At 67.1% G+C, this 55141-nt stretch carries 59 protein-coding genes (1 of these 59 cut by a window edge); 30 read left to right on the top strand and 29 right to left on the bottom strand.

The genetic code is table 11. The features are described from left to right. Together KXJ60_RS13805 and pth are read left to right on the top strand one after the other, a co-directional pair. A protein-coding gene (locus tag KXJ60_RS13805; protein WP_291128854.1) for a 50S ribosomal protein L25/general stress protein Ctc crosses the window boundary here: on the top strand, positions 1–75 show its 3' end. The gene continues 558 nt to the left of window position 1, outside the view; 75 of the gene's 633 nt are visible here — the last part of the coding sequence; its start codon lies beyond the left edge, outside the window; it ends in the stop codon at positions 73–75. Positions 76–162: 87 nt separating this feature from the next. Beyond that, entirely contained in the window at positions 163–828 is a 666-nt protein-coding gene (gene pth, locus KXJ60_RS13800) for an aminoacyl-tRNA hydrolase (protein ID WP_291128851.1), read from the top strand. On the opposite strand, the gene KXJ60_RS13795 is transcribed toward pth, so the two are convergent. The 5 genes from KXJ60_RS13795 to KXJ60_RS13775 are packed head-to-tail and all read right to left on the bottom strand — an operon-like array spanning position 780 to position 5080. Then, a complete protein-coding gene (locus KXJ60_RS13795; protein WP_291128848.1) occupies positions 780–1076 on the bottom strand; it encodes a YfhL family 4Fe-4S dicluster ferredoxin in 297 nt (98 codons plus the stop codon). The genes pth and KXJ60_RS13795 overlap by 49 nt on opposite strands. A gap of 11 nt (positions 1077–1087) precedes the next feature. After that, on the bottom strand, positions 1088–1606 hold the full coding sequence (gene coaD / locus KXJ60_RS13790) for a pantetheine-phosphate adenylyltransferase (protein ID WP_291128840.1): 519 nt from the start codon (positions 1604–1606) through the stop codon (positions 1088–1090). A gap of 36 nt (positions 1607–1642) precedes the next feature. After that, a complete protein-coding gene (gene rsmD, locus KXJ60_RS13785; RefSeq protein WP_291128838.1) occupies positions 1643–2248 on the bottom strand; it encodes a 16S rRNA (guanine(966)-N(2))-methyltransferase RsmD in 606 nt (201 codons plus the stop codon). 28 nt (positions 2249–2276) lie between these two features. Beyond that, positions 2277–3629 (bottom strand): pitrilysin family protein, encoded by a 1353-nt coding sequence (locus KXJ60_RS13780; RefSeq protein ID WP_291128994.1) that lies wholly within the window; start codon positions 3627–3629, stop codon positions 2277–2279. Positions 3630–3646: 17 nt separating this feature from the next. After that, on the bottom strand, positions 3647–5080 hold the full coding sequence (locus KXJ60_RS13775; RefSeq protein WP_291128992.1) for a pitrilysin family protein: 1434 nt from the start codon (positions 5078–5080) through the stop codon (positions 3647–3649). 77 nt (positions 5081–5157) lie between these two features. On the opposite strand from KXJ60_RS13775, the gene ftsY reads away from it, so the two are divergent. After that, the gene (gene ftsY / locus KXJ60_RS13770; RefSeq protein ID WP_291128835.1) at positions 5158–6177 is read left to right on the top strand and encodes a signal recognition particle-docking protein FtsY; all 1020 of its coding nucleotides are present in this window, start codon (positions 5158–5160) and stop codon (positions 6175–6177) included. 7 nt (positions 6178–6184) lie between these two features. On the opposite strand, the gene KXJ60_RS13765 is transcribed toward ftsY, so the two are convergent. After that, positions 6185–6388 (bottom strand): zf-HC2 domain-containing protein, encoded by a 204-nt coding sequence (locus KXJ60_RS13765; RefSeq protein ID WP_291128832.1) that lies wholly within the window; start codon positions 6386–6388, stop codon positions 6185–6187. Further along, entirely contained in the window at positions 6385–6969 is a 585-nt protein-coding gene (locus KXJ60_RS13760; RefSeq protein ID WP_291128829.1) for a sigma-70 family RNA polymerase sigma factor, read from the bottom strand. The genes KXJ60_RS13765 and KXJ60_RS13760 overlap by 4 nt, the downstream gene beginning before the upstream one ends. 59 nt (positions 6970–7028) lie before the next feature. On the opposite strand from KXJ60_RS13760, the gene KXJ60_RS13755 reads away from it, so the two are divergent. The 11 genes from KXJ60_RS13755 to KXJ60_RS13705 all read left to right on the top strand — a co-directional run bounded on the left by KXJ60_RS13755 (position 7029) and on the right by KXJ60_RS13705 (position 15563). After that, the gene (locus tag KXJ60_RS13755; protein WP_291128827.1) at positions 7029–7568 is read left to right on the top strand and encodes a TlpA disulfide reductase family protein; all 540 of its coding nucleotides are present in this window, start codon (positions 7029–7031) and stop codon (positions 7566–7568) included. 135 nt (positions 7569–7703) lie between these two features. Next, positions 7704–7985 (top strand): DUF2282 domain-containing protein, encoded by a 282-nt coding sequence (locus KXJ60_RS13750; protein ID WP_291128825.1) that lies wholly within the window; start codon positions 7704–7706, stop codon positions 7983–7985. A 27-nt stretch (positions 7986–8012) separates the two neighbouring features. Next, on the top strand, positions 8013–8909 hold the full coding sequence (locus KXJ60_RS13745) for a DUF692 domain-containing protein (RefSeq protein WP_291128822.1): 897 nt from the start codon (positions 8013–8015) through the stop codon (positions 8907–8909). Then, positions 8906–9751 carry a DNA-binding domain-containing protein gene (locus tag KXJ60_RS13740; protein WP_291128820.1) on the top strand — a complete coding sequence of 282 codons (846 nt, stop codon included), beginning with the start codon at positions 8906–8908 and terminating at the stop codon, positions 9749–9751. Before KXJ60_RS13745 ends, KXJ60_RS13740 begins: the two co-directional genes overlap by 4 nt. Beyond that, positions 9748–10239 (top strand): DoxX family protein, encoded by a 492-nt coding sequence (locus KXJ60_RS13735; RefSeq protein ID WP_291128818.1) that lies wholly within the window; start codon positions 9748–9750, stop codon positions 10237–10239. Before KXJ60_RS13740 ends, KXJ60_RS13735 begins: the two co-directional genes overlap by 4 nt. A gap of 33 nt (positions 10240–10272) precedes the next feature. Further along, entirely contained in the window at positions 10273–11487 is a 1215-nt protein-coding gene (locus KXJ60_RS13730) for an ABC transporter substrate-binding protein (protein ID WP_291128815.1), read from the top strand. Between the two features lie 4 nt (positions 11488–11491). Next, on the top strand, positions 11492–13138 hold the full coding sequence (locus tag KXJ60_RS13725) for an ABC transporter permease (protein ID WP_291128812.1): 1647 nt from the start codon (positions 11492–11494) through the stop codon (positions 13136–13138). Next, positions 13135–13767, top strand: coding sequence for an ATP-binding cassette domain-containing protein (locus KXJ60_RS13720; RefSeq protein ID WP_291128809.1), 633 nt, complete (start codon positions 13135–13137; stop codon positions 13765–13767). The genes KXJ60_RS13725 and KXJ60_RS13720 overlap by 4 nt, the downstream gene beginning before the upstream one ends. After that, a complete protein-coding gene (locus tag KXJ60_RS13715) occupies positions 13760–14365 on the top strand; it encodes a CDP-alcohol phosphatidyltransferase family protein (RefSeq protein WP_291128806.1) in 606 nt (201 codons plus the stop codon). Before KXJ60_RS13720 ends, KXJ60_RS13715 begins: the two co-directional genes overlap by 8 nt. A gap of 62 nt (positions 14366–14427) precedes the next feature. Beyond that, a complete protein-coding gene (locus KXJ60_RS13710) occupies positions 14428–15267 on the top strand; it encodes an undecaprenyl-diphosphate phosphatase (RefSeq protein ID WP_291128801.1) in 840 nt (279 codons plus the stop codon). Further along, positions 15264–15563 carry a hypothetical protein gene (locus tag KXJ60_RS13705; protein WP_291128798.1) on the top strand — a complete coding sequence of 100 codons (300 nt, stop codon included), beginning with the start codon at positions 15264–15266 and terminating at the stop codon, positions 15561–15563. Before KXJ60_RS13710 ends, KXJ60_RS13705 begins: the two co-directional genes overlap by 4 nt. Positions 15564–15568: 5 nt before the next feature. Here the strand turns inward: KXJ60_RS13705 and KXJ60_RS13700 are convergent, their stop codons facing one another. Beyond that, positions 15569–16870, bottom strand: coding sequence for a TIGR04283 family arsenosugar biosynthesis glycosyltransferase (locus KXJ60_RS13700; protein WP_291128795.1), 1302 nt, complete (start codon positions 16868–16870; stop codon positions 15569–15571). Continuing rightward, a complete protein-coding gene (locus tag KXJ60_RS13695) occupies positions 16867–17925 on the bottom strand; it encodes a phosphotransferase (RefSeq protein WP_291128793.1) in 1059 nt (352 codons plus the stop codon). The genes KXJ60_RS13700 and KXJ60_RS13695 overlap by 4 nt, the downstream gene beginning before the upstream one ends. A 99-nt stretch (positions 17926–18024) precedes the next feature. Between KXJ60_RS13695 and KXJ60_RS13690 the strand changes: the two genes are divergently transcribed. From KXJ60_RS13690 to KXJ60_RS13675, 4 genes are read left to right on the top strand one after another with little or no spacing between them, the layout of a single operon-like run. Beyond that, positions 18025–20187, top strand: coding sequence for a bifunctional TVP38/TMEM64 family protein/FAD-dependent oxidoreductase (locus KXJ60_RS13690; RefSeq protein ID WP_291128790.1), 2163 nt, complete (start codon positions 18025–18027; stop codon positions 20185–20187). Continuing rightward, positions 20184–20972 carry a DUF3047 domain-containing protein gene (locus KXJ60_RS13685; RefSeq protein WP_291128786.1) on the top strand — a complete coding sequence of 263 codons (789 nt, stop codon included), beginning with the start codon at positions 20184–20186 and terminating at the stop codon, positions 20970–20972. The genes KXJ60_RS13690 and KXJ60_RS13685 overlap by 4 nt, the downstream gene beginning before the upstream one ends. A gap of 9 nt (positions 20973–20981) precedes the next feature. Then, positions 20982–22133 (top strand): FAD-dependent oxidoreductase, encoded by a 1152-nt coding sequence (locus tag KXJ60_RS13680; protein ID WP_291128783.1) that lies wholly within the window; start codon positions 20982–20984, stop codon positions 22131–22133. A 49-nt stretch (positions 22134–22182) separates the two neighbouring features. Next, positions 22183–22980 carry a DUF4399 domain-containing protein gene (locus tag KXJ60_RS13675; RefSeq protein ID WP_291128780.1) on the top strand — a complete coding sequence of 266 codons (798 nt, stop codon included), beginning with the start codon at positions 22183–22185 and terminating at the stop codon, positions 22978–22980. Between the two features lie 7 nt (positions 22981–22987). Here the strand turns inward: KXJ60_RS13675 and KXJ60_RS13670 are convergent, their stop codons facing one another. The 7 genes from KXJ60_RS13670 to KXJ60_RS13640 form a co-directional block, all read right to left on the bottom strand. Next, positions 22988–23683 carry a haloacid dehalogenase type II gene (locus KXJ60_RS13670; protein ID WP_291128777.1) on the bottom strand — a complete coding sequence of 232 codons (696 nt, stop codon included), beginning with the start codon at positions 23681–23683 and terminating at the stop codon, positions 22988–22990. Between the two features lie 16 nt (positions 23684–23699). Then, positions 23700–24779: a selenide, water dikinase SelD gene (selD, locus tag KXJ60_RS13665; protein WP_291128774.1), complete on the bottom strand. Its 1080-nt coding sequence runs from the start codon at positions 24777–24779 to the stop codon at positions 23700–23702. Between the two features lie 54 nt (positions 24780–24833). After that, complete coding sequence (gene egtD, locus KXJ60_RS13660) at positions 24834–25835, bottom strand: L-histidine N(alpha)-methyltransferase (protein WP_291128771.1); 1002 nt, start codon at positions 25833–25835, stop codon at positions 24834–24836. A 24-nt stretch (positions 25836–25859) separates the two neighbouring features. Next, a complete protein-coding gene (gene egtB / locus KXJ60_RS13655; protein ID WP_291128768.1) occupies positions 25860–27185 on the bottom strand; it encodes an ergothioneine biosynthesis protein EgtB in 1326 nt (441 codons plus the stop codon). Between the two features lie 4 nt (positions 27186–27189). Next, positions 27190–28323, bottom strand: coding sequence for a PQQ-dependent sugar dehydrogenase (locus KXJ60_RS13650; RefSeq protein WP_291128765.1), 1134 nt, complete (start codon positions 28321–28323; stop codon positions 27190–27192). Positions 28324–28398: 75 nt separating this feature from the next. After that, positions 28399–28983: an NnrU family protein gene (locus tag KXJ60_RS13645; protein ID WP_291128762.1), complete on the bottom strand. Its 585-nt coding sequence runs from the start codon at positions 28981–28983 to the stop codon at positions 28399–28401. Positions 28984–29129: 146 nt separating this feature from the next. Next, a complete protein-coding gene (locus KXJ60_RS13640; protein WP_291128759.1) occupies positions 29130–29891 on the bottom strand; it encodes a FadR/GntR family transcriptional regulator in 762 nt (253 codons plus the stop codon). Between the two features lie 163 nt (positions 29892–30054). Between KXJ60_RS13640 and KXJ60_RS13635 the strand changes: the two genes are divergently transcribed. From KXJ60_RS13635 to KXJ60_RS13605, 7 genes are all read left to right on the top strand, one after another. Further along, the gene (locus tag KXJ60_RS13635; protein WP_291128756.1) at positions 30055–30864 is read left to right on the top strand and encodes an NAD(P)-dependent oxidoreductase; all 810 of its coding nucleotides are present in this window, start codon (positions 30055–30057) and stop codon (positions 30862–30864) included. Positions 30865–30869: 5 nt separating this feature from the next. After that, on the top strand, positions 30870–31772 hold the full coding sequence (locus tag KXJ60_RS13630; protein ID WP_291128753.1) for an SMP-30/gluconolactonase/LRE family protein: 903 nt from the start codon (positions 30870–30872) through the stop codon (positions 31770–31772). A 47-nt stretch (positions 31773–31819) separates the two neighbouring features. Further along, complete coding sequence (locus KXJ60_RS13625; protein WP_291128750.1) at positions 31820–32797, top strand: TRAP transporter substrate-binding protein; 978 nt, start codon at positions 31820–31822, stop codon at positions 32795–32797. An 18-nt stretch (positions 32798–32815) separates the two neighbouring features. Beyond that, entirely contained in the window at positions 32816–33346 is a 531-nt protein-coding gene (locus tag KXJ60_RS13620) for a TRAP transporter small permease (RefSeq protein WP_291128747.1), read from the top strand. Then, entirely contained in the window at positions 33346–34632 is a 1287-nt protein-coding gene (locus KXJ60_RS13615) for a TRAP transporter large permease (protein ID WP_291128744.1), read from the top strand. Before KXJ60_RS13620 ends, KXJ60_RS13615 begins: the two co-directional genes overlap by 1 nt. A 70-nt stretch (positions 34633–34702) precedes the next feature. Then, positions 34703–35671 (top strand): tripartite tricarboxylate transporter substrate binding protein, encoded by a 969-nt coding sequence (locus KXJ60_RS13610; RefSeq protein WP_291128741.1) that lies wholly within the window; start codon positions 34703–34705, stop codon positions 35669–35671. Positions 35672–35755: 84 nt separating this feature from the next. Continuing rightward, positions 35756–36814: an aldose epimerase family protein gene (locus KXJ60_RS13605; protein WP_291128738.1), complete on the top strand. Its 1059-nt coding sequence runs from the start codon at positions 35756–35758 to the stop codon at positions 36812–36814. Positions 36815–36823: 9 nt separating this feature from the next. On the opposite strand, the gene KXJ60_RS13600 is transcribed toward KXJ60_RS13605, so the two are convergent. Then, the gene (locus KXJ60_RS13600; RefSeq protein ID WP_291128735.1) at positions 36824–37222 is read right to left on the bottom strand and encodes a hypothetical protein; all 399 of its coding nucleotides are present in this window, start codon (positions 37220–37222) and stop codon (positions 36824–36826) included. Then, a complete protein-coding gene (locus KXJ60_RS13595) occupies positions 37219–38094 on the bottom strand; it encodes an NUDIX hydrolase (protein WP_291128733.1) in 876 nt (291 codons plus the stop codon). The genes KXJ60_RS13600 and KXJ60_RS13595 overlap by 4 nt, the downstream gene beginning before the upstream one ends. A 186-nt stretch (positions 38095–38280) precedes the next feature. On the opposite strand from KXJ60_RS13595, the gene rpoH reads away from it, so the two are divergent. Further along, positions 38281–39228 (top strand): RNA polymerase sigma factor RpoH, encoded by a 948-nt coding sequence (gene rpoH / locus KXJ60_RS13590; RefSeq protein ID WP_291128730.1) that lies wholly within the window; start codon positions 38281–38283, stop codon positions 39226–39228. A gap of 71 nt (positions 39229–39299) precedes the next feature. Here rpoH and lysS read toward each other — a convergent pair whose 3' ends face one another. The 9 genes from lysS to KXJ60_RS13545 form a co-directional block, all read right to left on the bottom strand. Then, positions 39300–40853, bottom strand: coding sequence for a lysine--tRNA ligase (gene lysS / locus KXJ60_RS13585; RefSeq protein WP_291128727.1), 1554 nt, complete (start codon positions 40851–40853; stop codon positions 39300–39302). A 156-nt stretch (positions 40854–41009) separates the two neighbouring features. Beyond that, the gene (locus KXJ60_RS13580; RefSeq protein WP_291128724.1) at positions 41010–41735 is read right to left on the bottom strand and encodes an ABC transporter ATP-binding protein; all 726 of its coding nucleotides are present in this window, start codon (positions 41733–41735) and stop codon (positions 41010–41012) included. A 7-nt stretch (positions 41736–41742) separates the two neighbouring features. Then, on the bottom strand, positions 41743–42513 hold the full coding sequence (locus KXJ60_RS13575; protein ID WP_291128714.1) for an ABC transporter ATP-binding protein: 771 nt from the start codon (positions 42511–42513) through the stop codon (positions 41743–41745). A 13-nt stretch (positions 42514–42526) separates the two neighbouring features. Continuing rightward, positions 42527–43612 (bottom strand): ABC transporter ATP-binding protein, encoded by a 1086-nt coding sequence (locus tag KXJ60_RS13570; RefSeq protein ID WP_291128687.1) that lies wholly within the window; start codon positions 43610–43612, stop codon positions 42527–42529. 17 nt (positions 43613–43629) lie between these two features. Then, positions 43630–44559 (bottom strand): branched-chain amino acid ABC transporter permease, encoded by a 930-nt coding sequence (locus KXJ60_RS13565; RefSeq protein ID WP_291128679.1) that lies wholly within the window; start codon positions 44557–44559, stop codon positions 43630–43632. 232 nt (positions 44560–44791) lie between these two features. Continuing rightward, positions 44792–46084, bottom strand: coding sequence for a replication-associated recombination protein A (locus KXJ60_RS13560; RefSeq protein ID WP_291128677.1), 1293 nt, complete (start codon positions 46082–46084; stop codon positions 44792–44794). Positions 46085–46093: 9 nt separating this feature from the next. Then, positions 46094–46732: an outer membrane lipoprotein chaperone LolA gene (gene lolA / locus KXJ60_RS13555; RefSeq protein WP_291128675.1), complete on the bottom strand. Its 639-nt coding sequence runs from the start codon at positions 46730–46732 to the stop codon at positions 46094–46096. A gap of 50 nt (positions 46733–46782) precedes the next feature. After that, positions 46783–49134, bottom strand: coding sequence for a DNA translocase FtsK (locus tag KXJ60_RS13550; RefSeq protein ID WP_291128673.1), 2352 nt, complete (start codon positions 49132–49134; stop codon positions 46783–46785). 103 nt (positions 49135–49237) lie between these two features. Continuing rightward, positions 49238–49912 (bottom strand): Crp/Fnr family transcriptional regulator, encoded by a 675-nt coding sequence (locus KXJ60_RS13545; protein WP_291128671.1) that lies wholly within the window; start codon positions 49910–49912, stop codon positions 49238–49240. Between the two features lie 155 nt (positions 49913–50067). On the opposite strand from KXJ60_RS13545, the gene trxB reads away from it, so the two are divergent. The 3 genes from trxB to rpmG all read left to right on the top strand — a co-directional run bounded on the left by trxB (position 50068) and on the right by rpmG (position 51631). Continuing rightward, a complete protein-coding gene (trxB, locus tag KXJ60_RS13540) occupies positions 50068–51015 on the top strand; it encodes a thioredoxin-disulfide reductase (protein WP_291128670.1) in 948 nt (315 codons plus the stop codon). Positions 51016–51214: 199 nt separating this feature from the next. Next, a complete protein-coding gene (rpmB, locus tag KXJ60_RS13535) occupies positions 51215–51448 on the top strand; it encodes a 50S ribosomal protein L28 (RefSeq protein ID WP_056269541.1) in 234 nt (77 codons plus the stop codon). 12 nt (positions 51449–51460) lie between these two features. Beyond that, entirely contained in the window at positions 51461–51631 is a 171-nt protein-coding gene (rpmG, locus tag KXJ60_RS13530; protein WP_056269543.1) for a 50S ribosomal protein L33, read from the top strand. Positions 51632–51752: 121 nt separating this feature from the next. On the opposite strand, the gene KXJ60_RS13525 is transcribed toward rpmG, so the two are convergent. Then, positions 51753–52979: a fatty acid desaturase gene (locus KXJ60_RS13525; protein WP_291128667.1), complete on the bottom strand. Its 1227-nt coding sequence runs from the start codon at positions 52977–52979 to the stop codon at positions 51753–51755. 167 nt (positions 52980–53146) lie between these two features. Then, the gene (locus KXJ60_RS13520) at positions 53147–54415 is read right to left on the bottom strand and encodes an RsmB/NOP family class I SAM-dependent RNA methyltransferase (protein WP_291128990.1); all 1269 of its coding nucleotides are present in this window, start codon (positions 54413–54415) and stop codon (positions 53147–53149) included. Between the two features lie 49 nt (positions 54416–54464). On the opposite strand from KXJ60_RS13520, the gene KXJ60_RS13515 reads away from it, so the two are divergent. Further along, a partial coding sequence (locus KXJ60_RS13515; RefSeq protein ID WP_291128664.1) for a GTP-binding protein occupies positions 54465–55141 on the top strand: 677 nt, incomplete at its 3' end.

Below are 55141 nucleotides of genomic sequence, written 5' to 3'. Positions count from 1 at the left end.
GAAGAAGTGGTGGCCGCTCCGGTGACAGCTCCTGCCGACGACAAGAAGGCCGCCAAGGGCAAGGGCAAGAAGTAAGCGTTCTGCGCATGCTCCGCCTGAAACGGCCCGCCTTGGCGGGCCGTTTTGTTTGGGGCCAGGGCTGACCTGTCGATAATCCCGCACATGATCAAACTCATTGCCGGCCTGGGCAACCCGGGTCCGGAGTACGAACAAACGCGCCACAACGCTGGTTTCTGGTGGGTGGATGAAGCGGCCCGCCTGCTCAAGGCACCGCTGCAGATGGAGCGCGGTCACTTTGGTTTGGTGGCCAGGGCCAGCGTGGCAGGGCACAGCGTCTGGCTGGTCGAGCCGCAAACCTTCATGAACCTATCGGGCAAGTCGGTCGCTTCCGTGGCGCGGTTCTTCAAGATCGCGCCCGAGGCGGTGCTGGTGGTTCACGACGAACTGGACCTGCCTGCCGGCGAGGTAAAGCTCAAGAAGGGCGGCGGGCACGCGGGGCACAACGGCCTGCGCGACATTCATGCCCAGCTGGGCAGCGCCGACTACTGGCGCCTGCGCGTGGGCATTGGCCACCCAGGCAACAAGAACGAAGTGGCCCATTGGGTCCTGAAGAAGCCGTCGCCCGACGACCGCATTGCGATAGCCCAAGCCATGGACCGATCGCTCAAGGCGTTGCCACAGTTGATCGCCGGCGAGATGGACAAGGCCACTGCGCTGATCCACACCAGCAAGCCACCCCGACCGAAGCCACCCCGGCCCGCGCCGCCGTCAAGCCCGCTTCAGACCGAAGCCGGCGGTGGAACCTCATCCGCTGCGGACAAGGGCTGACCGGCCTTTTGCAGGCGCTGGTACTTCTGCCACAGGGTCTCGCGCGACTCGATGTGGTCGGGATGCACCGGGATGCAGTTCACCGGGCACACCTGCACGCACTGCGGCTCGTCAAAATGCCCCACACATTCGGTGCATCGCGCAGGGTCGATTTCGTAGATCTCCTCGCCCATGTAGATCGCCTGGTTCGGGCACTCGGGCTCGCACACATCGCAGTTGATGCATTCGTCGGTGATCAGCAAAGCCATGGCAAACGCTCCTAGGCCTGCAAGGGCTTGGGGGCCAGGCGAGCCGCCACCGCGCCGCTCACCATCTGCGAGACATCACCGCCCAATTGGAAGATCTCGCGCACCAGCGTGCTGGAGATGCATTGCAACTCGGCCTGCGGCAGGAGAAAGACCGTCTCCACCGCCGGGTTCAGCTTGCGGTTCATGGCGGCCATCTGGGCTTCGTAATCGAAGTCGGTGAGGTTGCGGATGCCGCGCACCACGGCGGTGGCACCGTGTTGGCGGCAGAAATCCATGATGAGACCCTCGAAGGGCAGCACGCGCACGCGACCCGGCATGCGCGCGGCGGCTTCGGCGGCCATGTCCAGCCGTTCCTGCAGCGCAAAGCGTGTCTTCTTGTGGTGGGCGATCGCCACGGCGACGATGACTTCGTCGAAGAGCAGCGCGGCACGCCTGGCCACGTCTTCATGCCCCAGCGTGATGGGGTCGAAGGTACCGCTGTAGACCGCCACGCGGCCTGCGGCGCCGGATGTTGCAAGCGCTGAACTCATGCCGAAGATTATGCGCGAGGGGCTTCGCGGCCCCGCTCACTGCGCAGGCAATGGCCGCAACAGGTGAAAGGCCACCGCACCCGCCTTGCCCTGCCGATGAAGTTGCAGGCCCAGCTGAGCCAGCTCGTCGTCGCCCCAGACGCGCGGGGCTTCCAGATAAATGAGTCCGTCTTCGCGCACCGCATGGCGCGCGGCGCCCAGCGCGGCGGTGTAGAGCGCATCGTTCTGACCGTCACCAAAGGGTGGGTCCAGAAACACCACATCAAAGCCCTGACCTGCTCGCTGCCGCAGCGCGGCCACGCCATCACCACGCTCCACTCGCACGCCCGCGGCCTTCAGCTGCGTGGTAATGCGGCTCAGGTTGGCCAGCAGCGCACTGTCCTGCTCCACCAGCACCACCTCCACCGCACCGCGCGACGCGGACTCCAGGCCCAGCGCTCCGGTGCCGGCAAAAGCGTCGATACAGCGCCAGCCACTGAGGTCCTGGCCCAGCCAGTTGAACAGCGTCTCGCGCACGCGCGAGGGCGTGGGACGCAGCCCCGGCCGATCGGCCACCGGCAGGCGGGTTCTCTTCCAGAGGCCACCGATGATGCGCACCTCTTGGGGTGCCTTGGCGGTACGGGGTGGTTGGGGTTGGTTCATGGGTCTGTGCGAAGGCATGCGCCATTCATCAGGGGCGCGCGCCAACCACCACGGTCACCATGCGATCGGGTTGAAGCACACGGGCGTAGGCACGGCGGATGTCCTCCACCGTGATCTTTTCAACCTGCTGCGCCCAGGTGTCGAGGTAGTTGAGCGGCAGGTCATTCCAGGCGATGTTGGCCACGTTGTCGAGCAGCTTGCGGTTGCTGTCCAGCCGCAGCGCCTCACCGTTGATGAGGAAGTCCTTGGCGGCTTGCAGCTCGGCATCGGTCGGGCCCTGCGCGACGAACTGGCGCACCACCTCGCGCACGACGTCCACCGCCTGGGCCGCCTGATCGGGTCGGGTGGTCAGGCTGATCTGGAATGAGCCCGCCTGGCGACCGGTCACGAAGTAGCTGGACACGCCATACGTGAGGCCGCGCTTCTCGCGCACTTCCGTCATGAGGCGAGAAACAAAACCACCCCCGCCGAGCACGTAGTTGCCCACGAAAAGGGGCAGGAAGTCGGGGTCGGTGCGCGCCACACCGGGCTGCCCCACCAGCACCTGGGCCTGGGCGGCCGCAAATGGCAGGCGCTGATCCACCGCCGCCTGCAAGGGCTGTACCGGCGCAAGCTCGGGCAACGCAGTGCAGCCGTGGGGCTGCACCGCGGCCATGAGGCGGTCGACGATGCGGTTGGCCGCAGCGCGGTCGATTGCGCCGACCATGGACACCTGCGCACGGCAACTGGTGACATGGCGCTGGTAGAACGCGCGCATGTCGGCCACGGTGATGGCGTTGTAGCTCGCTGCGTCGGCCTGCAGGCCATACGGATGGGATCTGTACACGGCCTGGGAAAAAGTGCGGCCAGCCAGGGTGCCTGGGCGGTTTTCCGCCTCTTTGAGCGCCGCCAGTGCGCGCTCGCGGTCGCGCTGCCACACGCGCTGCGGCCAGGCGGGTGCGGCAAGCTGGCGCGCTGCCAGGGCCACGGCGCGGTCCAGCAGTTCGGGGTCGGTCAGGCTGCGCAGCGACACGCTGAAACGGTCCAGCGTGGCCTGCGCACCAAACTGGGCGCCGAGGTCGGCCCAGGCTTCGCTCAGGGCGTTTTCATCGAGCGCGGGCTGTCCAGCCTGCGCCGCAACGCCACCCGAGAGCAGGCCCGCCGTTGCGCCCGCCAGGCCCGCGAGGGCGGTGGGGTCGCGGCGACGACCGCCATCGAAATCGATCTGTACGTCGAGCATGGGGATCGACGGGCTGTTGATCAGGTGCACGCGGGCGCCACTGGTGTGCGTCCACTGCTCGATCGGGATGGCGGCGTTGGCAACACCCAGTGTGGCTAGCAGAAGCGAGGTCAGCCCGGCGCGCCAGGTGAGGCGCGGGAGGCGAGAGGCGAACGGGATCATGGTCATGCGGGCTCGCGTCACTGGCGCAAAGGCGTGGGGTTCGTGCCGGAAGGCTGCGTTGCAGGCGCTGCTGCGCGGCGAGAGGCGTCGGGCACGAGCACGCCCGTGGTGAGCTGTTCATCGCTGAAGTAGCGCTGCGCCACCGACTGGACCTGTTCGGCGGTGACGCCGCGCAATCGCGCAATGAGGCGCTCGCCCGTGTCCAGCGGCATGCCGTTGATCCAGTAGCTGCCGAGCTCACGCGCCTGACTGGCCACCGAGTCGAGCTTGTAGATTTCCCCGGCCGTCCACTGCGTCTTGACGCGCTGCAGCTCCGCCGCCTGCACGCCCTCGCGGGCGATGCGCGCCACTTCCGCCTTGAGGGCGGCCGACGCCATCTCTGGCGTCACGCCGCGCGCGGGCACGGCGCTGAGCGTGAAGAGCTGGGGACCACGCCCCATGAGGCCATAGGACGATCCCGCGCTGTCGGCGATGCGCTTGCCGCCCGTGCCCGCGCCCTGCACCAGCGCGCGGTCCAGCCGCGCGCCGTCGTAGCCATCGAGCACGGCCGACAGCACGGTGAGCGCCAGGGCATCGCGGTCGGTGTCGTTGTCGACGTCGGCGCCGCGCCATTGGGGCACCTTGTAGGCCAGCGCCACCAGCGCCTGATCGGCCACGGCGCGGTATTCGATGCGGCGTGGGCCAGCCTGCTCGGGCTCTTCGCGCGGCTTGCGCTGGGGCAACGCAGCGCCCGCAGGAATGGCACCGAAGTGCTTTTCCGCCAGGGCGCGGACCTGCGCCACATCGACGTCTCCGGCGATCACCAGGGCCGCATTGGCCGGCACGTACCAGCGGCGGTAGAACGCGCGGGCGTCGTCGGGCGTCATGGCCTCGATGTCGTTCATCCACCCGATCACGGGGCGGCGGTATGGGCTGGCCTGGTAGACGGTGGCGCTGAGCGCCTCGAACATGCGGGCACGCGGCGACTCTTCGATGCGCTGGCGCCGCTCTTCCTTGATCACCTCGACCTCGCGGCGGAACTCCTCGTCGGACCACTGGTTGCGCGCGAAGCGGTCGGCTTCCAGCTGCATCGCGGTCTCCAGCCGGCGCGCGGGCACCTGCTGGTGGTAGGCCGTCGCGTCGCGGCTGGTGAAGGCGTTGTCCACGCCCCCGATGGCCGCCACGCGGCGCGAAAACTCGCCGGGCGCCAGGTCCGGCGTGCCCTTGAACATCATGTGCTCGAGAACGTGCGCCACGCCGCTGGTGCCATCGACTTCGTCCATGGAGCCCACGCGCACCCACAGCATTTGCACCACGGTGGGCGCACGGCGGTCGGGACGCACGATCAGCGTCATGCCGTTGGCCAGCGTGAAGCGCTGCGCCTGGGTGCCCTGGGCACTGGCGGCGGGCGTTGAAGGCTGGGGTGCGGTGGGCTGAGCTTGCGCGGGCGAACCCAGCATCGCCAGGGCCATCAGGAGCGCGGTCAGGCGCGTGTCAAACAGCGGCATGGGGCGTTTCATAGAATGCAATGGATTCTAGAGATGGAAAAATGTTCTCGTTCTTTCGCAAAAAACCCCCTCCCCCAACCGCCCCGGCAAGCCCGGCAGCATCGGCACCAGCGCCCGCAGTGACGGCACCGCCGCCGGTGCCAGCGCCTTCGGCCCCCCCGCCGCGTCAGGGCTGGCTGGACAAGCTCAAGGCCGGTCTGCGCAAGACCGGCTCGGGCATTGCCACGGTATTCACCGGCACGCAGATCGACGATGCGCTGTACGACGAGCTGGAGTCGGCGCTGCTGATGGCCGATACCGGCGTGAAAGCCACCACGCACCTGCTCAACGATCTCAAACGGCGCGTCAAGGAGAGCAAGACGACCGACCCGGCGGCCGTCAAGGGCCTGCTGGCCGACGCCATCGCCGACCTGCTCGCGCCCTTGCAAAAGCCGCTGGTGATCGGCGAGCACAAACCCACCGTGATCATGGTGGCGGGCGTCAATGGCGCAGGCAAGACCACCTCCATCGGCAAACTCACCCGCCACCTGGCCGATGGCGGCGCGACCGTGCTGCTGGCGGCGGCCGACACCTTTCGCGCCGCCGCGCGAGAGCAGCTCGCCGTCTGGGCCGATCGCAACACGGTGGAGATCATCACGCAGCAGGGCGGCGACCCGGCCGCCGTCAGCTTTGACGCGGTCACCGCCGGCAAGGCGCGCGGCCGCGACGTGGTGCTGGTGGACACCGCTGGGCGGTTGCCCACCCAGCTGCACCTGATGGAAGAGCTGCGCAAGATCAAGCGCGTGGTGCAAAAGGCCGAGCCCAGCGCGCCGCACGAAGTGCTGCTGGTGATCGACGGCAACACAGGCCAGAACGCGTTGATGCAGGTGAAAGCCTTTGACGACGCGCTGCAGCTCACCGGCCTGGTCATCACGAAGCTCGACGGCACCGCCAAGGGCGGCGTGCTGTGTGCCATCGCCCGGGAGAAGCCGGTGCCGGTGTACTTCATCGGCGTCGGCGAAAAACTGGAAGACCTGGAGACCTTCGACGCCCGCGAATTCGCCCAGGCGTTGCTGGCCTGACGGCGGCCTACTCGTCGGTGTAGTGGCGCCACTGCCCCATGGCGTTGCGCATGGTCAGCAACTGACGCTCAAAGCGCGGGCAGGCCTGGCACATGGCCAGGTGCACCCGCAAGGCCAGCCGCTCCACCCACGGCAGCGCGCGGTCTTCCCGCGCGATCAGCAGGGCGCTGGCTTCCTTGCAGGTGCGGCGAAGGGGATAAACGGGTTTCATGGCGTGGACGGGCGGGCAAACCAGTTGAGCTCCAGGCACTCGCGCAAGCGCAGACGGGCCCGGTGGAGCTGGACGTAGAGATTGGTCGGCGTGAGCGACAGTTCCTTACAGATGTCTTCGCTGGAGAGCTCCAGCCACTCGCGCATCAGGAACAGGCGTCCTTGCACGGCGGGCAGCTTGTCGGTGCATGCCTCCAGCACCGCGAAAAACTGGCGGCTGTTCATGTCCTGCTCGGGGTTGCCCCATTCGGCGGGCTTCTCGGCAAAGTGACCGTCGGCCTTGAAGGCCATGTCCTCCAGCGGGTCGGCCTGGTCGTCGTCCGTGCCGCCGGACACACACACCTCACGGCTGTGGTGGCGCAAGGCGTCGATGATCTTGTGTTTGAGGATGCCCACCAGCCAGGTCTTGAGCTGCGAGCGCTGCTCAAACGCCTGGGGTTTGCTGAGCGCGGCCAGCAGGGTTTCCGACACCGCGTCTTCGGCCCAGGCCTCGTTGCGCAGCTGCAGGCGCGCAAATTTGAGCAAATACACACGCAAATCGGCCACCTGGTGTTCAAACGTGGCGTTGGGGGGTGTGGACATGGGGGCTGAGTGTAATGAAGCGGCGCCTGGCACGACAAAAGGCACCACAGGAGGTGCTCATGTTCCCGTCTCCCGCTTTGACCCAACGCCGCTCGCTGTTGCGGCTCGCCCTCGGCATGGGCCTGATCCGTCAGGTTTCGCCCGCGCTGGCCCAAACCGCAACGCCCACGCCTGCCGCCGCGCCTGCGCAACTGCGCGGCCCCACGCTGGATGGACAGGCTTTTGACCTTGCCCGACTGCGCGGCAAGGTCGTGATGGTGTTGTTCTGGTCCACCGACTGCGCAGTCTGCCGAGACAAGATGCCCGAACTCCGCGCCAACGTCAAAGGCTGGCAGGGCCAGCCCTTCGAGCTGGTGAGTGTGAGCACCGACACATCGCGCTCAGCCATCGAGGCGCATCAGCGTCTCGTTCAGCTCACCATCCCTGCCTCCCAGCGGTTCACCACCCTGTGGGCGGGCGAACGCGGTCATGAACACAGCTTCGGGCCAACAGGCCAGCTGCCTGCATTGTTCCTGCTTGATAAAAGCGGCCGCGTGGTGGAAAGTCACCATGGGCGCGTGCCCGCACAAGCGTGGGATCGCGTGGCCGATCTGCTGTGAAGATTTTTTGCGGTCGTCGTAAGAAACACGATCGCGGCCTGACCAACGCTCAACCTGCCGGACTTTTCCCCGCCAAGGGCAAGAAGCGACGGGTTGATGTTTCTCATCTCTTTTTTCACCCACCAGGAGTTTTCCATGAACCAACGCCACCTGATCGCCGCCGCCGCCACTTCCCTGATGTCGCTGGCCCTGCTCTCCACCCCCGCCCTGGCGCAGAACTCGGGCAAGGAAAAATGCTTCGGCATCGCCAAAGCAGGCCAGAACGATTGCGCCAACCTGTCCGGCTCACACTCGTGCGCAGGGCAAGCCAAGGTCGACAACGACAAAGGCGAGTGGAAGTACGTGTCCGCCGGCACCTGCAAGCAAATGAAGGGCATGACTGCGGACGAAGCCAAGATGGGCATGAAGAAGTCCTGATCGGGTCGAGCTTTCAACGGCTTCGCCATGACCGCCACCGAACAGCCCGCCCCACAGGCACCCAAGGCCTGCGCCACGGGCATCGGCTGGCGGCACCCCCATGACGCCGAGCTGCTCGAGCAGCAGCCGGCACTGGACTTTCTGGAAGTCCATTCCGAAAACTTCTTCGCCCCCGGCGGTGCCGCCCGTGCGGTGCTGCGCCAGGGCCGCGAACGCTACCCCATCAGCCTGCACGGCGTGGGGCTTTCGCTCGGCTCGGCACAGGGCATCGACCCCTGGCACCTGGAGCACCTCGCCGCGCTGGTGCACGACATCGAACCCGTGCGCGTGAGCGACCACGCCAGCTTTGCGCGCGGCGTGCTGCCCGGCGGCGCGGCATTGCATGCGTCGGACCTGCTGCCCTCGCCCTTCACCCGCGAGGCGCTCGACACCATGTGCGCCAACGTGCAGCGCGTACAAGACCGCCTGCGCCGTCCCATCGCCGTGGAAAACCTCTCGGCCTACCTGCGCTGGCGCGTGGCCGACATGGACGAGCCCACCTTCCTCAACGCGCTCGCCCAGCGCACCGGCTGCCAGCTGCTGGTGGACGTGAACAACATCTTCGTGAACGCGCTCAACGACGCGCACGCAAACCCCATGGCAAGTGGCCGCCAGTGGCTCGACGCCATCGCGCCGGGCACGGTGGCCGAGCTGCATCTGGCCGGCCACGTGGACTGCGGCGACATCGTCATCGACGACCACGGCAGCCGCGTGTGCGCCGATGTCTGGTCGCTCTACCGACACGCCTTGCAGCGCTTTGGCGCTGTGCCCTCGCTGATCGAATGGGACACGGACCTGCCCGCGCTCCCTGTGCTGCTGGACGAAGCCGCCACCGCGCGGCAACACGCGAGCGCAGCGCTCGCGCGTGAGGCGGTGCCCGCATGACCGCGCTCGCCCACCAACAGCAAGCCCTGCTGGAAGCGCTCTTCACGCAGCCGGGCGTGTGCCCCGCTCTCGATGCCTGGCTCCAACCCCACACCGGACGCGGCCTGATGGCCTACCGCGCCAACGGCCACGCGCTGGCCGAGCGTTCGCTGCGCACCACCTATCCAGTGATGGCCCAACTGCTGGGCGACGAGAACTTGGCGCCGCTGGCGCGCGAACTCTGGCACCAGCACCCACCCACGCGCGGCGATCTGGCGCACTGGGGCGACGCGCTGCCCGGCTTTCTGCAGCGGCACCCGCAGCTCACCGACCTGCCCTACCTGGCCGATGTGGCCCATATCGAATGGGCCCTGCACCGCGCCGCCGGCGCACCCGATGCCGACCTGGACACCGCCAGCTTTGCGCGCCTGAGCAGCGAAGACCCGCAGCACCTGGCCCTGCGCCTGGCGCCCGGCACGGCGGTGTTCACCAGCCCATGGCCTGTGGCGAGTCTGGTGGGCGCGCACCGCCCGACCGATGCAGACCTGCACGGCGACACCCCGCCCAGCCTGCAACAAGCGGCCGAACGCCTGCGCGACGGCGTGGGCGAATCTGCCGTGGTCTGGCGCCAGGGCCTGCGCCCCTGCATGCGTGCCTGCACGCGCGCCGAGGCCACGCTGTTGCAGGCGACGCTGGGCGGCGCATCGCTGCCCGAAGCCTTGGACGCCATCGCCTCGCAAGACCACGAACTCGACCTCGCCACCTGGCTCGCCCAAGCCGTGCAACAAGGCCTGTTGCTCGGCGTGATCGACGCACACCCCGCCGCCTCGCACACCCCATCACCCCACAAGGAAACCCCATGAACTCGAGCCCTTCCCTCCTGCAGCGCGGCCTGGCCCTCTGGCAGCGGGTCACCCATGCCCTCGACCTCGCGCAACCCGCTGCCGCACTGGCCGCGCGCGTGTACCTCGCGCAAGCCTTCTTTCTGGCCGGCCTGACCAAGGTGCGCGACTGGGACACCACGATCCTGCTGTTTACCGAGGAATACCACGTGCCCCTGCTCCCGCCCGAGGTTGCCGCCATCGCGGGCACCACCGGCGAGCTGGTGCTGCCCGTGCTGCTCTTGCTGGGCCTGGCCGGCCGGTTTGCGGCGCTGGGTCTGTCGGTGGTGAACGTGGTGGCGGTGATCAGCCTGGCCGAGATCGCCCCCGCCGCGCTGCAGCAGCACATCACCTGGGGCGTGCTGCTGGCCGCGCTGGCGATCCACGGCCTGGGCAAATGGTCGCTGGACTGTGCATGGCTCCATCCCCGGCTTGACCGCGCGCGTGCACGCGGCATGGCCTTGAACTAAGCTCCCGACTCCAACGCACGCCGGAGAACGCCCTTGCCCCCACACCTGCCCCACCTCACCCGACGCCACCTGCTGCTCGCCGCGGGCGGCACCGCACTGCCATCGGTGTGGGCCCAGGCCAGCGCGCCCTGGGCCGAGGTCGAGAAAGCGGCCCGCGGCCAGACCGTCTACTGGAACGCGTGGGCCGGCAGCGAGCAGACCAACGCCTACCTGCAGTGGGTGGCGCAGCAGGTGAAAGGCGCGCACGGAATCACCTTGCAGCACGTCAAGATCACCGACACCGCCGACGTGGTCAAGCGCGTGCGCGCCGAAAAAGCCGCCGGCCGCGCCGCCGGTGAAGGCACGGTGGACCTGGTGTGGATCAACGGCGAGAACTTCGCCGCCATGAAACGCGAGGGCTTGCTGTTTGGCCCGTGGGCCGAGGCACAGCCCAACTTCCGCTGGGTCGACACCGCCGGCAAGCCCACCACGCTCAACGACTTTTCCGTGCCGACCGAAGGCATGGAATCGCCCTGGGGCATGGCGCAGTTCACCCTGTTTGCCGACAGCAAGCGCCTGCCCCAGCCACCGCAGAGCATGCAGGCGCTGCTGGCCCTGGCGCGCAGCCAGCCCGGGCGCATCACGCACCCGCGCCTGCCCGACTTTCACGGCACCACCTTCATCAAGCAGGCCTTGGTCGAATTCGCCCCGGACCGCCAGGCCCTCGCCAAGCCCGTCACCGACGCCACCTTTGCAGCGCAGACCGCCCCGCTCTGGCCCTTCCTGGACGCCCTGCGCCCGCACCTGTGGCGCGGCGGCAAGCAGTTCCCGCTGAACGCGGCTGCCGTGCGCCAGATGATGGCCGACGGCGAGCTGCTGCTGGCCATCACCTTCAACCCGAACGAAGCCGCCAACGAGATCGCCGCCAAACGCCTGCCCGCCACGGTGGTGAGCTGGCAGTTTGAGAAGGGCACGATCGGCAACACGCACTTCGTGGCGATTCCATACAACGCACGCGCCCGGGCCGGTGCGCAGGTCGTGGCCAACTTCCTGCTCTCGCCCGCCGCACAGGCGCGCAAGGCCGACATTGCCCACTGGGGCGACCCCACCGTGCTGGACGTGGCGCGCCTGCCCGCACCCGAGCGCGCCCTCTTTGGCACCGGGCAACTGCCGGGGTTGGTGAAGAGCCCGGCACCCACGCTGCCCGAGCCGCACGCGTCGTGGGTCGACCCTCTGGAGAAAGCCTGGGCCCAGCGCTACGGCGCCTGACACCGTGTCGGCCCATCGTCTTCGAGCGTCCGCCGCCACGGCGCTGCTGGCGCTGGTGGCCGTGCCCATGGTGTGGACCGCGCTGGCGGCGCTCCACAGCGGCAGCCAGCCCGAGGCGTGGCGCGCGTTGGTCCAGACCCCTGCGCTGTGGCAGGCCCTGGCCCTCACGCTCTGGACGGGCCTGATCGCCACCCTGCTGGCCTGGTGGGGCGCCGCCGCGCTGCTGGCGCAGGGGTTTGTGCGCCAGGGTCTGGCGCGCCTGCTGCGCGGCTTGCCGGTGATGCTGGCCACGCCCCACGCGGCGCTGGCCATCGGCCTGTTGTTTCTGCTCTCGCCCAGCGGCTGGCTGCTGCGCGTGTTTTCGCCCTGGCTCACCGGCTTTGACCAACCCCCGCCGTGGCCCACCACGCAAGACCCGTGGGGCCTGGGACTGATCCTGGCGCTGGTGGCCAAGGAAATTCCCTTTCTGCTGTGGACCGCCGCCACCCAGCTGCAGCGCGACGACGTGCGCCAGCGCTGGCGCGCCGAGCATGCACTGGCGCAGACGCTGGGCTACTCGCCGCAGCGCGCATTCTGGCTGGTGCTCTGGCCGCAGCTGGCGGTGCGCCTGCGCTGGCCACTGCTCGCGGTGCTGGCTTATGGCCTTACGGTGGTGGACATGGCCCTGGTCATCGGCCCCGCCGCACCCCCCACCCTGGCCGTGCAGGCGTGGCAATGGCTGCAGGACGTGGACCCCGCCACCTATGCGCAAGGGGCCGCCGCCGGTGTGTGGCTGGCGCTGCTGGTGCTGGTGTGCAGCGCGGCATGGCTGGGCGCGCAACGCGTGTGGCGCCATGCGCTTGCACAAGGGCGCGGGCAGCGCGGGCGTGCCGCCACCGGCGCTGGCTTGCCCCTGCATGCAGACCTGTGGTTGCTCACGGGCTTTTACGCCGCCGTGCTGCTCGCGCTGGCGGTGGGCAGCGTAAGTGGCGTGTGGGCCTTCCCCGAGGTATGGCCACAGTCCTGGACGCTGGCGGCCTGGGCGCAGGTGGCACACAGCAGCCAGACCGCCTGGACCACCCTGTGGCTGGCCGGCGGCAGCAGCGCCATTGCGCTGGTGTGGAGCGTGGCGTGGCTGGAGGTGGCGCCGCGCCGCTGGGACCGGGCCGTACGCCCCGTGCTCTACCTGCCGCTGGTGCTGCCCGCCGTGCTGTGGGTGGTGGGCTTGTACCGCGTGGGCCTGCAGCTGCAGCTCGAAGGACAGGCCAGCGGCCTGCTGCTGGCGCACACGCTCATGGTGCTGCCGTATGTGCTGCTGGCGCTCAGCCCGGCGTACCTCGGTTTTGATGCGCGCTACGCACAGCTCAACGCGAGCCTGGGTCATGGCCCCGTGCGCTTTCTGTGGCGCGTGAAATGGCCGCTGCTGCGCCGCTCGCTGGCCTCGGCGGCGGCTGTGGGCTTTGCGGTGAGCGTGGCGCAGTACCTGCCCACGCTCTACCTCGGCGCCGGCCGTTTTTCCAGCGTCACCACCGAAGCGGTCACGCTCGCCTCGGGCGGGCAGCGCTCGCTCACCAGCGCGTACGCCGGCCTGCAGATCGCCCTGCCGGTGCTGGTCTTTGCGCTGGCGGCCTGGCTGGGTCGCCCGCGCCGATTCACATGGGCGCCTGCATGACCTTGTCCGTGCACATCCAGCGCCTGGCCACGCGCCAGCACACCCTGGTGCAGCACCTGCGCCTGAGCGTGGAGAGCGGCCAGATCCTCACGCTCATGGGGCCCAGCGGCTGCGGCAAGAGCACGGTGCTGGCCGCCATCGCTGGCACGCTCGACCGCGAAGCCCTGCATTTCGAAGGCACCGTGGCGCTGGACGGCCATGACCTCACCCACCTGCCCACCGCACAGCGCGGCATCGGCCTGCTGTTTCAGGACGACCTGCTGTTTGCACACATGACGGTGGCCGAAAACCTGCGGTTCGCCGTGCCCGCCGGCCCTGCGCGCGAGCGCGACGCCGCCGTGGAACGCGCGCTGCAGGAAGCCGGCCTGGCGGGTTTCGGCCCGCGCGACCCGGCCACCCTCTCGGGTGGCCAGCGTGCGCGCGTGGCCCTGATGCGCGCGCTGCTCGCCCAGCCGCGCGCCTTGCTGCTCGACGAGCCGTTCTCGCGCCTGGACGCCGCGCTGCGCGAGCAGTTCCGTGCGTTCGTGTTCGGGCACCTGCGCGCGCGGCAGATCCCGGCCGTGCTGGTGACGCACGACGCCGCCGACATCGCCGACCCGGCGCAGGTGATGGCCCTCGGCCATGCTTGACCGCACCCTGCACACCGCACTCAAGCCACTGCTCTCGCGCGTGGCCAGCGCGCTGGTGCGCCTGGGCCTGAACGCCAACGCCCTGAGCTTCATCGGCTTTGGCCTCGGGCTGGCCGCCGCCACCGCGATTGCGCTGGGTCGCCCGCTGGTCGGCCTGGCGCTGCTGCTGCTCTCGCGCCTCATGGACGGGCTGGACGGTGCGGTCGCGCGCGCCACACAGCCCACCGACCGCGGCAGCTTCCTCGACATCACGCTCGACTTTCTGTTCTACGCGTCCATTCCCCTGGCCTTTGCCCTGGCAGACCCCAGCCGCAACGCCCTGCCCGCCGCGGTGCTGCTCGCCAGCTTCATCGGCACGGGCAGCAGCTTCCTGGCCTTCGCCATCGTCGCGGCCCAGCGGGGCCTGCAGTCCCACGACTTCCCCGACAAGGGCTTCTACTTTCTGGGTGGGTTGACCGAAGCCACCGAGACACTGGCCGCCTTCGTCGCCATGTGCCTGTGGCCGGCGTGGTTCCCGCAGATCGCCTATGGCTTTGCGGCGCTGTGCGCCATCACCACTGCGCTGCGCATCGTCTGGGGTTACCAGCGCTTTCGCTGACGCCGTGACGCGGGTGGGCACTGCCTATACTTTGCCCACCTCGCACCACCCCCGCAACACCCATGAATCCCGCCACCGCCTGGCTTGAAGCCGCTTTCCTGGGGCTCATCCAGGGCCTCACCGAATTCCTCCCCGTTTCCTCCAGCGCCCACCTGCGCATCATTGGCCCGCTGCTGCCGTCCGGCGGTGACCCGGGCGCCGCCTTCACGGCGATCACGCAGATCGGCACCGAACTGGCGGTGCTGCTGTACTTCCGGCACGACATCGCGCGCATCTTCCTGGCGTGGTGGGCGTCGCTCACACAGCCGGCGCGCCGCCAGGACCCGGACGCCCGCATGGGCTGGCTGATCATCATCGGCTCCGTGCCCATCGTCGTGCTGGGCCTGCTGTTCAAGAACGCCATTGAAGGTTCGCTGCGCAACCTCTACATCACCGCCACCATGCTGATCGTCTTCGCGGTCATCCTGGGACTGGCCGACCGGCTGGGCCGGCGCGAACGCACGCTGGACCAGCTCACCTGGCGCCATGGCGTGCTGTTTGGCCTGGCACAGGCCATGGCGCTGATTCCCGGCGTGTCGCGCTCGGGTGGCACCATCACCGCCGGCCTGCTCATGGGCTACACGCGCGAGGCCGCGGCGCGCTACTCGTTCCTGCTGGCCATCCCCGCGGTGATGGGCTCGGGCTTCTACCAGCTGCTGCGCAGCTGGCAACACGGCAGCCCCGTGGCCGCCGGCCCCACCGCGCTGGCCACGTTGATCGCCTTTGGCGTGGGCTACGGCGTGATCGTGCTGTTCCTGAAGCTGGTGTCCACGCGCGGCTACATGGCGTTCGTCTACTACCGCATCGCTCTGGGCCTGCTGGTCTTCGTGCTGCTGGGCGCGGGCGTGCTGAGCGCGCATTGAAATCCCCGGCCACGCACAGCGGCTTCTGGGCGCAGCGCTGGCACGGCCAGACGCCCTGGCGCTGGCTGTTCTGGCGCGACATGCTCGGGGTGGGCAGCGCCATCAACCTCTTCACCGGCTTTGTCGCGCTCTGGCTGCTGTCGCAAGACCATCCTGTGGCCTGGGCCGTGGCGGTGCATTTCGCACCGTTGCCGTACAACGCTTTTCTGGTTCGCTCGCTCTGGCGCAACGCCGCCAGACCCGCCTGGACGCTGCCCTGCGCAGCGGCCTGGCTGGTGGCCATGTTGGTGGTCTGAGATCACTATCTCAATGATCTGAGCGCCTGCCACCGCCGCCAGTCGGCCGGCTCGTCCACGTCCCACAAGGCAGGCAGCACCTGCCACGACGCACCCACCGCGTGCAGCCGCGCCTCGGTCTGGGCCAGCACGCGCCGCGTGCTCCATTCCACACCCTCGAACACCTCGGGCAGGGGCCGTCGCAGGCCGATCAGCACGTAGCCGCCGTCTTCGGCCGGAATCAGCACGGCGTCGTGTGACTGCAGCGCATCGGCCGCCTGTTGCAGGTGCGCCGGGGTGAGCACCGGGCAATCGGTGCCCACGATCAGGAGCGCGCGCTGGGGCGTGTGGGCGAAGTGGGTGGCCATGACGGTGGCCATGCGGTGGCCAAGATCGCCCTGGGGCTGGCTCACCAGCGCCACGCCATGGCGCTGCTGCAGCGCGCGAAAGAAGCGGTGGCCCGCATCGGGTGCGCACCACAGCGTGAGCGCGCCCGTGCTGGCGGCGCGCGCGGTGGCCAGCGTCTGCAGAGCAAACCCGCGTTGTGCGCGGGCGGCACCGGCCGCGCCGAGCGCCGGCATGAGCCGTGTCTTGGCCAGGCCGGGCACGGGCGCCTTGGCCAGCACCGCCACCGCCGCGCTCGCGCGCGGGGCGTAGCCGTAGCGGCGTGCCAGCTGTTCGGCGTCGGCCCCCAGCGCCCAGGCCGCGCGCAGCCGCCACATGAGCAGCACGGTGCGCCAGAAGCCGTGCTGGTCCCAGCGCCGCCCGGCGGTGAGCACGCGCTCGCGCAGGCAGGCGGGTGGGCCCACGCGCAGCAGGCGCTGGCTCAGGTCGATGTCCTCCATCAGGGGCAGCGGCGCACATCCGCCGAGCGCTTCGAACACGCGACGCCGCACAAAGATCGCCTGGTCGCCGGTGGCGATGCCGCTACAGCGCGAGCGCAGGTTCATGAGGCCAGCCACCAGCGGCAACAGCGGGTGGCGGCCCTCGATGCGCACGTCAAAACGCCCCCAGTCGTGGCCCGCCGCCAAGGCTTCGTGAATGCGGCGATCGGCCTCGGGCGGCAGCTGCGTGTCGGCGTGCAGGAAGAGCAGCACCTCGCCGCGGGCGGCGCAGGCGCCGGCATTGAGCTGCGAGGCACGGCCTCGAGGGGCCTGCAGCACGCGGTCGGCATGCGCCTGCGCCACGGCGGGCGTGCCGTCGGTGCTGCCACCGTCCACCACGATCAGCTCGGCACCGCGTGCGCGCCAGGGCGCGAGCGCCTGCAGCCGGGCGGCCAGCGTGGCGGCCTCGTTGAGCGCGGGCATCACGATGGAAAGAGCCGTCATGCGGACCATTCCCTTTCGAGTTCAGCGAATTCGTCGATCACCCGGCTTACCACGGCCGCGCTGAGGTAGTGGTCCACGCGCTCGCGCACATGCGCCACCAGCGCCGCGTCGCTGTGTTCGCCGGACCAGTCTTCGCCGTCTGCCGTGGCGCTGGCGCGCGCTCCCGACGTCACGCGCCATTTGGCGCACCACGTGACCGACCACAACCACATGGCGCGGCGCAGCGGCAGGTGCCAGGCCTGCGCAGCAGCGGCCACCGGGCCCACCGCCTGCGCCCAGTCGCGGTAGAACGCGACCACCTGCCCGGGCGTGAGCACGGCGTGGCTGTCCACATCCCAGGTGGTGGAGGTGTAGAGCGTGGCGTGGGCGAGATCGAGGCCCGGGTAGCCGTAGCGGCATTTCTCCAGGTCCACCAGCACCGCGCGGCCATCGGGCTGCACGATGAAGTTGCCGGGGTGGGCGTCGAAGGCGATCAGGTGGACGGTTGGCCGCCCGTGGCTGGCCACCCGCTTCTGCAGCCGCTGCCCTTCGGCATCGATGCGGCGCGCCACCGCCGGCGCCAGCCCGGCCGCAGCCAGGTGGCCGGCCTGGATGGCGATCTCTTCGCAGAGCGCGCGCAGCGGATCGGGTGGGTCCAGCAAGGGTGCGCGCTGCGCGGACTCGGGCACGGGCAAGGCGTGCAGCGCGGCCAGCGCACGGGCCACGGCGCCCAGGTCGGCCGGCAGGCGGGCCGTGCGGCCTTCGATGGCCTGCACCAGCAGCGCACCGCGCGGCAGCGGCGCAGAAGGTGGCAAAACACCATGGCAGACCGGGGCATGCCCGCCAGCGGCCGCGCGCTCGAAGCACGCGCGCTGGTAGGCCAGGTTGTCGGCGGCGGCCCAGCCCATCTGGCTCTGCTTGGGGATGCGCGCGAGCACGCCGCTGCCCACCAGGCGCAAATGGTCGTGCGCCAGGCCTTTGTCGGGCAGGCGCTCCAGCGCGGCCAGGGCGTGCGGATGGCCAGCGGCCTGCAGCGCCTGGCGCAGGCGGGGAATCACATCGTCGTGGGGGCTCAAGCGCAGGGTCCTGGGTGGTGCGGTCGCGGTGGAAAAAGGAAGGGTGTAAGAATGCCCGAGATCGGTCGACCGACCCGCATGCCCTCCACTGGAACTGTCGTGAACCTTCGCAAAATCTTGCTGCTCGTGGCAGTGCTGTTGGGCATCGCGGCCTTCTTCGCTTTCGATCTGGGTCGCTTCCTCAGTCTGTCGTACCTGCAGCAAAGCCAGGCCACGCTGGCCGAGCTGACCGCGCGCTCACCGCTGCAGGTGGCGCTGGCGTATTTTGCGATCTATGTGGCGGCCACCGCGCTGTCGTTGCCAGGCGCCACGCTCATCACCCTGGCGGGCGGCGCGCTCTTCGGCCTCTTCTGGGGCACGGTGCTGGTGTCGTTTGCCTCGAGCGTGGGCGCCACGCTGGCCTTTCTGGTGGCGCGCTACCTGTTGCGCGACAGCATTCAGGCGCGCTTTGGCCCGCGCCTGGCCGATGTGAACCGGGGCATCGAGAAAGACGGGGCGTTTTACCTGTTCACGCTGCGGCTCATTCCGGTGGTGCCGTTCTTCGTGATCAACCTCGTGATGGGCCTGACCACCATGAAGGCCCGCACCTTTTACGCGGTGAGCCAGCTCGGCATGCTGGCGGGCACGGTGGTGTACGTGAACGCCGGCACGCAGCTCGGTCGGCTGGACTCGCTGCAGGGCATCCTGAGCCCTGCGCTGCTGGGCTCTTTTGTGTTGCTCGGGCTCTTCCCCCTGCTGGCGCGCTGGGTGATCCAGTTCGTGCAGCGCCGGCAGGTGTATGCGCGCTGGCGCAGCGCCAAGCCCCGCTCGTTTGACCGCAACCTCATCGTGATCGGCGCGGGCGCGGGCGGCCTGGTGTCGGCCTACATCGCGGCGGTGGTGAAGGCCAAGGTGACGCTGGTCGAAGCGCACAAGATGGGCGGTGACTGCCTGAACTACGGCTGCGTGCCCAGCAAGGCGCTGATCCGCAGCGCCAAGCTCGCGCACCAGATGCGCCACGCCGGGCAGTTCGGCCTGAGCGCCACCGAACCCGCGTTCAGCTTCAGGGCCGTGATGCAGCGCATCGAGGCGGTGATTCGCGCCATCGAACCGCACGACAGCGTGGAGCGCTACACCGGTCTGGGCGTGGAGGTGCTGCAAGGCCACGCCCGGCTCACCAACCCCTGGACGGTGGAGATCGCGCTCAACGATGGGGGCACCCAGGTGCTCACCGCGCGCAGCATCGTCATTGCCGCGGGCGCTCGCCCGCTGGTGCCCCCGCTGCCCGGCCTGGAAGACAGCGGCTACGTGACCAGCGACACCCTGTGGGAGCGCTTCGGCCAGCTCGATGAAGTGCCCCGCCGCCTGCTGGTGCTCGGTGGCGGGCCGATTGGCTGCGAACTCGCGCAGGCCTTTGCCCGGCTGGGCTCGCAGGTGACACAGGTGGAGATGGCGCCACGCCTGATGCTGCGCGAAGACGAAGACGTGAGCGCGGCGGTGCGCCAGGCCCTGCAGGCCGACGGCGTGGAGGTGCGCACCGACCACCAGGCCCTGCGCTGCGAGCGCGACGGCAACGACAAGGTGCTCGTGGTGAGCCACCACGGCGTCGAACAGCGCATCGTGTTTGACGAGCTCATCTGCGCGCTGGGCCGCAGCGCGCGCCTGAGCGGCTACGGCCTCGAAGAACTCGGCATTCCCACGCACAAGACCGTGGACACCAACGAATACCTGCAGACGATCTATCCCAACATCTACGCCGCGGGCGATGTGGCAGGCCCCTACCAGTTCACCCACGTCGCGGCGCACCAGGCCTGGTACGCCACGGTCAACGCCCTGTTTGGCGAGTTCCGCCGCTTCAAGGTCGACCACCGCGTGATTCCCTGGGCCACCTTTGTCGACCCCGAAGTGGCGCGCGTGGGCCTGAGCGAACAGGACGCCAAAGCGCAGGGCGTGGCTTTCGAGGTGACGCGCTACGGCATTGACGACCTCGACCGCGCCATTGCCGACGGCGAAGCGCGGGGCTTCGTGAAAGTGCTCACGCCACCGGGGAAAGACACCATCCTCGGCGTGACCATCGTCGGCACCCACGCGGCCGACCTGCTCGCCGAGTACGTGCTCGCCATGAAGCACGGCCTGGGCCTGAACAAGATCCTGGGCACCCTGCACACCTACCCCACGCTGGCCGAAGCCAACAAGTACGCGGCCGGCGAATGGAAACGCGCGCACGCACCCCAGCGGCTGCTGGCCTGGGTGCGTCGCTACCACGACTGGAAGCGCCAATGAAAGCGCCCCGCTCACTCGCACTGGTGCTGGCGCTGAGCGCTGCGGCCGCCCTGCAGGCGCAAACCCCGCCTGCGCTGGCGCCCTTGCTGCAAGCCGACGGCACGCTCAACCCGGCGTGGCGCTTCGTGGGCTTTCCCAAGCAGCAGGCCCGCATTGCACCCACCCGCTTCGACGCCGGCGTCATCGATGACACGCGCGCCGTGCAGGTGCGCACCGAGGCCAGCTACGGCACGCTCGTGCAGGACTGGCGCGGCCCCGCGCCGGCGCGGCTGCAATGGCGCTGGCGGCTGGACCAGCCGCTCTCTGGCGGCAGCGCCCCGGCCGACATCCTGACCAAGGCGGGCGACGACGCCGCGCTCAAGGTCTGCGTGATGTTCGACCACGCGCTGGACCGCGTGCCCTTTGTGGAGCGCTCGGTGCTGCGCATCGCGCGCAGCGTGAGCGGTGAGGCGCTGCCGGCGGCCACGCTGTGCTACGTGTGGGACAGCACCCACCCCGCCTTCACCCAGGGCGCCAACCCCTACACCAAGCGGGTGCGCTACATCAGCCTGCAGGGGCGCAGCGCGCCATTGGGCCGCTGGGTGAGCGAGTCGCGCGACGTGGCACAGGACATGATCGATCTCTTTGCCGATGAACTGCCCCAGGGCAGCGCCACGCCACGAGCCCTTGCACCGGCGGTCACACGCGTGCTGCTGGGCGCCGACAGCGACAACACCGCCAGCGCCAGCCAGGGCTGGGTGACAGACCTGCGCTGGGCGACAGGCGCCGCAGCGCCCACCCCGTAACATCGGGGCATGCACCACGGCATCCAGAAACTCCTGCTGCTCGGCGCCGGCCACGCGCACCTGCACGTGCTGGCCAGCCTGGCCCGGCAACGGCCCGCCGACCTGGACGTGACGCTGCTCACGCCCTACCCCCACCAGACCTACAGCGGCATGACGCCGGGTTTCGTGGCCGGCCACTACACCGAGGACGAAGGCCGCATCGCGCTGGAGCCGCTGGTGCGCGCGGCCGGCGTGCGCTGGGTGCAGGGACGTTGCATCGGCATCGACGCGAGCGCACGCACCGTGCAGGTGAGCGCCGCTCAGGGCATGCAAGGCGTGCCCGCCAGCCTCGGCTACCACGTGCTCTCCATCGACACGGGGGCCACCCTGGACCGCACGCGCCTGGAAACCGACATGCCCGGCGCGGCCACGCACGCGCTGGCGATCCGGCCCATCGAGGCCTTTACCGCGCTGTGGCCGCAGGTGATGACCATGGCCAGGCGCCAACCGGTGTCGCTGGCGGTGGTGGGCGCGGGCGCGGGCGGCGTCGAACTCGTGTTCGCCGCCGAGCAGGCGATTCGCCGCAACGGCCAGCAGGGCGCCAGCTTCACGCTCGTCACCGGTGGTCCTGAGGTGTTGGCCGGCTACAGCGCGGGCGTGCAGCGCCGCGTGCTGAACCAGCTCAAGCGGCGCGGCATCACCGTGCTGCGCGAGGCCTGCACCGGCATCTCGGAGGGCGAAGTGCACCTGGGCAACGGCGCGCGCCTGGCGTGCGATGTGCCGCTGCTGGCCATCGGCACCCACGCGCCGGCGTGGCTGCAGGGCAGCGGGCTGGCCTTGTCGGAAGGTGGGCATGTGCTGGTGAACGCCTGCCAGCAGAGCACCAGCCACCCCGAGGTGTTTGCGGCAGGCGACGTGTCCACCCGCGCAGACCTGCCCCACGCCAGGAGCGGCGTGTACGCGGTGCGCGCCGGCCCGCCGCTGGCCCACAACCTGCTCGCCGCGCACAAGCACCAGCCCCTCAAGCCGCACATGCCACCGCGCCACACCCTCAACCTGATCTCGTGCGGCACTGGCCATGCCATCGCCACCTACGGGCCACTGCACGCCGAAGGCGCCTGGGCCTGGTGGTGGAAGAACCGGATCGACCAGGCCTTTGTGACGCGTTACCGGCCCAGCTGAGCGGACACGGCCGGCCGATAGACTCGGGGGTATCCAACGGATGCCCTCCATGAACCCGATACCCTCCCGCAACGCCTTGACGCTGGCGTTGATGCTGATGGCCAGCGCCGCGCAGGCGCAGAGCCCCTCCGCCACCGAAAAGCCTCACCCCTGGCAAGCCGCCGCGCCGCGCCTCACCGCCGAGGCCTACTTCACCAACCTGAAAGACGGCGACCGCATCGAGACGCCTTACCTGCTCAAGTTTGGCCTCTCGGGCGGCTGGGGCCTCGCGCCCATCGCGCAGCCGGGCCGCACCAAAAGCGGCCACCACCACCTGCTCATCAACCGCGACCTGCCGCTGAACTTCAAGCAGGCGCTGCCGTTCAACGACCAGTACATCCACTTCGGCAAAGGCCAGATGGAAACGGTGCTCACGCTGGCGCCGGGCACGTACACGCTGCGCATGCTGCTGGCCGACCAGCAGCACCTGCCGCACTTCGTCTACAGCAAGCCCGCCACCATCACCGTCACGAAGAAAAACGCGACCGATCCCAGGACACTCTCGGTGCCCGGTGTGAGCCTGCAGCTCGAAGGCCCGGTGGTGAAGAACCCGTTTCGCGTGCAGTTCCACGCCTCGGCGCTCAACGTGGCCCACCTGGCACAGCGCCTGCCCGACACCGGCCATTTCCGCCTGACGGTGACGCCCGCATCGGGCGCGCCGGCGGTCATGGCGTTCGTGGAAGGGCAGACCGAGGTGTGGCTCGCACCGCCAGCGGGCAACTACACCCTTCAGCTGGAACTGCTGGACAACGTGAAAACGGGCCAGCCGCTCGCGCCTGCTGCGACCGCGAGCGTGCGCGTCGAATGAGCGGCGCTCAGCAGCCGAGCTGATCGGCCAGGTGCAGGAAATCGCGCGCGTGCCAGGTGTTGGCCGCATGCGGTGACACGTCCTTGGGGCGCGCCGCCCCAAACTCCAGCGGCCGCTCCACGTAGGCCGTGGCCAGCCCACAGGCGCGCGCGGCCGCCAGGTCGTCCTGGTGCGCGGCCACCAGCATCACCTGCGACGGCGCCACCCGAAACACCTCGGCCACGCCGAGGTAGGTGCGCGGGTCGGGCTTGTAGGCGCGAAACACCTCGGCCGACAACACACAGTCCCAGGGCAGCCCGGCGCGCTTGGCCATGTTCGTGAGCAGGCCAATGTTGCCGTTGGAGAGCGTGCACAGCGTGTGCCGCTCCTTGAGCCGGGTCAGCCCCGCCACCGTGTCGGGCCAGGGGTCCAGCCGGTGCCAGACGCGGTTGAGGTGATCGCGTTCGCCTTCGCCGAGGTGGGACAAACCCAACCGGGGCAGCAAGCCGTCCAGCACGATGCGGTGCAGGTCGTCGATCAGCGTCCAGCCCAGCTCGCCCGAACGCACGCGCTGCATGGCGGGCTGGTAGCCCGCGCGCCACGCGGTGGCGAACGCGTCGGCATCGACCTGCGGGTACAGCGCCTGCACCTCGCGCACGATGCTGCCGTGCCAGTCAACCACGGTGCCGAACACATCAAAGGCGAGGATGGGTGTGGGCTGCATCAAACGCCTCCAGTGCTCAGTCCACCTGCAGGCGCACACCGTCGGCCTGCGCTGCCACGATCTCGCCGACTTCGGTGGCGCCATCAAAGCCGTGCCGCTGGAACACGGCGAGCACCTCGGCCACGGCCTCGGGCGCACAGGCCACGAGCAGGCCGCCGCTGGTTTGCGGGTCGCTCAGCAGCGCCTGGTCCACCGGTTGCAGGCCTGCGCCCAGACGCACCTCGTGGCCATAGGCCGCCCAGTTGCGGCCCGAGGCGCCGGTGACCATGCCGGCGCCCGCCAAGCCGCGCACGCCTTCGATCAGCGGCACGCGGGCCATGTCGATGCGCACCGTGGTGGCGGAGCCGCGCGCCATTTCCAGGGCATGCCCGGCCAGGCCAAAGCCGGTCACGTCGGTCAGGGCATGCACGCCGGCCACCGCTGCGAGGTCGGGGCCGGCGGTGTTGAGCTTCGTGGTGTGTTGAATCATGTGCGCGTAGCCGGCGGCGGGCAGCGCTTCTTTCTTGAGCGCGGCAGACAGCACGCCCACTCCCAGCGGCTTGCCCAGCACCAGGCGGTCGCCCACGCGGGCATCGGCATTGCGCTTGACGCGCTTCGGGTGCACCAGGCCCAGCGCCACCAGGCCATAGATGGGCTCCACCGAATCGATGGTGTGGCCGCCTGCAATCGGAATGCCGGCGGCTTCGCACACGCTCTGGCCGCCCGCCAGGATCTTGCCGATGGTTTCGGTGGACAGCACATTGATCGGCATGCCCACCAGCGCCAGCGCCATGATGGGCGTGCCGCCCATGGCGTACACGTCGCTGATGGCGTTGGTGGCGGCGATGCGGCCGAAGTCGAACGGGTCGTCGACGATGGGCATGAAGAAGTCGGTGGTGGCGATCAGCGCCTGCTCGTCGTTGAGCTGGTACACCGCCGCGTCGTCGGCGGTCTCGATGCCCACCAGCAACTCTTTGGGGATGGGCATGGCGCTGGTGCCCTTGAGGATGTCGCTGAGCACGCCGGGGGCGATCTTGCAGCCGCAACCGCCCCCATGCGAGAGGCTGGTGAGGCGCGGTTCCGTGCGGGGGGCGGTGGGGGCAACAGAAGGGGTCATGGTGTCGAGCAGAAGGGGTCTGAAAGCGGGCGCGGGAGCCCGCCATTGTGCGGGCTACGCCGGCGCCCAGAACACGCTGAACCAGTTGTTCGCGTCCGTCCAGTGGCGGGGCGCTCCAAAGCCCGCTTCGCGCAGCAGGGCTTCGAAGTCTTCGGGGTCCCACTTGTACGAGTTCTCGGTGTGCAGCCGCTCGCCGTCGGCGAAGGTGCGCTCGCCGCCGTCCCAGCGCACGGTCTGCGTGCCACTGGCCTGCAGGTGCATCTCGATGCGCGATGCCTCGGCGTTGTACAGCCCCACGTGCTGCCACGCGGCGGGCGCGAAGTCGGCACCGAGCAGGCGGTTGACGTGGCGCAGCAGGTTGCGGTTGAACGCGGCGGTGACGCCGAGCGCGTCGTCGTACGCGGGTTCGAGCACCGTGCGCGGCTTGACGCGGTCCACCCCGATGAGCAGGCCGCCCCCGCTGCCGCCGGCCTCGCACACCGCGTGCGCCTGGCACAGCAGGGCCAGCGCCTCGTCGGGCAGAAAGTTGCCGATGCTGGAGCCGGGGTAGAAGACCACGCGGGGCTGCTCGGCCAGCCCCCGATCGGCCAACCATTCGGTGGCGGCGGCGCCCAGGGTGAAGCGGGTGGAGAAGTCCATGCCCAGACCGAGCATGGGCAGCTCGCTGTGGCGTTGCTGGAGCTCACGCAGGGTGTCGCGCAGGTAGTCCACCGAAATGTCCACCGGCACGTAAGCGGCCGGCTGCAGCACCGGGAACAGGCGCGCGGCCTTGGCGCAGCTGCCCGCCCCCAGATCGATCAGCACCGCGCCCGCAGGCATGTGTCGCGCCATGTCGGCACCGTGCTGGGTGAACAGCGCGGCTTCGGTGCGCGTGGGGTAGTACTCGGGCAGTTCGGTGATGGCGTCGAAGAGGCGGGAGCCCAGCGCGTCGTAAAGGAACTTGGGCGCAATGCGCGCGGGCGTTTCCTGCAGCCCCGCAATGAGCTCGGGGCGCACAGCGCCGGGCACGGGGTGGTGCAACTGCACGAACTGGGGGGCTTGGTCGGTGTATCGCATGGGTGGCCCAGGGTCGGGTGAGAACTACGCGCCGCGCGCCAGGCGCAGGCCACTGAATTGCCAGCGCGCATCGGTCGGGAAGAAGTTGCGGTAGGTGGCGCGCAGGTGAGACGCGGGCGTGGCACATGAGCCGCCGCGCAGCACGGTCTGGTTGATCATGAACTTGCCGTTGTACTCGCCCACCGCGCCTTCGGCGGGCTGGTAGCCAGGGTAAGCGCTGTAGCTGCTGCTGGTCCATTCCCACACGTCGCCGTACATCTGCAACAGGCCGCCAGCGGCCGAGGGGCGGGCGGGCAGCGGGTGCAGCGCGTTGCCTTCCTGCAGATTGCCCTGCACCGGCAGGCGCGCGGCGGCGGCCTCCCATTCGGCTTCGGTGGGCAGGCGCGCGCCGGCCCACTCGGTGTGGGTGGCGGCGGCCCAGCGCGCGAAGGCGTCGGCCTCGAAGTGGCTGATGTGCGTCACTGGCGTGTGCGGGTCCAGCGGGGCTTCGCCGTGCAGCGTGAACACGGTGGGCAGCGCGTGGGCATCTTCGGGCAGTCGCCAGTACATGGGCGCGCGCACGCCCTGCGCACGCACCCAGTCCCAGCCAGCCGCCAGCCACCAGCGCGGTTCGCGGTAGCCACCGTCTTGCACAAAAGCCCACCACTCACCGTGCGTGACGAGCCGGTTCATGAGGGCGTACGGCTCCAGCCACTGGCGGTGGCGGGGCAGTTCGTTGTCGAACGCGAAACCCTCGCCCGTGTGGCCCACCTCGACCAGCCCGCCAGGCTGCCCCACCCAGCTCGGCGCCACCTGGGCCACCGACACCAGCGGCCAGTGGCGCTGGTAGGCCGGGCGCAGCGGGTTGATGGAGAGCAGGTGCTTGGCATCGGTGAGCAGCAGCTCCTGGTGTTGCTGCTCGTGGTGCAGGCCGAGCTCGATCAGGCGCAGCGCTTCGGTGCTGTCGGTGTGTTCGATCAGGTGCGCCATGCGCGCGTCCACCTGCTCGCGCCAGTGCCACACGGTGGCGAGGTCGGGCCGGGTGATCAGGCCTCGCTGCGGGCGCGAAAACTGTTCGCCCACGCCGTTGTAGTAGCTGTTGAACAGCACGCGAAACGCCGGGTCGAAGGGCTCGAAGCCGGGCTCGAAGCGTTCGAGCACGAAGGTTTCAAAAAACCAGGTGACGTGCGCGAGGTGCCATTTGGTCGGGCTGGCGTCGGGCATGGACTGCGCCTGGCTGTCCTCGGGCGACAGCGGTGCGGCCAGTGCGCGGCTGCGCTCGCGCACCGCGGCGTAGTGGCGGGCCAGCCCCGCGCGGTTGTCCAAGGGGTGCGCGTGAGGCGCGGCAACCGGGCGGGGCGTGGTGTACATGGTGTCAGGGTCCGGGTTTGAGTCGCAACAGCTGGCCGTCGCGGTCGTCGGTGAGCAGGTAGATGAAGCCGTCGGGGCCCTGGCGCACGTCGCGGATGCGTTGGCCCAGGTTCGGCAGCAGTTTGTCTTCACGCACCACGCGCTCGCCGTCCATCACCAGGCGCGCGAGGTAACGGAACTTGAGCGAGCCCACCAGCAGGTTGCCCTGCCAGTCCGCACCATACCGCGCGCTCTTGACGAACGCCATGCCCGAGGGAGCGATGGAAGGCGTCCAGTGAAGCAGCGGCTGCTCCAGACCGGCTTTGCGGGTAAGGCCTTCGCCCACCTTGCCACCGCCGTAGTTTTCGCCGTAGGTGATGACGGGCCAGCCGTAGTTCTTGCCGGCATCGGTGCGGTTGAGCTCGTCGCCACCTTGCGGGCCGTGCTCGATGGTCCAGAGACGCCCGTCCGGCCCCAGCGTGGCGCCTTGCACGTTGCGGTGGCCCAGGCTCCAGATCTCGGGCAGTGCGCCCGCGCGGCCCACAAAGGGGTTGTCGGGGTGGGCGCTGCCGTCCGCGCGCACGCGCACGACCTTGCCGTGGTGGTTGTCCAGCGTCTGCGCATCGGCCATGCGCTGGAAGCGGTCGCCCAGCGCCAGAAACAGGCTGCCATCTTCGGCCTGCACGATGCGGCAGCCAAAGTGCAGCCGGCTCGCCACCTTGGGCTTTTGCGTGAAGACGACCTGCACGTTGTCCAGCGCGGTGGCGTCGGCCGACAGCCGCGCAGACGCCATGGCGGTGGAGTTGCCACCCATGCCCGGTTCGGCGTAGCAGAAGTGCAGCGTTCGGTTGCGTGCAAAGTCGCGGTCGGTGACGACATCGAGCAGACCGCCCTGCCCCACGGCGTCCACCGCCGGCACGCCCTTGAGCGGCTCGCCCACACGACCGTCGGCCCCGATGACGCGCATGCGACCCGGCCGCTCGGTCACCAACATGCGGCCCTCGCCAATGAAGGCGAGGCCCCAGGGGTTCTGAAGCCCTTGGGCGACGAGTTCGGTGGAGACGTTCTGCGTTTGCGCATGCGCCACTGCGGCAAGCAGCGTGCCTGCCACGGCGAGCACGGTGAGGGAAGTGGCGTTGGACGGGCGTGTCAGGTTCATCGCAAGGTGGTCGAAAAGTGGAACAGCCCGGTTGGTGCGCGTGCACCCCCGAGGGTTCCCCTGTGTGGGTCGATTTCAGCCCATCGGTCTTACACCGATCAGCCAGGCATGCAGCCAGACGACGGTGACCGCGTACAGCGCAAGCCCGCCCACGACGGCGATGGCATCGTTGATGGCACGCCCCTGAACCTGCGGCGCGGTGCGCAGCAGCCCGGCAGCGCCACGGCGCTTGACCGAGATGCGGTCAGCCACCGCCCAGGCCAGGAAGCCCCCGAACAGCAGCACATCGGCCAGCGTGCCATTGGCCAGCAGGTGCGCGAGCGCCCACAGCTTCACGGCCAACAGCATGGGGTGCTTGGCCGCCCGCTGAATGCGCCCAGGCAGGTAGGCCGCGAGCAGCAGCACGAACACCGGCAGCATGAGCAGAGCCGCCACATGCCGCAACCCCGTGGGTGGCGTGTAGAGCAGCACAGGCGCCTGCCGCGCGAGACCGTAGCCCCAGATGATGAGCGCAAGGCCCGCGAAAGACACCAGCGTGTACACACCCTTGTAGGCGTTCTCACCCATGCGCTGCGCCAGCGCATTCCGCCCCAATGGCGAGACGATGGACACCGAGTGCACGCCCAGAAACAGCACCAGACCGACGATCAACCACAGCATGACAACCCCTTGAGCCCATGCCTTGCCGAACCGCCGGAAGCCCATGGACAGGGGGTCACTGTAGCGCTGTGGAGCGTGGCACGGCAGTGGCTGGGAATGCCCCTGTCGGGCGCCCGTGGACCGGGCGGGTGTCGAACCGCAGTGGCTCAGTTCGGCTGTGCGCGGCGCAGCCGCTCGCGGCTGTTGGCCAGGTGGGTGCGCATGGCCAGGCGCGCGGCGTCGGCGTCTCGCGCGCTGATCGCCTGGTAGATCTTCTGGTGCTCGCCGTGCACGCGCCGCCGGTAGGCCAGGCGGCCTTCGGGTGCGCTGGTGGCGGTGTTGATGCGGGTGCGCGGAATGATCATGGTGCCCAGGTAGGTCATGAGGTCCGCGAAGTGGCGGTTGCCGGTGGCGCGCGCCACTTCCATGTGGAACTGGAAATCTGACGGCACGGCATCGGACGACTCGGCGATGGACGCCTCGAACGCGGCCAGCGCCGCCGCCATGTTCTGCAGGTGGCCCTCTTCCCGGCGCTGCGCGGCCAGGCTGGCGGCCTCGCTCTCCAGGCTGATGCGCAGCTCCAGCAGCGACACCACGTCGGCCACGGTGGCGAAGTCTTCGGGCGCAATGCGGAAGTTGCTCTGCTCGGGCGGTGCCATCACAAAGGTGCCGATGCCGTGCCGCGTTTCCACCAGCCCCGACGCCTGCAGCCGGGAAATGGCCTCGCGCACCACGGTGCGGCTCACTTCAAAACGCGCCACCAGCTCGGATTCGGTGGGCAGCTTGTCGCCGGTCTGCAGCCGGCCTTCGCGCATGTCGGCGGCCAGGGTGTCGACGATTTCGGGCACCAGGCCGCGCGGGCGGCGCGCTCGGGGCGGCGGGGCCGCCAGGGCCGTGGTGTCATCACCTAGGGTATTCACGGGGGGCATGGTTTTTTCCTTGACACGCCATGGTCGCGTTCAGACAATTCGCCAAGTTGTCTGATGACCGACAACAGACAACACAAGATGGGCGCACTGTAGCAAAGCCCCCGCGAAAGTCCAAGCCCCTTGCCCTTCGACCTTGCCCGCCGAGACACCACCGCCACCCGCCATGCCCGCCACGCTCAAGACCCATCACCGTTTGTTGCTCACCGGCGCCGCTGGCGGCCTGGGCACCGCCCTGCGCGAGCGCCTCAAGGCCAACTGCGACGTGCTGCGCCTGTCCGACAAGGCCGAGGTGGGCGCGGCGCAGCAGGGCGAAGAAGTGGTGCAGGCCGACCTGGCCGATGCGGCCCAGGTGGACGCCATGGTCCAGGGCTGCGACGCCATCGTGCACATGGGCGGCATCTCGGTGGAAGCGCCGTTTGCCGCCATCCTGCAGGCCAACATCGTCGGGGCGTACCACCTCTACGAGGCCGCGCGCCGGCACGGCGTGAAGCGCATCGTGTTCGCCAGCTCCAACCACGTCACCGGCTTCTACAAGCAGAGCGAGACGATCCACGCCGACCACCCTGCCCGGCCCGACGGCTTCTACGGCCTGAGCAAGGCCTTTGGCGAAGACCTGGCGCGCCTGTACTTCGACCGCCACGGCATCGAGACCGCCTGCGTGCGCATTGGCTCGTCGTTCCCCGAGCCCAAAGACCGCCGCATGCTCGCCACCTGGCTGAGCTTTGACGACCTGCACCGCCTCATCACGGCCTGCCTGAGCACACCGGTGCTGGGCCACAGCATCGTCTTCGGCATGTCCAACAACGCCGTGACCTGGTGGGACAACAGCCGCGCACGGCATGTCGGCTTTGTCGCGCAAGACAGCTCCGACGTGTTCCGCGAGGCCGTGTACGCCCGCACCAGCGCACCCGACCTGAACGACCCGGCCGCCATTTACCAGGGCGGCGCTTTCGTGAAGGCCGGCCCTTTCTGACCCCCATGAGCACCACGGCCGAACTCGTGATCGACGCGCGCAACGGCGTGGGCGAAAGCCCCGTGTGGGACGCGCAGCGCCAGTGCCTTTTCTGGGTCGACATTCCCGGTCAGGCCCTCTGGTGCTGGAACGCCTCCACCGCCCAGGCGCGGCACTGGCCCACACCCGAAATGACCGGCTGCATTGCCCTGGCCGCCGGCAGCGAAGCCACGCCACACGGCCGCTGGGTGGCGGCCATGGAAACCGGCGTGGCCCTGCTCACGCCGCACGACGACGGCACCCTGAGCCACGAAGCCGTGGCCTCCGTGCAGCACCCGCAGGGCGGCATGCGCTTCAACGATGGCCGCTGCGACCGGCAAGGCCGCCTGCGCGCCGGCACGATGGTGATGGACATGTCGCTCGCCGCACCCGCCGGCAGCCTGTATGCGCTGGACGCTGGCGCGCTGCGCAGCTTGCAAGGCGGCTTCATCACGCCCAACGGCATGGCGTTCAGCCCCGACGGCCAAACCATGTACCTGTCGGACTCGCACCCGAACGTGCAGACCATCTGGGCGTATGCGTACGACACCGACACCGGCACACCCCACAGCCCGCGCGTGTTCGTCGACATGAAGCCCATGGCCGGGCGCCCCGATGGCGCGGCCATCGACACCGACGGGGGCTACTGGATCTGCGCGAACGACGCCGGCCTGGTGCACCGCTTCACACCCGACGGCCGCCTGGACCGTTCGCTGGCCGTGCCCGTGAAGAAGCCGGCCATGTGCGCCTTTGGCGGCAGCGGGCTCGACACCTTGTTCGTCACCTCCATCCGGCCCGGCGGCGATCTGGCCGACCAGCCGCTGGCGGGGGGTGTTTTTGCATTGCGTCCAGGCATGAGGGGCCTGGACGAACCGCACTGCGTGCGCTGACGCCGGCGGCCTCTGTCACCTCAACACATCAACCCAACGGAGACACCATGAAGACCCAACGCCGACTGATCCTGAGCCTGGCCATGGCCGGCCTACTGCCCTTGAGCGCCCACGCGCAAAACATCGTGCTCAAGGCGCACGACACCCACCCCGCCGGCTACCCCACGGTGGTGGCGGTGGAGAGCATGGGCAAGAAGCTGGAGGCGGCCACCAACGGGCGCATCAAGGTGCAGATGTTCCCGGGCGCCGTGCTGGGCGAAGAGAAGGAAGCCGTGGAGCAAACGCAGCTGGGCGCGATCCAGATTGCGCGCATTTCGCTGGGTGTGATCGGCCCGATCGTGCCCGAGGTCAACGTGTTCAACATGCCCTTCGTGTTCCGCGACGTGGCACACATGCGCAAGGTGATCGACGGTGAAGTGGGTGCAGACCTGCTCAACAAGGTGACCAACAGCTCGTCGCGCCTGGTGGCGCTGGGCTGGATGGACGGCGGCTCGCGCAGCCTCTACACCAAGAAGCCGGTGCGCAGCCCGGCCGACCTCAAGGGCCAGAAGATCCGCATGATGGGCAACCCGCTGTTTGTGGACACCATGAACGCCATGGGCGGCAACGGCATCTCGATGGCCTATGGCGAGGTCTTCACCTCGCTGCAAACCGGCGTGATCGACGGCGCGGAAAACAACCCCCCGAGCTACTTCACGGCCAACCACTACACCACGCCCGCCAAGTACTACGCGCAAACCAACCACCTGATCATTCCCGAGATCTTCGTGATGTCCAAGGTGACCTGGGACAAGCTCAACCCCGCCGATCAGGCGCTGGTGAAGAAGCTGGCCCGTGAAGCACAGCTGGAGCAGCGCGCGCTGTGGGACAAGAGCGTGGAGGACTACAGCGCCAAGCTGAAGGCGGCTGGCGTGGAATTCATCAACGTGGACCAGAAGCCCTTCTTTGACGCCACCGCACCGGTGCGCGCCAAGTACGGCGCGCAGCTGGGCGACCTGATGAAGCGCATCGAAGCGGTGAAGTAAACGCCTCACGAGACCACCATGGCAGAAACGATCCATCGCGCGCTCGACGCCGTTTACCTGGCCTGCATCTGGGTGGCGGGCGCGTGCATCTTCCTGATGTCGCTCTTCATCCCCTGGGGCATCTTTGCGCGCTATGTGCTGGGCACCGGGTCGCAATGGCCCGAGCCCATCTCCATTCTGCTCATGGTGATCTTCACCTTTCTGGGGGCGGCGGCGGCCTACCGCGCTGGCGCCCACATTGCCGTGGCCATGCTCACCGAGCGCATGCCGCCCGCGGTGCGCGGCGCCATGGCGTTTGCCGTGAACGTGCTCATGATGTTGATCAGCGTGTTCATGGTCTATTACGGCACCTCGCTGTGCATCGGCACCTGGCACCAGTCGATCCCCGCGCTGCCCTGGCTGCCCGTGGGTTTGACGTATGTGCCCGTGCCGCTCGGTGGTCTGGTCACGCTGCTGTTCGTGCTGGAGTTTCTGCTGCTGGGCGACCAGAGCCAGCGCGACGTTGTGCGCTTCGACCTGGCCGATGAATCCGCCGAGGGAGCCGCCTGATGGACGCACTCATTTTGCTGGGCAGCTTCTTCGTGCTCATGCTCATCGGCACACCGGTGGCCTATGCCCTGGGCATCGCGGCGCTCATCGGCGCGTGGTGGATCGAGATTCCGCTGGACGCGGTGATGATCGCCATCAGCAGCGGCGTCAACAAGTTCTCGCTGCTGGCCATCCCGTTCTTCGTGCTGGCCGGCGCCATCATGGCCGAGGGCGGCATGGCGCGCCGGCTGGTGGCCTTTGCCAACGTGCTGGTGGGCTTCATCCGCGGCGGCCTGTCGCTGGTCAACATCCTCGCCTCCACGTTCTTCGGCGCCATCTCGGGCTCGTCCATGGCCGACACCGCGTCGGTGGGCACGGTGCTGATTCCGGAGATGGTGAAAAAGGGCTACCCGCGCGAATTCGCCACGGCCGTCACGGTCAGCGGCTCGGTGCAGGCCATCCTGATTCCGCCCAGCCACAACGCGGTGATCTACTCACTCGCGGCGGGTGGTTCGGTCTCGATTGCGGCGCTGTTTCTGGCCGGCGTGCTCCCCGGCCTGCTGCTGGGCCTGACGCTGGCCGTGATGTGCCTGGTGATCGCCAAGCGCAAGAACTACCCCAAAGGCGAGGTGATCCCGCTGCGCCAGGCGCTCAAGATCTGCGCCGATGCGCTCTGGGGTCTGATGACCATGGTGATCATCCTGGGCGGCATTCTCTCGGGCGTGTTCACCGCCACCGAGTCGGCGTCGGTGGCCGTGGTCTGGGCGTTTCTCGTCACCATGTTCGTCTACCGCGACTACAAGTGGCGCGAGCTGCCCAAGCTGGTGCACCGCACGGTGAAAACGCTGGCCATCGTGATGATCCTCATCGCCTTTGCCGCTGGCTTCGGCTACATCATGACGTTGATGCAGATCCCGCTGCAGATCACGACCGCCTTCACCACGCTGTCGGACAACCGCTACGTGATCCTCATGATGATCAACATCATGCTGCTCGCCCTGGGCACGCTGATGGACATGGCTCCGCTCATCCTGATCCTCACGCCCATCCTGCTGCCGGTGGTCAAGGCCATCGGCGTGGACCCGGTGCACTTCGGGATGATCATGATGGTCAACCTCGGCATGGGCCTGATCACACCGCCCGTGGGTGGCGTGCTGTTTGTGGGCAGCGCCGTCGCCAAGCTGCCCATGGAAACCGTCGTGAAGGCGCTCCTGCCTTTTTACGTCGCGCTGTTTGGCGTGCTCATGGCCGTCACCTACCTGCCCGGCATTTCGCTCTGGCTGCCCCAGACCGTGCTTGCCCGCTGAACCCAGCCCACCCCTGCGGCCCTCGCGCCGCACGCCATTCACTTCGCCTCGTTCTACCCAAGGAGAACCCATGTCCATGAACCGCCGCCACCTGCTCGCCGCCACCGCTGCCCTGGCCACCGTGGGGCTGCCCGCGCACGCTCAGGCTTTCCCCAGCAAGCCCCTGAAGATCATCGTGCCCTACCCGCCCGGGGGTTCGTCCGACATCATTGCGCGCGCCATCAGCCAGGTGCTGTCGGAAAACATGGGGCAGCCCGTGGTGGTGGAAAACCGCCCGGGGGCCAACGGCAACCTGGGCGCCGATCTGGTGGCCAAGTCCGCGCCCGACGGCCACACGCTGCTGCTGTGCGACGTGGGCGCGCTGGCCATCAGCCCGGCCGTGTACACCAAGCTCTCGTTCGACCCCAGCAAAGACCTGCGCGGCGTGACCATGCTGGCCTACTCGCCGCACATGCTGGCGGTGCATCCGTCGGTGAAGGCCAACAACCTCAAGGAGTTGGTCGCCCTCTCGAAAACCAGCGACATCAACTTCGCGGTGACGGCGGTGGGCAGCGCGCCGCACGTGGCCGGCGTGGCGGTCGAGCGCGCCACCGGCGCGAAGTGGACCTATGTGCCCTACAAGGGCGGCTCGCAAGCGGTCACCGACACCGTGGCGGGCCAGACGCAAGTGATCATGAACGGCATGCTGGCCACGCTGCCGCACGTACAGAACGGCAGGCTCAAGGTGTTGGGCATCTCCAAGAAAACGCGCATGCCGCTGGTGGGCGACGTGCCCACGCTGGCCGAGCAAGGCGTGACCGATTTCGAGTCGGGCACCTGGCAGGGCACGCTGGTGGCCAACGGCACGCCGGCGGCGATCATCGCGCGCCTCAACGCCGAGCTCATCAAGGCCATCCGCAGCCCGGACGTGCGCGCCCGCCTCACCGGGCAAGGCGCGGAGGTGGTGACCATGCAGTCGGCCGAGCAGGACCGCTTCTTCGAAAGCGAGCGCAAGCGCTGGGGCGCGGTGGTGGCCCAGGCCAACATCAAGCTCGACTGAAGCTCGCCGGCGCAGAACACCCCGCAGAGCAGGTCTGCCACCGCTCGGCCCGCTCCCGCGCGCGCTCAGACCACAATCAGGGGCATGACGCCAACCCCCTTCCCCCACCCGCTCGACCCCGCCCGCTTCCAGGGCACCGTCGACGGGCGCCCCACCGCCCTCTACCTGCTGCGCAACGCGCGCGGCATGGTGGTGGCCATCACCAACCTCGGCGCCAAGGTGCTGCAGATCGTGGTGCCCGACCGCCACGGCATGCTGGACGACGTCGCACTCGGCTACGACCAGCTCGCTGACGTGTTGAGCGGCTCGCCCTCCATGGGCGCCTTCGTTGGCCGCTATGCGGGGCGCATCGGTGGCGCGCGCTTCACGCTGAACGGGCGCGAGCACCGCCTCACGCCCAACGCGGGCGCCCACTGCATCCATGGCGGCCCGCGCGGTGCGCGTCACCGCGCCTTCGACGCCGCGCAGCCCGACGCGCAGACGCTGGTGCTGCGCCACCGCTTTGTCACCGCAGAAGACGACTTCCCCGGTACGCTCGACCTGCAACTCACCTACCGCCTGAGCGACGACAACGCGCTGGTGCTGGAGCACGAAGCCACCGCACTCGACGAGCCCGGCCCGGCGAGCTTCACCAGCCACATCTATTTCAACCTCGATGGCGTGCGCGAGGGCCAGCGCATCGACAGCCACGTGCTGCAAGTGCCAGCCCATGAGGTGCTCGCCACTGGAATGGACGGCATCGCCACCGGTGGGCGCGTCTCACTCGACGGGCATGCGCACGACCTGCGCCAGCCGCAACGCCTGGGCGCGCTGTCCGATATCGACCTGAGCTACCTGCTGCCCTCGCACGCGCCTGGCACCCTGCGCCAGTGCGCCCAGATGCACAGCGAGACGAGCGGCCGCACGCTCGGCGTATGGACCACGGAGCCCTTGCTGCAGGTCTACACCGCTGGCCAGCTGGGCGCGGCCGCCAAGCCCGACCTGGGCAAATGGGGCGTGCCACACCGCCCGCGTGCGGCTGTTTGCCTGGAGCCGCAGCACTTCCCCAATGCCCCCAACTGCCCCGAGCTGCCCCAGAACATCGTGGCCCCCGGGCAGCCCTACAGGGCCACCACGGTGTACCAGTTCGGTGTGAGGGCCTGAGCGCCGGGCTCAGTCCCGGCAGTAGCCTTCGCCCAAGCGCACCGTGAGGCAGCGGTTTTTGTCGGCGAGCCATTTCATGCCGGTGTCTGCGCCGTTGGTGGCCCGCAGCGACTCTTTGACACCGTCGCGTTCGAATTCGATCCCATCGGCCACGGCTGTTCCGGGAAACGTTCTGGGGCCGTCCAGGTTCCGGACAGTCACCTCGTAGCGGCCACCGCCACCCTTGAGCTCAAGGAAAGTGCCCTCGGGCCCGTTCCATTTGCCCAGCCACTGGTCTGCGGCTGGCGCCGCCGCAAGGGGTGCGCTCGCGGCGGGCGCGGGTGACGCTTCACGCGGCCGCTCCTGACAGGCGGCCAGCAGCACAGCCAGGGACACGGCGGTCAACGCCACGGCAGCCTGCCGTTTCATAGCAATGCGGCCAAGCCGCCCTCGGGTTCGAAACGCTGGTTGCGGTGCACCAGCCGGGTCGGGCCGGGCCACACGCGCTTGCTCAGGCGGTGCGCCGGGTCGCCGGGGTAGCAGATGACCCGGCGGCCTTCCTCGTCAAACGGCTCCGGCTCGATCAGCGCGGGCGGGCGGCTGCGCGCAGCGGCCATCACCTGCGCCGCATCCGCACAGCGGTGCAGCTGGCTCAGGCTCATGATCTGCGGTGGCGCCAGATCGATCTCGCCCGCCCAGTAGCGCTCCAGCGCCACCCGGGGCGAGAGCCACACCGCCTCGGTAGCTTCGCGGGCGCAATGCTCCACATCCTGGCCATCGGGTGCCGCAGCCACGAAGAAGCGGGTGTCGAAGCGCTTGTTGGTCACCGACGGCACGCGGGGCGTTACCCAGCGAGACCACGGCTGCACACAGGCTGTGTTCAACGGCAGGCCAAGGTCTTGCAGCACGGCCGAAAACGCGGTTCCAGCAGCGGTGCGTTCGCGCAACGGCCGCACGTGGGCAGCGCCATCCGCCACACCGAGCAACAGGCCACATTCTTCGAAGGTCTCACGCAGGGCCGCCACGTGCAGACCCACCGCCGTGTCCAGACCGAGCCCGGGCTCGCCCAGGCTGTCCCGGCAGGCCACAGCAGGCCGGTCCAGGGCGGCGGGGTCGACCAGGCGATCCGCCGCGTCGAGCTTGCCGCCAGGAAACACATGCACGCCGCCCAGCACACCCGAATTGCCGTGCCGGCGCACCAGCAGCACCTCCAGGCCCGCAGGCCCGTCGCGCACCACCATCACCGTGGCCGAGGGCACGGGTGGGGTGAGCACTTCTTCTGAATTGATTGCAATCGCCATGGGGCTGGATTGTGCGTGGCCCGGCCGCCGCAAGCAGTCGCGCCGGGTACGCGGGCGCGGCCATACCACACTGTGCATTTATCCATGCCATGAAGACCGTACCCCGATCAGGCCCGGAACTTTCGCCTTAGCACTCACTCCCAGAGAGTGCTAATATTCTTGGCAGACCACCTCAGGAGGGTTCATATGTCCCACACACTTGCTCCAGTTGCCACCGCCGCCAATGGCTCGCTTGCCGTGGCCAACCCCTGGGCGCTGGTGCCGCCCCTGGGCAACCTGGACGCCTACATTTCCGCGGTCAACCGCCTGCCGCTCCTTACCCTGGAGCAAGAGCAAACGGCCGCGCGCCGCCTGCGCGAAGACAACGACCTCGACGCCGCCGGCCAGCTGGTGATGTCCCACCTGCGCCTGGTGGTGTCCATCTCGCGCCAGTACCTCGGCTACGGCCTGCCCCACGGCGACCTGATCCAGGAAGGCAACGTGGGCCTGATGAAAGCCGTCAAGCGCTTCGACCCCGACCAGGGCGTTCGCCTGGTGAGCTACGCCATGCACTGGATCAAGGCCGAGATTCACGAGTACATCCTGAAGAACTGGCGCATGGTCAAGCTGGCCACCACGAAGGCGCAGCGCAAGCTGTTCTTCAACCTGCGTTCACGCAAGCAGGGTTTTCGTGCCGAAGCGGTGGATGGCGACACCCACCGCGAGGTGCTGTCCGACAGCGAAGTGAGCGTGATGGCCCGCGAGCTCAACGTGAAGCCCGAAGAAGTGCGCGAAATGGAAACGCGTCTCTCGGGTGGTGACGTGGTGCTGGACCCCGCCCCGAGCGACGACGGCGAAGAGAGCTTCGGCCCCATTGCTTACCTGGCCGACGCGACCCATGAGCCCACCGCCGTGATCGAGTCGGCCCAACGCGACGTGTTGGCCACCGAAGGCGTGGCGCGCGCCATGAGCGAGCTCGACGAGCGCTCGCGCCGCATCGTGAGCGAGCGCTGGCTCAAGGTGAACGACGATGGCTCGGGCGGCATGACGCTGCACGAACTGGCGGCCGAATACGGCGTGAGCGCCGAACGTGTGCGCCAGATCGAAGTGGCGGCCATGAAGAAAATGCGCAAGGCACTGTCGTCCTACGCCTGAGTGGTACGGCTCTCCAAAAAAGAAGCCGCCCGAGGGCGGCTTCTTTCACGTCGGGGCCGGCTGGCCGGCGATCAGGCTTCGCGGCGCAAGGCCGGGAAAAGGATCACGTCGCGGATGCTGGGGCTGTCGGTCAGCAGCATCATGAGGCGGTCGATGCCGATCCCGCAGCCGCCCGCAGGCGGCATGCCGTATTCCAGCGCGCGAATGTAGTCCGCGTCGTAATACATCGCCTCTTCGTCGCCGCCATCCTTGGCCGAAGCCTGTGCCTGGAAGCGGGCCGCCTGGTCTTCAGCGTCGTTGAGCTCGGAGAACGCATTGCCGAACTCGCGCCCGGTGATGTAGAGCTCGAAGCGCTCCGTCACCTCCGGGTTCGCGTCGTTGGCACGCGCCAGCGGCGAGATCTCGGTCGGGTGGTCCATGATGAACGTCGGGTTCCAGAGCTTGTCCTCAACCTTCTCTTCAAAGTACAGCACCTGCAGGCTGGCCAGGCTGCGGGCGGAGAGCTGGTGCTTCTCCTCGCTCAGGCCGAGCTTTTTGAGTTGAGCCTGCAACCAGGCAGCGTCGTCCACGCTGTTGCCTGCGTCCGTGTACTTGACGATGGCTTCGCGGATGGTGAGGCGCTCAAACGGCGACATCACGTCCACCGGCTGGCCCTGGTAGGTCAGAGGTTCGTCACCGCGCACCTGGCGCACCACATGGCGAATGAGCTGCTCGTTGAAGTCCATCAGGTCCTGGTAGTTCCAGTACGCCGCATAGAACTCCATCATGGTGAACTCGGGGTTGTGCCGCACGCTGATGCCTTCGTTGCGGAAGTTGCGGTTGATCTCGAACACCCGGTCGAAGCCGCCCACCAGCAGACGCTTGAGATACAGCTCGGGCGCGATGCGGAGAAACATTTCCTGGTCGAGCGCGTTGTGGTGCGTCTTGAACGGCTTGGCGTTGGCCCCCCCCGGAATGGGGTGCAGCATCGGCGTTTCCACTTCCAGGAAGCCATGGCTCACCATGAAATCGCGGATGCTGGAGAGCGCCTGGCTGCGCGCCACGAATCGCTTGCGCGCCGTCTCGTCCGTCATCAGGTCCACGTAGCGCTGGCGGTACTTGATCTCCTGATCGGTAATGCCGTGGAACTTGTCGGGCAGCGGGCGCAGGCTCTTCGTGATCAGGCGGATGCGGTCGGCATGGATGGTGAGCTCACCGGTGCGCGTGCGCATGACCACGCCCTCGGCGGCCACGATGTCGCCCAGGTCCCAGTGCTTGAAGGCGCCATGCAACGCCTCGCCCACGCTGTCGTTGTTCAGGTAGACCTGGATGCGGCCACCCGAAGGGCCAAACGAAGCGTCCTGCAGCGTGGCGAAGCTGGCCTTGCCCATCACGCGCTTGAGCATCATGCGCCCGGCAACGCTGGCGCGCACCGGCTCTGCTTCGAGCGCTTCCTTGGTGCTGTCGCCGTAGCGGGCAAACAGGTCCGCGGCCTTGTCGGCCGGTTTGAAGTCGTTGGGGAAGGCCACACCCTGCCCCTGCTTCTGTGCCTCGCGCAAGGCCTTGAGCTTTTCCCGGCGTTCGCCGATGAGCTGATTTTCGTCTTGCGCGGGCGCGCTGGCGTCGGGGGTGTGGGCTTGTGTCATGAATGAAAAATGGGTTGGGCACCGAAGTGCGCAACCCATGATTGTAGTTTTCGGCCAGCCCCGCGTGGAAGCAACGATCCGGCGCCGGGCCGCCCCAAGCCGGATCAGCCCCGTGGGAGGACAGCGACCCGCGCAACGGCGCAGCGTGGGGGTGCCCTATTCGCCCAGGTAGGCGGCGCGCACCTTGGGATCGTCGAGCATGTCGCGGCCCACGCCGGTCATGATGATTTCGCCGGAATCCATCACGTAGGCGCGGTCCGCAATCTGCAGCGCGCGGCGCGCGTTCTGCTCCACCAGCAGGATGGTCACCCCCTGGGCAGACACGTCGCGCACCACCTCGAAGATCTTGTCCACCATGATGGGCGACAGGCCCATGGAGGGCTCATCCAGCAGCAGCACCTTGGGCTGGCTCATCAGCGCACGTGCCATGGCCAGCATCTGCTGCTCGCCACCGCTCATGGTGCCGGCGAGCTGGTCCTTGCGCTCGCGCAGCCGCGGGAAAATGCCGAACATCTTTTCGATGTCCTGCGCAATGCCGGCCTTGTCGTTGCGGATGTAGGCGCCCATCTGCAGGTTCTCGGTGATCGTCATCCGGGTGAACACGCCACGGCCTTCAGGCACCATGGCCAGGCCTTGTTTGACGAGGTCCCAGGCGCCCTTGCCCTTGATGCTCTGACCGAGGTATTCGATGTCACCAGCTTCGTAGGCCAGCGACCCCGTGACGGCTTTCATGGTGGTCGTCTTGCCCGCGCCGTTGGAGCCGATCAGCGAGATCAGCTCACCTTCGCGCACTTCAAGGTCAATGCCCTTGACCGCCTTGATGCCGCCGTAGGCGACCTTCAGGCCGCTGACTTTGAGGAGTGTGTTTGCCATTTGCGTCAATCCTTGATCAGTGGCCACCGGTACCGAGATAAGCCTCGATCACCTTGGGGTCCTTCTGCACGTCAGCGGGTGTGCCAGACGCGAGCTGCTTGCCGTAGTCGAGCACGGTCACGCGATCGCACAAGCCCATCACGAGCTTCACGTCGTGCTCGATCAGCAGAATCGTTCGGTTGTCCTTGCGGATCTGGTCGATCAGCTCGCGCAGCTGGATCTTTTCCGTGGCGTTCATGCCGGCGGCGGGTTCGTCCAGTGCAATCAGCTGGGGATCCGTGGCCAGAGCACGCGCAATCTCCAGGCGGCGCTGGTCACCGTAGCTCAGCGTGCGCGACTTGTAGTCGGCAAACTTCTCGATACCTACGTAAGCCAGCAATTCGCGCGCACGCGCGGTGATCTCGGCTTCCTCGCGTTTGAAGCCCGGCGTGCGCAGCACCGCGCCAAACAGGCCGGAATGCGTGCGCACGTGGCGACCGACCATCACGTTTTCGAGTGCGGTCATTTCGGCAAAGAGCCGGATGTTCTGGAACGTGCGCGCAATACCTGCCTTGGCGACCTCGTGCACCGCGCTGGGCGTGTAGGACTTGCCGGCGAGCTCGAAGGAGCCGCTGTCGGGCGTGTACAGACCGGTCAGCACGTTGAAGAACGTGGTCTTTCCGGCCCCGTTGGGACCGATCAGGCCGTAGACCTGACCGCGCTTGATTTCGATGCCCACATCGCTCAGGGCCTGCAGGCCACCGAAGCGCTTGGAAACATTCGCTACTTTGAGAATCGTGTCAGTCATCTGGATTCTCCGTTTACTTGGACAAGGATTTGCCGTGCTCGGGCGCGGGCCACAAGCCTTTGGGGCGAATCAGCATGACGATCACCATGGCCAGCGCAATCAGCAGCTGGCGCAGGATTTCAGGCGCCAGACGGCCGTCGGTCATGGCGGTGAGCGGGTGCGCCACGTGACGCAGCAATTCCGGCAGACCCGCCAGCAGCAAGGCGCCGAGCACGACACCCGGGATGTGCCCGATGCCGCCCAGCACCACCATGGCCACCACCATCACAGACTCCATCAGCGAGAACGACTCGGGCGACACAAAGCGCTGGAACGACGCGAAAAGCACGCCGGACACACCACCGAAAGAAGCGCCCATGCCGAACGCCAGCAGCTTGAGGTTGCGGGTGTTCAGACCCATGGCCTTGGCCGCGATCTCGTCTTCGCGAATCGCCATCCATGCGCGGCCAATGCGCGAGCCCTGGAGGCGGTACGAAATGATGATGGCCAGGACCACGAAGAACAGGAACAGGTAGTAGTACAGCGTGACCGGCTGAAGGGTGTAGTCACCAATGGTCAGGCGCTTGCCCAGGTCCAGCCCGAACACCGAAATGGTGTCGATCTGGCTGATGCCCTTGGGGCCGTTGGTGATGTTCACCGGGCGGTCCATGTTGAGCAGGAAGATGCGGATGATCTCGCCGAAGCCCAGCGTGATGATGGCGAGGTAGTCGCCACGCAGCTTGAGCGTGGGAGCACCGAGGATCATGCCGACCACGCCGGCAATCACCGCCGCCAGAATCATCACCCACCAGATGCTGTAGTGCAGGCCGTTGGGGAACATGGCCTTGATCGCCGGGAAGGTGTCGGCCAGGTGGGGCGAGCCGAGCAAGGCAAACACGTACGCACCCACTGCAAAGAACGCGATGTAGCCCAGGTCAAGCAGGCCTGCATAGCCCACCACAATGTTCAGACCGAGGGCCAGCAGCACATACAGCAACGCAATGTCGACGATGCGCACCCAGGAGTTGCTCCCGGTGGACTGCAGGATGATCGGCAGGGCCAGCAGGGCCACTGCAGCGATCAGGAAAACGATCAGCTTGCCGCTTTTGGTGTTCATCATGAGAGTTCTCCTGGCGGTCAAGCGCGGTCTGCCACACGTTCACCCAGCAGGCCCGATGGGCGCAGCGTGAGCACGACGGCCAGCACGATGAAGGCAAAGATGTCGGTGTACTGGCTTCCCAGCACGCCGCCCGTGAGCTTGCCCAGATAACCTGCGCCGAGCGATTCGATCAGTCCCAGGGCAATGCCCCCCACCACCGCGCCCGCGAGGTTGCCGATGCCGCCCATCACCGCCGCCACAAAGGCCTTGAGGCCGGGCATGAAGCCCATGGCGTGCTGCACCGTGCCGTAGTTCGAAGCCCACATCACGCCGGCAATGGCGGCGAGCATGGCGCCAATGATGAACGTGGCGGAGATGACGACGTCAGGCTTGATGCCCATCAGCGCGGCCACCCGAGGGTTCTCGGCCGTGGCTCGCATCGCGCGACCCAGATTGGTGCGGTTCACCAGCCACATGAGGAAGGCCAGCGTGATGGCCGTGGTCGCGAGGATGACGACCTGCGTCACGGAGATGACCGCGCCACCGATGGCGATGGGCTCGCGCGAGAGCATGGAGGGATACGACTTGGGATTGGGCGCCCAGATGATCATGGCAAAGGTCTGCAGCAACAGCGACATGCCGATCGCCGTGATCAAAGGCGCCAACCGGTTCGAGTTGCGCAAAGGCCGGTAGGCCAGCTTTTCGATGCTGAAGTTCAGCGCCGCACACACCACCATGGCGATGACGGTGGCGAGCAGCAGCACAAGCCAGGTGGGCATGCCCGTCGAGGCGTCCATCATCCAGCCGATGACGGTCCAACTGGTGAGCGCGCCGACCATGAGCACGTCGCCATGCGCAAAGTTGATCAAGCCGATGATGCCGTACACCATGGTGTATCCAAGAGCCACCAGCGCGTACATGCTGCCCAGCACCAGACCGTTGATGATCTGCTGTAGCAAAACTTCCATGAGAGATTCTCCGTGTGTGTGAAAGGCCGGGAGGCGCTTGTGGCGCTGGCCCACTTGAACCTAGCAAAAAACCCGCCAGACATGACCTTGAAACAGGACCGACTGCGGGTTGGTGGACGGATTGTAATGAGGCGCTTTTGGCGCCCGCATGCGTGTAAGCCCTTAGCAGACGCGGGTTTACCCTCGCTTTAGATGCAGCTCCTCAGGGCGCATCAGCGCGATTGGGGCTGCATTAGTTTTTTTGATTGTTCAGTTTTTTGAGCTCGCGCAGCTTATCGGCAATGCGAAGCTCCAGCCCACGCTCCACCGGGCGGTAGAAGCCGGGGTCGGGCATGCCCTCAGGCAGGTACCGCTCACCCGCCGCAAAACCGCCTTCCTCGTCATGGGCATAGCGGTAGCCCTTGCCGTAGTCGAGCTCTTTCATCAGCTGGGTGGGCGCGTTGCGCAGGTGCATGGGCACAGGGCGCGTGCCGTCCTTTTTCACGAAGGCCTTGGCCTCGTTGAACGCGCGGTAAACCGCATTGGATTTGGGTGCGACCGCGAGATACACGACACACTCGGCCAGCGCGAGCTCACCCTCAGGGCTGCCCAGGCGCTCGTACACATCGGCCGCATCCAGCGCCAGGCGCAGCGCGCGGGGATCGGCCAGGCCAATGTCTTCGCTGGCCATGCGGATGAAGCGGCGCGCCATGTAACGCGGGTCGGCGCCTCCGTCGAGCATGCGCACGAACCAGTACAGGGCGGCATCGGGGTCAGACCCGCGCACGCTTTTGTGCAGGGCGCTGATCGTGTCATAGAACTGCTCTCCGCCTTTGTCGTAGCGGCGCATGCGCTCACCGAGCACCTTGAGCAGCCACGCGTCCGTCACCTCGGGGAGCTTTTCGCGCTCGGCGGCCACCGCCAGCGTCTCCAGCGTGTTGAGCAAGCGGCGAGCGTCGCCATCCGCATAGCCAATGAGGCGAACAATCGCTGCCGACTCGATGGCGGGCACTGCGTGGATCGCCTGTGCCTTCACCACGATCTGGCGCAAATCGTCTTCTGACAGCGGCTGCAGCACGTACACCGCGGCCCGCGAGAGCAGTGCGGAATTGACCTCGAAAGACGGGTTCTCGGTCGTCGCGCCGATGAACGTGAAGAGGCCGCTTTCCACATGCGGCAAAAACGCGTCCTGCTGGCTCTTGTTGAAGCGGTGCACCTCATCGACAAAGAGAATGGTGCGTTGCGGCGACAGCCCGCTGCGAGCCACCTCGGCACGCTCGACCGCCTCCCGGATGTCTTTCACGCCGCCCAGCACGGCACTGATGGTGAGGAACTGCGCATCGAACGCATCGGCCATGAGCCGCGCGATGGTGGTCTTGCCCACGCCGGGCGGCCCCCACAGGATGCAACTGTGCGGCTGACCCGATTCGAACGCCAGCCGCAACGCCATGCCTTCGCCCAGCATGTGTTGCTGACCGATCACCTCCGCCAGCGTGCGAGGGCGCAGGCGCTCTGCCAGCGGCACATGGGAACTGGCGGTGGCCACGGCGCGGCGTCAGGGTTTGATGACGGCTGCGCCAGCCGGCGGCTGGAACTTGAAGTCGCCGGCTTTGAGCGGCGCGTTGGCCTGCCAGTTGCTGAAGGTCAGCACAGAGCGCTGCCCCAGGCTGTCCTCGATGTCGAGCACTGAGAGCTGCCCTTGTCGAAAGCCCACACGCACCACCTGCAACTGGCCATTGCGGTCTTTCGGCCGCGCTTCAAGCCACTCCATGCCATCGCGCGCGGGCGCCGCCTTCAGCTCGAACGCATCGGAAAGCCCCTTGAGGTCGGTTCCGGCGGCAATCAGGGCGGCAGGCGTGCTGCCCAAGGCTTCCTTCTGCGAGCGCGACGTCACCTGGTTCAGGTCAACGTCATGCAGCCACAAGGTCTGGCCGTCGGCCACGATGGTCTGTTCGAACGGCTTCGCGTACACGAAGCGAAACCGGTTGGGCCGCAGGAATTCAAACGTGCCGCTGGAGGTCTTGCTGCGCGCCACCGTCTCGTTGGCCCGCTTGGGCGATGTCACCACCTGGTTGAAGCTCGACTTGCCGCTGTCGACCTCGCGCAGGAATTTCTCGAGATCCTGCAGGCCGTCCGCATGAGTGGCGACTGAACCGAAACAAATCAGGAGGGGGATGAGGAATTTCTTGATCATGGAAGGTCTGACCCCATTGCGCCGGGTTGGTTGCACATCGGCTGAAAGCCTCACTCGCCGCGAGAGGGCACCAGAATGTCGCGCTGCCCGCTGGAAGTCAGGGCACTGACCAGGCCAGCGTTTTCCATGTCTTCAAGCAGCCGCGCGGCGCGGTTGTAGCCAATCTTGAGTTTGCGTTGAACGTAGGAAATGCTGGCCTTGCGGTCCTTGAGCACGATCTCCACCGCCTGGTCGTACAGGGCGTCCTTCTCGCCGTTGCTCTCGCCCCCACCTTCACCAAACAGGTCACCCCCTTCGCCATCTGCGGCGCCGCCTTCGAGCACACCATCGATGTAGTTGGGCTCACCGCCCTGCTCCTTCAGGTAGGCCACCACGCGGTGCACCTCGTCGTCGCTCACAAATGCCCCGTGCACGCGGATGGGGAAGCCCGTTCCCGAAGGCATGTAAAGCATGTCGCCCATACCCAGCAGACTCTCGGCGCCCATCTGGTCCAGGATGGTGCGGCTGTCGATCTTGCTGCTCACCTGGAACGACAGGCGCGTCGGAATGTTGGCCTTGATCAGGCCTGTGATGACGTCCACGCTGGGACGCTGTGTGGCCAGAATCAGATGGATACCGGCCGCCCGCGCCTTCTGCGCCAGGCGGGCAATGAGCTCCTCGATCTTCTTGCCCACCACCATCATGAGGTCGGCCAGTTCGTCGATCACCACCACGATGTAAGGCAGTCGCTCCAGCGGCTCAGGCTGCTCGGGCGTGAGGCTGAAGGGGTTGCCGATGATCTCCCCGCGTGCCGTGGCCTCGTCGATCTTGGCGTTGTAGCCGGCCAGGTTGCGCACGCCCATCTTGCTCATGAGCTTGTAGCGTTTCTCCATTTCGGCCACGCACCAGTTCAGGCCGTTGGCGGCGTGCTTCATGTCCGTCACCACCGGCGCGAGCAAGTGCGGAATGCCTTCGTAGACGCTCATCTCCAGCATCTTGGGATCGATCAGCAGCAGCCTCACATCGCGCGCATCGGCCTTGTAAAGCAGCGACAGGATCATCGCGTTGATGCCCACCGACTTGCCCGATCCGGTGGTGCCCGCCACCAGGCAATGCGGCATCTTGGCCAGATCGGCCACGATCGGCTGCCCACCGATGTCCTTGCCCAGACCCATGGTGAGCATGGACTTGGCGTCGTTGTAAACCTGCGAGCCCAGAATCTCACTGAGCTTGATGGTCTGCCGCTTCGCATTCGGCAGCTCCAGCGCCATGAGGTTCTTGCCGGGAATGGTTTCGATCACGCGGATGGACACCAGCGACAGCGAACGCGCCAGATCGCGGCCCAGGTTGACGATCTGCGAGCCTTTCACCCCCGTCGCGGGCTCGATTTCGTAGCGCGTGATCACCGGGCCAGGCGCGGCCGCCACCACGCGAACCTCCACCCCGAAATCCTTGAGCTTCTTTTCAATCAGCCGGCTCGTCATCTCCAGGGTCTGGCTGTCCACACCCGCCTGGTGGCTGGGTGCGCTGTCCAGCAGATCCACCTGGGGCAACTTGCTGTCGGGCAGCTCGGTGAAGAGCGGCTTCTGCCGCTCCTTGGCCACGCGCTCGCTCTTGGGCACGTCCACCAGCGTCGGCTCAATCACCACGGGTGTCGGGTGATGCTCTTCGATCTCGACCCGCTCGACCTTCACCACCTCTTCCCGCTCACGGGCCGCCATCTCACCGATTCGCTGGTCTTCCACGGCTTCGCGCTTTTCGCGCCGAGCCTCGAACCAGCCATCCAGCGTATGACCCACCACCTCCGCCCAATGGCCCCACGAGAAGCGGAACACGATCGGCAAGCACACCAGCAACAACGCCAGCATGGCCAGCGCCGAACCCGTGAACCCCAGCCAACGCATGGACACAGGCCCCAGCGCATGACCCAGAACGCCGCCTGCATGGTCGGGCAACAGCGCTTCGAGTCGATACAGGCGGCTCCACTCGAGCACCGAACTCGCCGCCATCAAGACAACCAAAGCCATCCAGAAAAGCGCCCGTCGAGCCCAAGGGCGATGCCAGAGACGATCACCGGGAACCGCCGTTTCATCCTCGCCCTGCGCCCCCCGAATCCAGCGAGCCAATGCGGACAACCAAGTCCGCACACCAACGAAGAACAACCACCAGACAGAGAACCCCAGCAAGTAGTAGCTCCAGTCGGACAACATCGCGCCCAGGCGCCCGCCCCAGTTGCCCACCTCGGCGGAGGAGCCTGTGGTGCTCCAGGCGGGGTCTGCCAGTGAGTGGCTCAGCAGGGCGAGCAGCCAGAAGGCCAGCGCCGCAGCGCCCAGCACCAAGCCGATCTCCTGAGCGAATCGGGACACACCCGTCGGACCGGCGCTGGTGCGGTCTGCATTGAGCGTGTTGAGTGAATAAGTCATAGGTCTCGCTGAATTCCAGCGGCTAGCTTACCCCATGCAGCGATGCCAGCCGGTGCCAGCGCCCACCCTTCCAAGGCCCGAAATCGGGCCAGACGCGACGCCGTCAACTCAGCGAGTTGAGGCGCTCCTTGATGACCGTCCGACCGTCTTCCGTTACCTCAATGAAGCCGCGGTCTTCCAGGTCCTTCATGACGCGGCTCACCATCTCACGCGATGCACCAATCATCTTCGCCACATCCTGACGGGAAACGCGGTCCTTGATCGTCAACACACCGTCCTTGTCGGGTTGGGCGAACTCGAGCAGCGCGCGGGCCACGCGACCATACACGTCCATCAGGGCCAGCGACTCGATCTTGCGGTCGGCGTGGCGCAACCGCTGCACCAAGCCCTTGAGCACCGCGTACGCCATGGACGTGTTCTCCGGCAGACAACGCGCAAATTCGGTGCGCCCCAGGATGAGCACGTCCGTCTGCACCTCGGCACGCACGGTCGCCGAATGGGGCTGGTTGTCGATCAGGCTCATCTCGCCGACATAGTCGCCCGGGTTCATGGTGGCCAGAATCACCTCGCGACCTCGGGTGTCGGTCGTCACCACCCGCGCACGCCCCGTCAGAACGATCGCCAGGCAGTTGGATTTCTTGCCCTGCTCGACGATGCACTCACCGCGCTTGAAGCGCCGCTTGATCACGGAGTCCGCCACCGACTCGGCTTGCGCCTGCGTGAGGGTGGAGAACAACGGAACCCGCCGGATCAAATCAAGATTGGACAGGAGAGACATGCGTGTATTCCTTGGTTGGGACGGCGCGCGCGGCGCTCTTTCATACAATGATTCGCACACATTGGACGCCACGCGGCACTGGATTTGCCGTGTTTTGCGCCCATATGACCGTCGACTCTAAACCACTTGGCCCCAAATTCGATGGGGTGCTGAACATGAAACACGCGAAAGTCCTCATCCTGGGTTCAGGTCCTGCCGGCTACACCGCTGCGGTCTACGCCGCCCGGGCCAACCTCAATCCGGTGCTCATCACCGGCATCGCGCAAGGCGGTCAGCTCATGACGACCACCGACGTGGACAACTGGCCTGCGGATGCCGAAGGTGTGCAAGGCCCCGACCTGATGCAGCGCTTTCTGGCGCACGCCGAGCGCTTCAAGACCGAAATCATCTTCGATCACATCAATGCGGTGGACTTCAGCAAGCGCCCCTTCGTGCTCAAAGGCGACAGCGGTGAATACAGCTGCGACGCGCTCATCATTGCCACTGGCGCTTCTGCCAAGTACCTCGGTCTGCCATCCGAAGAGGCTTTCATGGGCAAGGGTGTGTCTGGCTGCGCCACCTGCGACGGCTTTTTCTACCGTGGTCAAGAGGTGAGCGTGGTGGGCGGCGGCAACACCGCCGTGGAAGAGGCGCTGTACTTGTCCAACATTGCCAGCAAGGTCACGCTGGTGCACCGCCGCGACACCTTCAAGGCTGAAGCGATCCTGATCGACAAGCTGATGGAGAAGGTCGACGCAGGCAAGATTGAACTGAAGCTGCACAGCACGCTCGATGAAGTGTTGGGCGACCAGACGGGCGTGACGGGCGTGCGCCTCAAGAGCGTGAAGACTGGTGCCACGGAAGACCTCGCACTCAAAGGCTGCTTCATTGCGATCGGCCACCAACCCAACACCGACATCTTCAAGGGCCAGCTCGACATGAAAGATGGCTACATCACCACACGCTCGGGCCTGCAGGGCATGGCCACCATGACCAGCGTGCCGGGCGTGTTCGCCGCTGGCGACGTGCAGGACCATGTGTACCGCCAGGCGATCACCAGTGCGGGCACCGGCTGCATGGCTGCGCTCGACGCCCAACGCTTCCTGGAGCAGAACGCCGCTTGAGGCCACGCTGAGCTGAATTTGGTCAGCTGGCCACCAGTTGGCTATAATTGCGGGCTTTGCTGAGATCTACCGGCTTGCCCGGGCACGAAGCAGATTCGGGTTACCGCCACCCTTTCCTGGCGAGGTGAGGCTGACTGGCCAGACACGGCGTTATTCCGGTCCTCGGTCATCAGCTGTTTGAATAGATCGGAGTGTCCTCATGGCACGCGTCTGCGACGTCACGGGCAAGAAGCCCATGGTCGGGAACAACGTTTCCCACGCCAACAACAAAACCAAGCGCCGGTTCCTGCCGAACCTGCAATACCGCCGTTTCTGGGTCGAGAGCGAAAACCGCTGGGTGCGTCTGCGCGTCTCGGGCGCCGCACTTCGCCTGATCGACAAAAACGGCATTGATGCCGTGCTCGCCGACCTGCGCGCACGCGGTCAAGCTTAAGGAGAACCGAACATGGCAACCAAAGGCGCACGCGAGAAGATCAAGCTGGAATCCACCGCTGGAACCGGCCACTTCTACACCACCACCAAGAACAAGAAGACCACGCCCGAGAAAATGCTGATCAAGAAATTTGATCCGAAAGCTCGCAAGCACGTGGACTACAAGGAAATCAAGCTCAAGTAATTGAGCTCGCTCCGACCAAAAGCCGCTGGATGACAGCGGCTTTTTTTATGCCCAAGAGGCACAAAGGCGCCCACAAAAAAGCCACCCCGCAGGGTGGCTTTTCGTTTGGAGCGACAGGACTTCAGGCGTGTGCGGAACGCAAACGGATGGAGAAGTCGCGCAGCGCGGCGATGCCGCTTTCTTCTGCACGTCGGCACCATGCCTGCAGATCGGCCGCCAACTGCTCGCGGGTCGAGTTGGTGCTGGACCAGAGAGCGCGCAGCTCTTCACGCATGGTCACCATCTTGTCGAGCACAGGGTGCTCGGCACGGACTTGCGCCAGTTGCGGCTTGACGCTCGCGGGCACCTTTTCATCGTCGCGGTGCAGCCAGCGGCGCGCCGCCTGCAGCACAGTCGCATCGCCGCGGCGCTGTTTCAGCGCCTCCAGCTCGTGTTTGCAGGCTGCGCGCATTTCACGGGCGTAGCCCGCCATCACTTCGTAGCGGTTGGCGATGATGGCTTCCAGGGTTTTCTCGTCGGCCACGGGGCGCACCGCACCGTAAGCCATCTTGGGCGGCACCTTCTTCACCGACGCCAGCCCCACGGACTTGAGCATCGTGATGTACATCCAGCCAATGTCGAATTCGTAGGGCTTGACGGACAACTTGGCCGAGGTCGGGTAGGTATGGTGGTTGTTGTGCAACTCTTCGCCACCGATCAGGATGCCCCAGGGCGATACGTTGGTACTGCCATCGGCCGCTTCAAAATTGCGGTAGCCCCACCAGTGACCAATGCCGTTGATGATGCCGGCGGCGGTGATGGGAATCCAGGCCATTTGCAGCGCCCACACCGACAACCCCAACACACCAAACAACGACACGTTGATGATGAGCATCAGGCTCACGCCAAGGCGCGAGCGCCCGGTGTACAGATGTTTCTCGATCCAGTCATTGGGCGTGTTGTGCCCGTAGCGCTCCATCGTCTCGGCGTTCTTGGCCTCGGCCCTGTAGAGCTCCGCGCCTTCGTAGAACACCTTCTTGATACCAAAGATGTGCGGGCTGTGCGGGTCGCCCTCGTGCTCGCATTTGGCGTGGTGCTTGCGGTGGATCGCGGTCCACTCCTTGGTGACCATACCGGTGGTCATCCAGAGCCAGAAGCGGAAAAAGTGGGAAGCGATGGGGTGCAGGTCCAGCGATCGGTGTGCAGAGTGGCGGTGCAGGTAGATCGTGACGCTGGCGATGGTGATGTGCGTGAACACCAAGGCCACGATAAGCACCTGCCACCAGGCAGCACCCGTCAGGCCGCTGGCCAGAAACTGAATCAAGGCATCCCACACAGCGGACAGGATTCCGGAATCGGAAGAAGACATGAATTTCCTAAAAGACCGCCCTGAGGTCACGGAGAGGGAAGCGGCCAGATCCGTGGGCGGGGTGGACTGGCGAGGCTCGAATTTTAAGGCCCGGGGCGAAAATCACCAACCGGAACCCCGTTTCGAATACGAACTTACGGGTTCAAATCAGGTGGATTGCGCACAATTCAAGGCCTTTTCCGCCAAACGGCAGCAAAAAAGCCGTCAGTTGCGTGCCGATGCGGCCACAAACGCAGCCATTGACCCTGATCACCCGAAGTCAGACGGGAGGCGGCCTCCACGTGCAGGCCGTCCAGCAAAACCGCCACGGGGACCGCTTCGAAATCGGGATGGGCGGCCTGGAAAGCGACGCTGACAGCCTCGTTTTCTTGAGGCAGGAGGCTGCAGGTGGCGTACACGAGCCGCCCTCCCGGCTTCAGCAAGCGCGAGGCACTGCGCAGGATGGCCTGCTGCAGCTCGGCCTGCGCAGCCACAGTGGCCGGCGTCTGGCGCCATTTCAGATCCGGACTGCGCCGCAGCGTTCCCAGGCCGGAACAGGGCGCATCGACCAACACCCGATCCACCTTGCCAGCCAGCCGCTTGATGCGGTCGTCGCGCTCGTGCGCAATGGCCACCGGATGCACATTGGACAGCCCGCTGCGCGCCAGGCGTGGTTTGAGCGCATCCAAGCGATGCCCGGACGTATCGAAGGCATACAGGCGGCCGCTGTTGCGCATGGCCGCGCCGATGGCCAGCGTCTTGCCGCCAGCGCCTGCACAGAAATCGACCACCATCTCGCCGCGTTTGGCGTCCAGCAACATCGCCAGCAGTTGCGATCCCTCGTCCTGCACTTCCACCTCGCCCTGCACGAAGGCAGGCAATTTGGCCAGCGAGGGTTTGCCTTGCAGGCGAATGCCCAGTGGCGAGTGAGGGGTGGCCGACGCCGTCAGCCCGGCCTTTTGCAACTCGAGGAGGACCGCCTCGCGTTTGGCTTTCAGCACATTCACGCGAAGGTCCAGCGGTGCGGGCTGGTTCAGGCTGGACACCAGGGCATCAAATTCGTCGCCCAGCTGTTCTTTCAGTGATACCGCGAGCCATTCAGGCAGGTTGTGCCGGTGGGGCGCCATCAGGTCGTGGTCGGTCACGGCGTCGCAGTGGTCGAGCCAGCTTTTCTCTTGTTCGGTCAGGGCACTCTTGATGAAATCGCGGTCACCCGGAAAGGCCAGGATCGCGAGCCTTCGCCACTTGGACCCGCTGCCCGAACGCGCCAGCCACTCCAGCTTGAGCCGCTCGCGCAAGGTGGCGTACACAGCGTCGGACAAGGTGGCGCGCTCGCGCGGCCCCAGGGAACGGTTTTCACGGAAATGCCGAGCCACAACGGCATCAGCGGGGTGCTCGAACTTGAAAACCTGTTCGATCAGGCTGGCGGTTTCGTCCAGAAGGGCTTTGGGATGCATGGTGGCTATTGTCCCATTGGCCCATGCCGGTCCACGATAATGCGCGGTTATGTCTGAAATCTCCGAACAGGTGCGCCGGCGGCGCACGTTTGCCATCATTTCCCACCCCGACGCGGGCAAGACCACGCTGACCGAGAAGCTGTTGCTGTTCTCGGGCGCCATCAACATCGCCGGCAGCGTGAAGGCCCGCAAGGCCGCGCGCCATGCCACGTCTGACTGGATGGAGATCGAAAAGCAGCGCGGCATTTCGGTGGCCTCTTCGGTGATGCAGATGGAATACCGCGACTGCGTGATCAACCTGCTGGACACGCCGGGCCACCAGGACTTCTCTGAAGACACCTACCGCGTGCTCACCGCGGTGGACGCCGCGCTGATGGTGATCGACGCGGGCAATGGCGTGGAGCCGCAGACGCGCCGCCTGCTGCAGGTCTGCCGCGCGCGCAACACGCCGATCCTGACCTTCGTGAACAAGATGGACCGCGAAGTGCAAGCCCCGCTGGACCTGATGGACGAGATCGAGCGCGAGCTGGGCATGACGGTGGTGCCGTTCACCTGGCCCGTGGGCATGGGCAAAACGTTCCGTGGCGTGTTCGACCGCCGCACCGACCAGATGCGTGTGTTCGCCGCTGGCGAAGACCGCCGCGGTGTCGATGAAGACGTGTTGTCGGGCCTGGACAACCCAGCGAGCCTCAAGCGCTTCGGCGCAGAGTTCGAGCAGGCGCGGGC

The sequence above is a fragment of the Hydrogenophaga sp. genome, assembly GCF_019264445.1.
Lineage (GTDB): Bacteria > Pseudomonadota > Gammaproteobacteria > Burkholderiales > Burkholderiaceae_C > Hydrogenophaga.
This window is presented reverse-complemented; position numbering and strand designations above follow the sequence as displayed.

Excerpts from the sequence above, each read along its gene's own strand:
- pth (WP_291128851.1), top strand. The coding sequence starts at position 163 with ATGATCAAACTCATTGCCGGCCTGGGCAACCCGGGTCCGGAGTACGAA.
- KXJ60_RS13795 (WP_291128848.1), bottom strand. The coding sequence starts at position 1,076 with ATGGCTTTGCTGATCACCGACGAATGCATCAACTGCGATGTGTGCGAG.
- coaD (WP_291128840.1), bottom strand. The coding sequence starts at position 1,606 with ATGAGTTCAGCGCTTGCAACATCCGGCGCCGCAGGCCGCGTGGCGGTC.
- rsmD (WP_291128838.1), bottom strand. The coding sequence starts at position 2,248 with ATGAACCAACCCCAACCACCCCGTACCGCCAAGGCACCCCAAGAGGTG.
- KXJ60_RS13780 (WP_291128994.1), bottom strand. The coding sequence starts at position 3,629 with ATGATCCCGTTCGCCTCTCGCCTCCCGCGCCTCACCTGGCGCGCCGGG.
- KXJ60_RS13775 (WP_291128992.1), bottom strand. The coding sequence starts at position 5,080 with ATGGCCCTGGCGATGCTGGGTTCGCCCGCGCAAGCTCAGCCCACCGCA.
- ftsY (WP_291128835.1), top strand. The coding sequence starts at position 5,158 with ATGTTCTCGTTCTTTCGCAAAAAACCCCCTCCCCCAACCGCCCCGGCA.
- KXJ60_RS13765 (WP_291128832.1), bottom strand. The coding sequence starts at position 6,388 with ATGAAACCCGTTTATCCCCTTCGCCGCACCTGCAAGGAAGCCAGCGCC.
- KXJ60_RS13760 (WP_291128829.1), bottom strand. The coding sequence starts at position 6,969 with ATGTCCACACCCCCCAACGCCACGTTTGAACACCAGGTGGCCGATTTG.
- KXJ60_RS13755 (WP_291128827.1), top strand. The coding sequence starts at position 7,029 with ATGTTCCCGTCTCCCGCTTTGACCCAACGCCGCTCGCTGTTGCGGCTC.
- KXJ60_RS13750 (WP_291128825.1), top strand. The coding sequence starts at position 7,704 with ATGAACCAACGCCACCTGATCGCCGCCGCCGCCACTTCCCTGATGTCG.
- KXJ60_RS13745 (WP_291128822.1), top strand. The coding sequence starts at position 8,013 with ATGACCGCCACCGAACAGCCCGCCCCACAGGCACCCAAGGCCTGCGCC.
- KXJ60_RS13740 (WP_291128820.1), top strand. The coding sequence starts at position 8,906 with ATGACCGCGCTCGCCCACCAACAGCAAGCCCTGCTGGAAGCGCTCTTC.
- KXJ60_RS13735 (WP_291128818.1), top strand. The coding sequence starts at position 9,748 with ATGAACTCGAGCCCTTCCCTCCTGCAGCGCGGCCTGGCCCTCTGGCAG.
- KXJ60_RS13720 (WP_291128809.1), top strand. The coding sequence starts at position 13,135 with ATGACCTTGTCCGTGCACATCCAGCGCCTGGCCACGCGCCAGCACACC.
- KXJ60_RS13715 (WP_291128806.1), top strand. The coding sequence starts at position 13,760 with ATGCTTGACCGCACCCTGCACACCGCACTCAAGCCACTGCTCTCGCGC.
- KXJ60_RS13710 (WP_291128801.1), top strand. The coding sequence starts at position 14,428 with ATGAATCCCGCCACCGCCTGGCTTGAAGCCGCTTTCCTGGGGCTCATC.
- KXJ60_RS13700 (WP_291128795.1), bottom strand. The coding sequence starts at position 16,870 with ATGACGGCTCTTTCCATCGTGATGCCCGCGCTCAACGAGGCCGCCACG.
- KXJ60_RS13685 (WP_291128786.1), top strand. The coding sequence starts at position 20,184 with ATGAAAGCGCCCCGCTCACTCGCACTGGTGCTGGCGCTGAGCGCTGCG.
- KXJ60_RS13680 (WP_291128783.1), top strand. The coding sequence starts at position 20,982 with ATGCACCACGGCATCCAGAAACTCCTGCTGCTCGGCGCCGGCCACGCG.
- KXJ60_RS13675 (WP_291128780.1), top strand. The coding sequence starts at position 22,183 with ATGAACCCGATACCCTCCCGCAACGCCTTGACGCTGGCGTTGATGCTG.
- KXJ60_RS13670 (WP_291128777.1), bottom strand. The coding sequence starts at position 23,683 with ATGCAGCCCACACCCATCCTCGCCTTTGATGTGTTCGGCACCGTGGTT.
- selD (WP_291128774.1), bottom strand. The coding sequence starts at position 24,779 with ATGACCCCTTCTGTTGCCCCCACCGCCCCCCGCACGGAACCGCGCCTC.
- egtD (WP_291128771.1), bottom strand. The coding sequence starts at position 25,835 with ATGCGATACACCGACCAAGCCCCCCAGTTCGTGCAGTTGCACCACCCC.
- egtB (WP_291128768.1), bottom strand. The coding sequence starts at position 27,185 with ATGTACACCACGCCCCGCCCGGTTGCCGCGCCTCACGCGCACCCCTTG.
- KXJ60_RS13650 (WP_291128765.1), bottom strand. The coding sequence starts at position 28,323 with ATGAACCTGACACGCCCGTCCAACGCCACTTCCCTCACCGTGCTCGCC.
- KXJ60_RS13645 (WP_291128762.1), bottom strand. The coding sequence starts at position 28,983 with ATGCTGTGGTTGATCGTCGGTCTGGTGCTGTTTCTGGGCGTGCACTCG.
- KXJ60_RS13640 (WP_291128759.1), bottom strand. The coding sequence starts at position 29,891 with ATGCCCCCCGTGAATACCCTAGGTGATGACACCACGGCCCTGGCGGCC.
- KXJ60_RS13635 (WP_291128756.1), top strand. The coding sequence starts at position 30,055 with ATGCCCGCCACGCTCAAGACCCATCACCGTTTGTTGCTCACCGGCGCC.
- KXJ60_RS13630 (WP_291128753.1), top strand. The coding sequence starts at position 30,870 with ATGAGCACCACGGCCGAACTCGTGATCGACGCGCGCAACGGCGTGGGC.
- KXJ60_RS13625 (WP_291128750.1), top strand. The coding sequence starts at position 31,820 with ATGAAGACCCAACGCCGACTGATCCTGAGCCTGGCCATGGCCGGCCTA.
- KXJ60_RS13620 (WP_291128747.1), top strand. The coding sequence starts at position 32,816 with ATGGCAGAAACGATCCATCGCGCGCTCGACGCCGTTTACCTGGCCTGC.
- KXJ60_RS13615 (WP_291128744.1), top strand. The coding sequence starts at position 33,346 with ATGGACGCACTCATTTTGCTGGGCAGCTTCTTCGTGCTCATGCTCATC.
- KXJ60_RS13610 (WP_291128741.1), top strand. The coding sequence starts at position 34,703 with ATGTCCATGAACCGCCGCCACCTGCTCGCCGCCACCGCTGCCCTGGCC.
- KXJ60_RS13605 (WP_291128738.1), top strand. The coding sequence starts at position 35,756 with ATGACGCCAACCCCCTTCCCCCACCCGCTCGACCCCGCCCGCTTCCAG.
- KXJ60_RS13600 (WP_291128735.1), bottom strand. The coding sequence starts at position 37,222 with ATGAAACGGCAGGCTGCCGTGGCGTTGACCGCCGTGTCCCTGGCTGTG.
- KXJ60_RS13595 (WP_291128733.1), bottom strand. The coding sequence starts at position 38,094 with ATGGCGATTGCAATCAATTCAGAAGAAGTGCTCACCCCACCCGTGCCC.
- rpoH (WP_291128730.1), top strand. The coding sequence starts at position 38,281 with ATGTCCCACACACTTGCTCCAGTTGCCACCGCCGCCAATGGCTCGCTT.
- lysS (WP_291128727.1), bottom strand. The coding sequence starts at position 40,853 with ATGACACAAGCCCACACCCCCGACGCCAGCGCGCCCGCGCAAGACGAA.
- KXJ60_RS13575 (WP_291128714.1), bottom strand. The coding sequence starts at position 42,513 with ATGACTGACACGATTCTCAAAGTAGCGAATGTTTCCAAGCGCTTCGGT.
- KXJ60_RS13570 (WP_291128687.1), bottom strand. The coding sequence starts at position 43,612 with ATGATGAACACCAAAAGCGGCAAGCTGATCGTTTTCCTGATCGCTGCA.
- KXJ60_RS13565 (WP_291128679.1), bottom strand. The coding sequence starts at position 44,559 with ATGGAAGTTTTGCTACAGCAGATCATCAACGGTCTGGTGCTGGGCAGC.
- lolA (WP_291128675.1), bottom strand. The coding sequence starts at position 46,732 with ATGATCAAGAAATTCCTCATCCCCCTCCTGATTTGTTTCGGTTCAGTC.
- KXJ60_RS13550 (WP_291128673.1), bottom strand. The coding sequence starts at position 49,134 with ATGACTTATTCACTCAACACGCTCAATGCAGACCGCACCAGCGCCGGT.
- KXJ60_RS13545 (WP_291128671.1), bottom strand. The coding sequence starts at position 49,912 with ATGTCTCTCCTGTCCAATCTTGATTTGATCCGGCGGGTTCCGTTGTTC.
- trxB (WP_291128670.1), top strand. The coding sequence starts at position 50,068 with ATGAAACACGCGAAAGTCCTCATCCTGGGTTCAGGTCCTGCCGGCTAC.
- rpmB (WP_056269541.1), top strand. The coding sequence starts at position 51,215 with ATGGCACGCGTCTGCGACGTCACGGGCAAGAAGCCCATGGTCGGGAAC.
- rpmG (WP_056269543.1), top strand. The coding sequence starts at position 51,461 with ATGGCAACCAAAGGCGCACGCGAGAAGATCAAGCTGGAATCCACCGCT.
- KXJ60_RS13525 (WP_291128667.1), bottom strand. The coding sequence starts at position 52,979 with ATGTCTTCTTCCGATTCCGGAATCCTGTCCGCTGTGTGGGATGCCTTG.
- KXJ60_RS13520 (WP_291128990.1), bottom strand. The coding sequence starts at position 54,415 with ATGCATCCCAAAGCCCTTCTGGACGAAACCGCCAGCCTGATCGAACAG.